The organism is Kitasatospora sp. CB01950 (genome assembly GCF_001905465.1).
Taxonomy (GTDB): domain Bacteria; phylum Actinomycetota; class Actinomycetes; order Streptomycetales; family Streptomycetaceae; genus Kitasatospora.
Genome location: NZ_LISX01000008.1, coordinates 102,280 through 159,950 on the forward strand (window position 1 = coordinate 102,280; position 57,671 = coordinate 159,950).

48 protein-coding genes and 1 riboswitch are annotated in these 57,671 nt (G+C 71.6%); of the genes, 9 read left to right on the top strand and 39 right to left on the bottom strand.

Going from position 1 to position 57,671, the window contains the following annotated elements; genetic code table 11:
• Positions 1 to 109 precede the first annotated feature (109 nt).
• From cimA to AMK19_RS21070, 21 genes are all read right to left on the bottom strand, one after another.
• Positions 110 to 1,714 (bottom strand): citramalate synthase, encoded by a 1,605-nt coding sequence (gene cimA, locus AMK19_RS20975; RefSeq protein ID WP_073814029.1) that lies wholly within the window; start codon positions 1,712 to 1,714, stop codon positions 110 to 112.
• Positions 1,715 to 2,050: 336 nt separating this feature from the next.
• A complete protein-coding gene (locus tag AMK19_RS20980) occupies positions 2,051 to 2,617 on the bottom strand; it encodes a Uma2 family endonuclease (protein WP_073814032.1) in 567 nt (188 codons plus the stop codon).
• 95 nt (positions 2,618 to 2,712) lie between these two features.
• A complete protein-coding gene (locus AMK19_RS20985) occupies positions 2,713 to 3,825 on the bottom strand; it encodes a branched-chain amino acid aminotransferase (RefSeq protein ID WP_073814034.1) in 1,113 nt (370 codons plus the stop codon).
• A gap of 165 nt (positions 3,826 to 3,990) precedes the next feature.
• Entirely contained in the window at positions 3,991 to 5,028 is a 1,038-nt protein-coding gene (locus AMK19_RS20990) for a 3-isopropylmalate dehydrogenase (RefSeq protein ID WP_073814037.1), read from the bottom strand.
• Between the two features lie 63 nt (positions 5,029 to 5,091).
• Complete coding sequence (locus tag AMK19_RS20995; protein ID WP_083647155.1) at positions 5,092 to 5,667, bottom strand: Uma2 family endonuclease; 576 nt, start codon at positions 5,665 to 5,667, stop codon at positions 5,092 to 5,094.
• A 28-nt stretch (positions 5,668 to 5,695) separates the two neighbouring features.
• A complete protein-coding gene (locus AMK19_RS21000; RefSeq protein WP_073814041.1) occupies positions 5,696 to 8,737 on the bottom strand; it encodes a S8 family peptidase in 3,042 nt (1,013 codons plus the stop codon).
• Positions 8,738 to 8,829: 92 nt separating this feature from the next.
• Entirely contained in the window at positions 8,830 to 8,991 is a 162-nt protein-coding gene (locus tag AMK19_RS36600) for a hypothetical protein (RefSeq protein ID WP_198953398.1), read from the bottom strand.
• Between the two features lie 285 nt (positions 8,992 to 9,276).
• Positions 9,277 to 10,863 carry a phosphoglycerate dehydrogenase gene (serA, locus tag AMK19_RS21005; protein ID WP_073814043.1) on the bottom strand — a complete coding sequence of 529 codons (1,587 nt, stop codon included), beginning with the start codon at positions 10,861 to 10,863 and terminating at the stop codon, positions 9,277 to 9,279.
• A gap of 232 nt (positions 10,864 to 11,095) precedes the next feature.
• Positions 11,096 to 12,094 (bottom strand): ketol-acid reductoisomerase, encoded by a 999-nt coding sequence (gene ilvC / locus AMK19_RS21010; RefSeq protein ID WP_073814045.1) that lies wholly within the window; start codon positions 12,092 to 12,094, stop codon positions 11,096 to 11,098.
• 148 nt (positions 12,095 to 12,242) lie between these two features.
• Positions 12,243 to 12,767, bottom strand: coding sequence for an acetolactate synthase small subunit (gene ilvN, locus AMK19_RS21015; RefSeq protein ID WP_073814480.1), 525 nt, complete (start codon positions 12,765 to 12,767; stop codon positions 12,243 to 12,245).
• 23 nt (positions 12,768 to 12,790) lie between these two features.
• A complete protein-coding gene (locus AMK19_RS21020) occupies positions 12,791 to 14,641 on the bottom strand; it encodes an acetolactate synthase large subunit (RefSeq protein WP_073814047.1) in 1,851 nt (616 codons plus the stop codon).
• Between the two features lie 277 nt (positions 14,642 to 14,918).
• Complete coding sequence (locus AMK19_RS21025; protein WP_443135029.1) at positions 14,919 to 17,915, bottom strand: putative bifunctional diguanylate cyclase/phosphodiesterase; 2,997 nt, start codon at positions 17,913 to 17,915, stop codon at positions 14,919 to 14,921.
• Between the two features lie 245 nt (positions 17,916 to 18,160).
• Complete coding sequence (gene rfbB, locus AMK19_RS21030; RefSeq protein ID WP_073814051.1) at positions 18,161 to 19,135, bottom strand: dTDP-glucose 4,6-dehydratase; 975 nt, start codon at positions 19,133 to 19,135, stop codon at positions 18,161 to 18,163.
• A 73-nt stretch (positions 19,136 to 19,208) separates the two neighbouring features.
• Positions 19,209 to 20,708 (bottom strand): Asp-tRNA(Asn)/Glu-tRNA(Gln) amidotransferase subunit GatB, encoded by a 1,500-nt coding sequence (gatB, locus tag AMK19_RS21035; RefSeq protein WP_073814053.1) that lies wholly within the window; start codon positions 20,706 to 20,708, stop codon positions 19,209 to 19,211.
• A gap of 27 nt (positions 20,709 to 20,735) precedes the next feature.
• The gene (locus tag AMK19_RS21040; protein WP_073814055.1) at positions 20,736 to 20,975 is read right to left on the bottom strand and encodes a hypothetical protein; all 240 of its coding nucleotides are present in this window, start codon (positions 20,973 to 20,975) and stop codon (positions 20,736 to 20,738) included.
• Complete coding sequence (gene gatA, locus AMK19_RS21045; RefSeq protein WP_073814057.1) at positions 20,972 to 22,465, bottom strand: Asp-tRNA(Asn)/Glu-tRNA(Gln) amidotransferase subunit GatA; 1,494 nt, start codon at positions 22,463 to 22,465, stop codon at positions 20,972 to 20,974. Before gatA ends, AMK19_RS21040 begins: the two co-directional genes overlap by 4 nt.
• Before the next feature lie 5 nt (positions 22,466 to 22,470).
• Positions 22,471 to 22,767, bottom strand: coding sequence for an Asp-tRNA(Asn)/Glu-tRNA(Gln) amidotransferase subunit GatC (gene gatC, locus AMK19_RS21050; protein WP_035866399.1), 297 nt, complete (start codon positions 22,765 to 22,767; stop codon positions 22,471 to 22,473).
• Between the two features lie 185 nt (positions 22,768 to 22,952).
• Entirely contained in the window at positions 22,953 to 24,542 is a 1,590-nt protein-coding gene (locus AMK19_RS21055; protein WP_083647157.1) for a putative bifunctional diguanylate cyclase/phosphodiesterase, read from the bottom strand.
• 296 nt (positions 24,543 to 24,838) lie between these two features.
• On the bottom strand, positions 24,839 to 27,208 hold the full coding sequence (ligA, locus tag AMK19_RS21060) for an NAD-dependent DNA ligase LigA (protein WP_241844504.1): 2,370 nt from the start codon (positions 27,206 to 27,208) through the stop codon (positions 24,839 to 24,841).
• Positions 27,205 to 28,176: a methionine synthase gene (locus AMK19_RS21065; protein WP_073814484.1), complete on the bottom strand. Its 972-nt coding sequence runs from the start codon at positions 28,174 to 28,176 to the stop codon at positions 27,205 to 27,207. Before AMK19_RS21065 ends, ligA begins: the two co-directional genes overlap by 4 nt.
• Positions 28,177 to 28,259: 83 nt before the next feature.
• Complete coding sequence (locus tag AMK19_RS21070) at positions 28,260 to 29,072, bottom strand: alpha/beta fold hydrolase (RefSeq protein WP_073814061.1); 813 nt, start codon at positions 29,070 to 29,072, stop codon at positions 28,260 to 28,262.
• Positions 29,073 to 29,274: 202 nt separating this feature from the next.
• Here AMK19_RS21070 and AMK19_RS21075 point away from each other — a divergent pair, with 202 nt between their 5' ends.
• The 4 genes from AMK19_RS21075 to AMK19_RS21095 all read left to right on the top strand — a co-directional run bounded on the left by AMK19_RS21075 (position 29,275) and on the right by AMK19_RS21095 (position 33,019).
• Complete coding sequence (locus AMK19_RS21075) at positions 29,275 to 30,489, top strand: helix-turn-helix domain-containing protein (protein WP_073814486.1); 1,215 nt, start codon at positions 29,275 to 29,277, stop codon at positions 30,487 to 30,489.
• A 247-nt stretch (positions 30,490 to 30,736) separates the two neighbouring features.
• Positions 30,737 to 31,222 (top strand): glycine-rich domain-containing protein, encoded by a 486-nt coding sequence (locus AMK19_RS21080; RefSeq protein WP_073814064.1) that lies wholly within the window; start codon positions 30,737 to 30,739, stop codon positions 31,220 to 31,222.
• A gap of 43 nt (positions 31,223 to 31,265) precedes the next feature.
• A protein-coding gene (locus AMK19_RS35340) for an IS5 family transposase (RefSeq protein ID WP_143200331.1) occupies positions 31,266 to 32,062 on the top strand; the annotation gives its coding sequence in 2 pieces (ribosomal slippage) (positions 31,266 to 31,602 and positions 31,602 to 32,062; 798 coding nt in all).
• A 75-nt stretch (positions 32,063 to 32,137) separates the two neighbouring features.
• Positions 32,138 to 33,019 carry a hypothetical protein gene (locus tag AMK19_RS21095; RefSeq protein ID WP_073814068.1) on the top strand — a complete coding sequence of 294 codons (882 nt, stop codon included), beginning with the start codon at positions 32,138 to 32,140 and terminating at the stop codon, positions 33,017 to 33,019.
• A gap of 5 nt (positions 33,020 to 33,024) precedes the next feature.
• Here the strand turns inward: AMK19_RS21095 and AMK19_RS21100 are convergent, their stop codons facing one another.
• The 6 genes from AMK19_RS21100 to AMK19_RS21125 form a co-directional block, all read right to left on the bottom strand.
• On the bottom strand, positions 33,025 to 33,714 hold the full coding sequence (locus AMK19_RS21100; RefSeq protein WP_073814070.1) for an SDR family oxidoreductase: 690 nt from the start codon (positions 33,712 to 33,714) through the stop codon (positions 33,025 to 33,027).
• Positions 33,715 to 33,722: 8 nt separating this feature from the next.
• The gene (locus AMK19_RS21105; protein WP_073814072.1) at positions 33,723 to 34,256 is read right to left on the bottom strand and encodes a TIGR00730 family Rossman fold protein; all 534 of its coding nucleotides are present in this window, start codon (positions 34,254 to 34,256) and stop codon (positions 33,723 to 33,725) included.
• A gap of 93 nt (positions 34,257 to 34,349) precedes the next feature.
• Positions 34,350 to 35,477 carry a tRNA 2-thiouridine(34) synthase MnmA gene (mnmA, locus tag AMK19_RS21110; protein WP_073814074.1) on the bottom strand — a complete coding sequence of 376 codons (1,128 nt, stop codon included), beginning with the start codon at positions 35,475 to 35,477 and terminating at the stop codon, positions 34,350 to 34,352.
• Positions 35,478 to 35,518: 41 nt separating this feature from the next.
• Entirely contained in the window at positions 35,519 to 36,910 is a 1,392-nt protein-coding gene (locus tag AMK19_RS21115) for an MFS transporter (RefSeq protein ID WP_073814076.1), read from the bottom strand.
• A 102-nt stretch (positions 36,911 to 37,012) separates the two neighbouring features.
• On the bottom strand, positions 37,013 to 37,507 hold the full coding sequence (locus AMK19_RS21120; RefSeq protein WP_073814078.1) for a MarR family winged helix-turn-helix transcriptional regulator: 495 nt from the start codon (positions 37,505 to 37,507) through the stop codon (positions 37,013 to 37,015).
• Between the two features lie 51 nt (positions 37,508 to 37,558).
• A complete protein-coding gene (locus AMK19_RS21125) occupies positions 37,559 to 38,740 on the bottom strand; it encodes a cysteine desulfurase family protein (RefSeq protein WP_073814080.1) in 1,182 nt (393 codons plus the stop codon).
• A gap of 103 nt (positions 38,741 to 38,843) precedes the next feature.
• On the opposite strand from AMK19_RS21125, the gene AMK19_RS21130 reads away from it, so the two are divergent.
• On the top strand, positions 38,844 to 39,665 hold the full coding sequence (locus AMK19_RS21130) for an IclR family transcriptional regulator (protein ID WP_073814083.1): 822 nt from the start codon (positions 38,844 to 38,846) through the stop codon (positions 39,663 to 39,665).
• A 16-nt stretch (positions 39,666 to 39,681) separates the two neighbouring features.
• Here the strand turns inward: AMK19_RS21130 and AMK19_RS21135 are convergent, their stop codons facing one another.
• The 10 genes from AMK19_RS21135 to AMK19_RS21180 all read right to left on the bottom strand — a co-directional run bounded on the left by AMK19_RS21135 (position 39,682) and on the right by AMK19_RS21180 (position 50,633).
• Entirely contained in the window at positions 39,682 to 40,341 is a 660-nt protein-coding gene (locus AMK19_RS21135; RefSeq protein ID WP_073814490.1) for a trimeric intracellular cation channel family protein, read from the bottom strand.
• A gap of 45 nt (positions 40,342 to 40,386) precedes the next feature.
• Positions 40,387 to 41,166: a ferritin-like domain-containing protein gene (locus tag AMK19_RS21140; RefSeq protein ID WP_073814085.1), complete on the bottom strand. Its 780-nt coding sequence runs from the start codon at positions 41,164 to 41,166 to the stop codon at positions 40,387 to 40,389.
• Between the two features lie 143 nt (positions 41,167 to 41,309).
• Entirely contained in the window at positions 41,310 to 42,224 is a 915-nt protein-coding gene (locus AMK19_RS21145) for a DUF6891 domain-containing protein (RefSeq protein WP_073814087.1), read from the bottom strand.
• 104 nt (positions 42,225 to 42,328) lie between these two features.
• Positions 42,329 to 43,378: an ABC transporter ATP-binding protein gene (locus AMK19_RS21150; RefSeq protein WP_073814089.1), complete on the bottom strand. Its 1,050-nt coding sequence runs from the start codon at positions 43,376 to 43,378 to the stop codon at positions 42,329 to 42,331.
• A gap of 28 nt (positions 43,379 to 43,406) precedes the next feature.
• Positions 43,407 to 44,471, bottom strand: a complete 1,065-nt coding sequence (locus AMK19_RS21155) for an ABC transporter ATP-binding protein (protein WP_073814091.1) — start codon at positions 44,469 to 44,471, stop codon at positions 43,407 to 43,409.
• Positions 44,468 to 45,466, bottom strand: coding sequence for an ABC transporter permease (locus tag AMK19_RS21160; protein WP_073814093.1), 999 nt, complete (start codon positions 45,464 to 45,466; stop codon positions 44,468 to 44,470). Before AMK19_RS21160 ends, AMK19_RS21155 begins: the two co-directional genes overlap by 4 nt.
• 121 nt (positions 45,467 to 45,587) lie before the next feature.
• Complete coding sequence (locus AMK19_RS21165; RefSeq protein WP_073814095.1) at positions 45,588 to 47,348, bottom strand: ABC transporter substrate-binding protein; 1,761 nt, start codon at positions 47,346 to 47,348, stop codon at positions 45,588 to 45,590.
• A gap of 28 nt (positions 47,349 to 47,376) precedes the next feature.
• Positions 47,377 to 48,375 (bottom strand): ABC transporter permease, encoded by a 999-nt coding sequence (locus tag AMK19_RS21170; protein ID WP_073814097.1) that lies wholly within the window; start codon positions 48,373 to 48,375, stop codon positions 47,377 to 47,379.
• Positions 48,376 to 48,921: 546 nt separating this feature from the next.
• Positions 48,922 to 49,746, bottom strand: coding sequence for an enhanced serine sensitivity protein SseB C-terminal domain-containing protein (locus AMK19_RS21175; protein WP_073814099.1), 825 nt, complete (start codon positions 49,744 to 49,746; stop codon positions 48,922 to 48,924).
• A 119-nt stretch (positions 49,747 to 49,865) separates the two neighbouring features.
• Entirely contained in the window at positions 49,866 to 50,633 is a 768-nt protein-coding gene (locus AMK19_RS21180) for an enhanced serine sensitivity protein SseB C-terminal domain-containing protein (RefSeq protein WP_073814101.1), read from the bottom strand.
• A gap of 139 nt (positions 50,634 to 50,772) precedes the next feature.
• Positions 50,773 to 50,877, top strand: a riboswitch (glycine riboswitch).
• Positions 50,878 to 51,027: 150 nt separating this feature from the next.
• Between AMK19_RS21180 and gcvT the strand changes: the two genes are divergently transcribed.
• The 4 genes from gcvT (at position 51,028) to AMK19_RS21200 (ending at position 55,422) form a co-directional block, all read left to right on the top strand.
• Positions 51,028 to 52,146, top strand: a complete 1,119-nt coding sequence (gcvT, locus tag AMK19_RS21185) for a glycine cleavage system aminomethyltransferase GcvT (protein WP_073814103.1) — start codon at positions 51,028 to 51,030, stop codon at positions 52,144 to 52,146.
• A 102-nt stretch (positions 52,147 to 52,248) separates the two neighbouring features.
• Positions 52,249 to 52,623 carry a glycine cleavage system protein GcvH gene (gene gcvH, locus AMK19_RS21190; protein WP_073814105.1) on the top strand — a complete coding sequence of 125 codons (375 nt, stop codon included), beginning with the start codon at positions 52,249 to 52,251 and terminating at the stop codon, positions 52,621 to 52,623.
• Between the two features lie 15 nt (positions 52,624 to 52,638).
• On the top strand, positions 52,639 to 53,907 hold the full coding sequence (glyA, locus tag AMK19_RS21195; RefSeq protein WP_073814107.1) for a serine hydroxymethyltransferase: 1,269 nt from the start codon (positions 52,639 to 52,641) through the stop codon (positions 53,905 to 53,907).
• A 147-nt stretch (positions 53,908 to 54,054) separates the two neighbouring features.
• Positions 54,055 to 55,422: an L-serine ammonia-lyase gene (locus tag AMK19_RS21200; RefSeq protein WP_073814109.1), complete on the top strand. Its 1,368-nt coding sequence runs from the start codon at positions 54,055 to 54,057 to the stop codon at positions 55,420 to 55,422.
• Positions 55,423 to 55,731: 309 nt separating this feature from the next.
• Here the strand turns inward: AMK19_RS21200 and AMK19_RS21205 are convergent, their stop codons facing one another.
• Complete coding sequence (locus AMK19_RS21205) at positions 55,732 to 56,304, bottom strand: ATP-binding protein (RefSeq protein ID WP_443135030.1); 573 nt, start codon at positions 56,302 to 56,304, stop codon at positions 55,732 to 55,734.
• Between the two features lie 103 nt (positions 56,305 to 56,407).
• Complete coding sequence (locus tag AMK19_RS21210; protein ID WP_083647159.1) at positions 56,408 to 57,601, bottom strand: L,D-transpeptidase; 1,194 nt, start codon at positions 57,599 to 57,601, stop codon at positions 56,408 to 56,410.
• Positions 57,602 to 57,671: the final 70 nt, after the last annotated feature.

Genomic DNA, 57,671 nt, shown 5'->3' on the forward strand with positions numbered 1-57,671 from the left:
ACGCCCTCCTCGCCCGCCTGCGCTGACGAGACCAAGGCATGGCCACGCCAGCAGGGGGCGTGCGGAGTCATCCGCACGCCCCCTGGGCACTTCCTCGCACCGACCGCCGTTACGGCTGCTGATCGGCCCTCAGCAGGCCGTAGGTGTACGCGTCCTCCAGCGCCACCCAGGACGCCGCGATCACGTTGTCCGCGACGCCGACCGTGGACCACGTCCCGGTGCCGTCGGTGGACTCGATCAGCACCCGGGTCTTCGAGCCGGTGCCGTGCTGGCCCTCCAGGATCCGGACCTTGTAGTCCACCAGCTCCAGCTTCGCCAGCGGCGGGAAGATCGGCTCCAGTGCCGCCCGCAGCGCCTTGTCGAGCGCGTCCACCGGGCCGTTGCCCTCGCCGGTGGCGACCTTCCGCTCGCCGCGCGCCCACAGCTTCACGGTCGCCTCGTTGCCCGCCCGGCCCTCCGGGCCCTGCTCGCTGATGCTCCGCCAGGACTCCAGCTCGAAGAACCGCAGCCGCTCGCCGCCGTTCACCTCGTCGCGCAGCAGCAGTTCGAACGAGGCGTCCGCCGCCTCGTAGGTGTAGCCCAGGTTCTCCTGCGCCTTCACCCGGGCCACCACCCGGCCCGCCAGGTCGCGGTCGCCGGTCAGGTCGTAGCCCAGCTCCTTGCCCTTCAGCTCGATCGACGCCCGGCCCGCCATGTCGGACACCAGCATCCGCATGGTGTTGCCGACCAGCTCCGGGTCGATGTGCTGGTAGAGATCCGGGTCCACCTTGATCGCTGAGGCGTGCAGGCCCGCCTTGTGCGCGAACGCCGAGAAACCGACGTACGGCTGGTGGGTGGACGGGATCAGGTTGACCACCTCGGCGATGGCGTGCGAGATCCGGGTCATCTCGGCGAGACTGCCGGCCGGCAGCACCCGGCGGTCGTACTTCAGCTCCAGCGCCGCCGTCACCGGGAACAGGTTGGCGTTGCCGACCCGCTCGCCGTAGCCGTTCGCCGTGCACTGCACGTGCGTGGCCCCCGCGTCCACCGCGGCCAGCGTATTGGCGACCGCACAGCCGGTGTCGTCCTGCGCGTGGATGCCGAGCCGGGCGCCGGTCTCGGCCAGCACCGTCTCGACGATCTCGCGCACACCGGACGGCAGCATCCCGCCGTTGGTGTCGCACAGCACCACGACGTCCGCGCCGGCCCCGTGCGCGGCCTTCACCACGGCCAGCGCGTACTCCGGGTTCGCCCGGTACCCGTCGAAGAAGTGCTCGCAGTCGATGAACACCCGGCGGCCCTGGGAGCGCAGGAACTCCACGCTGTCCCGGACCATCTCCAGGTTCTCCTCCAGCGTGGTGCGCAGCGCCAGCTCGACGTGCCGGTCGTGGGACTTCGCCACCAGCGTCACCACCGGCGCACCGGACGCCACCAGCGCTGCCAGCTGAGGGTCCTCGGAGGCCTTCCCGCCGGCCCGCCGGGTCGCCCCGAACGCCACCAACTGGGCGTTCTTCAGCTCAAGTTCGGCCTGGGCGCGGGCGAAGAACTCGGTGTCCCGGGGGTTGGCGCCGGGCCAGCCGCCCTCGATGAAGCCGACACCGAACTCGTCCAGGTGGCGCGCGATGGCCAGCTTGTCCGCCACGGTGAGGTTGATCCCCTCCCGCTGGGCGCCGTCGCGGAGCGTGGTGTCGAAGACGTGGAAGCCGTCGTGCGGGCGGCTGTTGGCCTCGGTCATGGCCCTGGGTTCTCCGTTCGGTGGAGTATTTTCGTGCATTTTGCCGGGATCGGAATCCGGCTCCACTGTCCAGCATCCCGCGCGCGTCCCCGGTGTCTCCGGTCCCCTCGTGAGGGCCCGGGCCGGTCCGGGACAAAACAAAAGACCCCTCGCGGGTGCGAGAGGTCTGCGCGCGGGTCTGGACGCTGGTGGTCGCTCCGCGATCAGGGTGTTGCCACGGAAGCGGTCACTGCGGACCGGCGCGCCTGCTGCTAATAATCAGCGAAAGCGAGGACACCCTTGGAGTCTTGCACACCGTCCGCGATACGACAGACCCGTCTCGCCATCCGAAACGGCTCAGGCCGGCCGGTCCGTCGCCAGGTCGAACCCGAACGGCTTGGGCAGCGGCAGCGGATCTCCGAACGGCACGGAGGTGGTCGCGGTGTACTCGCCGCCCTCCGGGTGGCTGTGCAGCACCGCCTTACCGGCCTTCCGATCCACCAGGAGGTACAGCGGAATCTCCGCCGCGGCGTAGCCCTTCCGCTTGCCCCAGCGATCCTTTGCGGGGTTGCTGGAGGTGACCTCCACGACCATCAGGAGCCGATCGGACTTCATCCACGGGGGCTGACCGTCGAACGCTCCCTCCTCGGCGAACGTCCCGTCCGGAATGAACCTGCCGCCGGGAACGATCAGTCCCTTGTTCCCGGCGAACGTGATGTCGCCGTCGCACAGCCGGAACACCTGGCGGACGATCCGGCCGATGGCACCCTCGTGGTCGCCGTCGGGCGGTGGCGTCACAATGATCTCCCCCTCGATGAGCTCGGCCTTGAACCCCTCCGGGATCTCCAGGGCGAGGAATGCCTTCAGGAGGACGTCCTCGGGGCTGCGGTAGACGTCGGCCGTGTCGTACGTCGCGGCGGTCATGGTCCCTCCCTCCTATCCGATCTGCTCAACGAGTGGAGTTTTCCGAGGGTATCGAGCCCGGGCATTCCGCCATGGAATGCCCGGGCCGGAAGGCGTCAGACGATCTTGTGCAGCCAGTGGTGGGTGTCCGGGCGGTGGCCGCCCTGGATGGCGAGGAGGGCCTCGCGGAGCTGCATGGTGAGGGGGCCGGGCTCGCCGGTGGCGACGGTCCAGTCGGCGTTGGCGGACTTGACGTGGCCGACGGGGGTGATGACGGCGGCGGTGCCGCAGGCGAAGACCTCGGTGATGGTGCCGTCGGCGTTGCCCTGCTTCCACTCGTCGGTGGAGATCTTGCGCTCCTCGGAGCGGTAGCCCAGGTCGTTGGCGAGGGCGAGCAGGGAGTCGCGGGTGATGCCGGGGAGCAGCGCGCCGGAGAGCTCGGGGGTGACGACGGTGGCGTTCTCGCCCTCGCCGACGACGAAGTAGAGGTTCATGCCTCCCATCTCCTCGACCCACTTGTGCTCGGCGGCGTCCAGCCAGACCACCTGGTCGCAGCCCTTGGCGGCGGCCTCGGCCTGGGCGACCAGCGAGGCCGCGTAGTTGCCGGCGCACTTCGCGGCGCCGGTGCCGCCCGGCGCCGCGCGGACGTAGTCCTCGGAGAGCCAGACCGAGACCGGCTTGACGCCGCCGGGGAAGTACGCGCCGGCCGGCGAGGCGATGATCATGAAGATGTAGGAGTTGGCCGGGCGCACGCCCAGGCCGACCTCGGTGGCGAACATGAACGGCCGCAGGTAGAGGCTCTGCTCGGGCTGGTTCGGCACCCACGCCTGGTCCTGCTTGACCAGCAGCTCGACAGCCTCGACGAAGGCCTCGACGGGCAGCTCGGGCATCGCCAGGCGGCGCGCGGAGGCCTGGAAGCGCTCGGCGTTGGCCTCGGGGCGGAAGGTCGCGATGGAGCCGTCGGCCTGGCGGTAGGCCTTCAGGCCCTCGAAGATCGCCTGCCCGTAGTGCAGGGTCATGTTGGCCGGGTCGATCTCCAGCGGCGCGTACGGCGTCAGCTGGGCGTCGTGCCAGCCGCGGCCCTCGGTCCAGCGGATGGTCACCATGTGGTCGGTGAAGATCCGGCCGAAGCCGGGGTTGGCCAGTCGGGCCTCGCGCTCCGCGTCGGACAGCGGCTGCGCCGAGGGCTTGAGGTCGAACGTGATGGGCGCCTGGGTGGGCGTGCTCATGGCTGTCTGTCCTTCACCGTGGGGTTTGGCTGGGCCACCGCCGGGCGGAAGAACGCATGACGGCACGGCCCACTGTCGATACTCGCATCCAGAGGGCCGTGCCGAACAGCCGGGAGGCTGTACGTATATGAACCGGCCCGTCGGCCGGAGTTGTCGTCCGGCCGGTCAGCCCGATACTCGGGCGGCGAGCGCGTCGCCGACCTCGGAGGTGGACCGGGCGCCGTCGCGCTCGGCGAGGTCCGCGGTGACCGCGGCCTCGACCTGGGCGGCCTCGGCGGCGAAGCCGAGGTGCTCCAGCAGCATGGCGACCGACAGCACGGTGGCGGTCGGGTCGGCCTTGCCCTGGCCGGCGATGTCCGGGGCGGAGCCGTGCACCGGCTCGAACATCGACGGGAAGTCGCCGCTCGGGTTGATGTTGCCGGACGCGGCCAGGCCGATGCCGCCGGTGACGGCTGCGGCGAGGTCGGTCAGGATGTCGCCGAACAGGTTGTCGGTGACGATCACGTCGAACCGCTCGGGCTGCGTGACGAAGAAGATCGTCGCCGCGTCCACGTGCAGGTAGTCGGTGGTGACCTCGGGGAACTCCCGGCCGACCTGCTCGAAGATCCGGGTCCACAGGTGGCCGGCGTGCACCAGCACGTTGTTCTTGTGGACCAGCGTCAGCTTCTTGCGCGGGCGGGCCTGGGCGCGACGGTAGGCGTCCCGGACGACCCGCTCGATGCCGAACGCGGTGTTCAGCGAGACCTCGGTGGCGACCTCCTGCGGCGTACCGGTGCGCAGCGTGCCGCCGTTGCCGACGTACGGGCCCTCGGTGCCCTCGCGGACGACCACGAAGTCGATCTCCGGCTGACCGGCCAGCGGCGACTTCACCCCCGGGAACAGCTTGCCCGGACGGAGGTTGATGTGGTGGTCGAACGCGAACCGCAGCTTCAGCAGCAGCCCCCGTTCCAGCACCCCGGACGGCACGCTCGGGTCGCCGATCGCCCCGAGCAGGATCGCGTCCTGCCCCTTCAGCTCCTCCAGCACCGCATCCGGCAGCGTCTCCCCGGTCCGGTGGTACAGCCGGGCCCCGAGGTCGTACTCGGTGGTCTCCAGCTTCGCGTCGGAGGGCAGAGCGGCCCGAAGCACCTTGAGGCCCTCGGCCACGACCTCCTGGCCGATACCGTCACCCGGAATCACTGCGAGACGAATGGTGCGAGACATGCCTGGGACAGTACAACCGTCCCAGGCCCTGAGCACGCGGCGTCCACCATCCGGACGGGAACGTCAGCTCAGCTCGATGTCGACCGGGAACGGGTGCTCGACCTTGAGCCGGTCGTGGAAGATCCCGGTGGGGGTGTAGCGGTTGCTCGCCGGGTCCAACTCGTAGGTGTAGACGACGGGCCGGCCGTCGACGTTCTCCACCCGCCAGAAGAAGCGGATGCCGGCGGCGGCGTACTTGCGAGGCTTGATCTCGCGGTCGCGCGTCCGCGACTCGGGCGAGACGACCTCGACGGCGAGCAGAACGTCCCCGGCCGCGAAGTACGTCTGCCCGAGCCCCGTGCTCGACGCGCTGTCGACCACCACGATGTCGGGCTCCGGCCGGTTTCTGTCGTCCAGCTTCACCGTCATCAGTGGCCAGGATTCCCATCCGTCGGGGACGGCTGCCGCCAACGCCATGTGCAGAGTGAGGATGACCCGGATGTGAAACTTCGCCTGCGGACTCACGAAAACCAGGCTCCCGTCGATCAACTCGGTGTGCGGCGGGAGGTCCGGCAGTCGGTCGAGGTCGTCGGCGGTGTAGCCGCCGACCGGCGGGCGGAGCCAGTCCGGGTACGGGTCGACGCTCATCAGTGCTCCCATGGCGGGGATTCTGGCCTGTGCTGTCAGGCTACCGGGTGGTTTCCCGCCCGGGATCACTCTCCGGAGTGAGGACCTGGACGCGCCGCCCGACCCGGTTCAGGTGGTGGATCAGCAGCGCGTCCGACAGGGAGGTGCGGAAGATCTCGCCGGCGCGGACGGTGTGCAGGACCGGGGTCGGGCGGGCGAGGTCCACGGGGTACGGGCCGAGGGTGGCGAGGGCGGTGGCCGGGTCCGGGGTGGAGCCGGTCCAGAGCGTGTACCGGAGCGCGGTGGCCGGGGGCAGCGCGGCGAGGCGGACGGGGAGGAGGAGGGTGTCGGAGTCGAGCAGCGCGGTGTCGGTGTCGCCCCAACGGCCGTTGAGGGGCTGGACGTCGAGTTCGGCACCGGTGCGCGCGTCGAGGGTGCGGGCGACCAGGACGTCGCTGCCGGGGAGGCGGTCGGCGACGACGGTCGCGTCGGGGGTGCCGTCGCCGTCGAGGTCGAGGGAGGCGCGGACGCCGGAGGCGCCGGCGGGGGTGGCGGCGGGGGCAGCCAGCGCGGCGGCGAGGTAGAGCATGCCCTGGTCGTCGACGGCGGCCGCGGCGTGCCGCAGGTCGCCGGTGCCTTCGCCGCCGGGCTGCAGGACGGTGAGCAGGTCCGGCCCGGCGACGCCGAACGCGGCGGGGGTGCCCAGCGCGGTGGCGTCGGTCGCGTGGCGCGGTGCCGCGAACAGCGGCACCCACAGGGACGGCAGCGCGGAGTCGGCGGGAGTGAGCACGAGCCGCCCGGAGAGCTCGCCCCGGTAGGTGCGCGGGTGCCCGGCCTGAACGAGGTCGAGCGTGGGGTCGGGGGCCCGGCCGAGCCCGCCCGTCAGCCGGAGCGTGACGGTGACCGTCGCCGTACCGTGCGGCGGCACCACGACCCGCGCGGGCGACAGTCCGAAGGACGCCCCGGGAGTCTCCGTCGAACCCGAATACCCGACGCCGTACACGAGTTGACGATCACTCAAGTTTCGAACCGCCACCTCCCGGGTGGCCGCGACCGCCCCCGTCGCCTCCACCACCCCGAACGACACGCCGACCGCCCCCTCCACCTGCGTGCCGTACGCCAGCGCGGGGGTCCGGACGGCCCGGTCCACCCGGACGCGGCCGCTGCCGGCGCGTTCGGGGCCGTAGACGGGGCCGGTGCGGTCGTCGTGCAGGTAGGTGTCGGTGGCAGTGTTCATCAGCGCGGCCTTGATCTCGGCAGCGTCCCAGTCGGGGTGCGCGGAGCGGACCAGCGCGGCCAGTCCGGCCAGGTGGGGGGTGGCCATGGAGGTGCCGTCCTCGCGCAGGCCGGCGCTGCCGGAGCCGGCTTTCGCGGACCAGATGGTCTCGCCGGGCGCGGCCAGGTCGGGCTTGACGATGCCGTCGACGCCGATGCCGCGGGAGGTGAAGCCGGCGAGGGTGTCGGTGCGCTGCGGCTGGTCCTGCGGGACGGTGCCGTGCAGCGGGTTGCCGGGCGCGGCGAGCCGCACCGTGACCGGCCCGTCCCGCAGGGCGGCCAGCAGGCGTTCGCCGTCGGCGCGGGCCAGGATCGCGGCGGGGATCCGTTCGTCGCCGGCGACTTCGCCGAGGTCGTCGCCGTCGGCGGCGTACAGCGCGCCGATCGCTCCGGCGTCGGCGGCGTGGTCGGCGCGCGGCGCGGAGCCGCAGGCCCGGTCGGCGTCCCGGGTGGTCCAGCGCAGGACGGCGATCCTTCCGCGCAGCCGTTCGGCGTCGGCCTCGTCGAACGCCGCGCACCCGTCCAAGTCCCGTTCGGGCGCCGCGAGTTCGCCACTCACTGCGGCGGTGTCCCACTGCGTGTACCGGTTGCTCCAGTGCGCGGGGACGGTCCCGGCGAGGGCGGCGGGGGCGAGGACGGTGATGCCGTCGGCGTCGCCGTGCGGGTCGACGGAGGCGGCGGCGGTGAGCACCCGGGCGGCGGTGCCGGGGCTGCTGCCGATGCCGTAGTGGTCGCCCTCGTTGCCGGAGGCGGCGACCACGAGGGTGCCGAGTGCGGCGAGCCGGTCGGCGGCGAGCGAGTCGGCGTCGCCGGGGGTGCCGAAGGGGCTGCCGAGGGAGAGGTTGACGATGTCGAGCCGGTCGGAGAGGTCGCCGTCGCCGTCGGGGTCGGCGGCCAGGTCGAGGGCGGCGGCGAGCTGGTCGGTGGAGCCGTGGCAGCCGAACACCTTGATGGCGTAGAGCTGGGCGCCGGGGGCCGCGCCGGGGGCGACCTTGAAGGCTGCGGGGTCGAGGCCGGGCCGGTAGGGGCCGGGGTAGGGCTTGCCGTCGGTGGTGACGCCGAGGCCGGCGGCGGTGCCGGCGACGTGGGTGCCGTGGCCGTTGGCGGCGCAGTCGAGCGGGTTGTCGTCGGGGTGCGGGGTGGGCTGGTAGTGCTCGGAGGTCGGGTCGGGGTCGTAGTCGTCGCCGACCAGGTCCTTGCCGCCGACCACCTTGGCGTTGGGGAACAGTCCGGCGGGCGGCGGTGCGGCGCCGTCGACGGCGCGGTAGGCCTCGGGGGTGCCGGGGCCGCCGAAGTCGGCGTGGGTGTAGTCGATGCCGGAGTCGACGATGCCGATCCTGACGCCTTCACCGGTGTGCCCGGCGGGCCCGTCCCACACCGTGGGGGCGCCGGTGAGCGGCACCGAGTAGCCGTTGGTGGGCTGCTTGGGCGTCACGGGGTGGACGGCGCGCACGCCGGGCAGGCCGGCCAGCCGCGGGAGCCGGTCGGCGGGCAGCCGCAGGGCGAGCCCGCCGACCAGGGTGCGGGTGCGGTAGAGCGGACGGGCCTCGGGGACGGCGCGCCGCAGTTCGGCGGTGAGGGTGTCCAGTGAGCGGTCGGCGGCTTCCCGGCCCGCCCGTCCGGCGGCGGCGGCCGCGCGCCGGGTCTGGTCGGGGGTGCGGCGTTCGCGCCGGGCGCCGTCCTGGGCGCGCCGCCAGGCGGTGGCGACCGGCTCGGCGGCCAGTTCGAGTAGGACAGTGGTCGTCCCGTGCGGCCGGACGGCGGCTGCCGCGGGTGCGGTCGGGACGAGCAGGGCGAGGGTGGCGAGGAGGCCGAGGGCGGTGCGCACCGCCCCAACCTAGGAGCCGCCGCCGGGCCGGACCCGGCCGTTCACCGCATGGGTGACGGTAAGTCACCCGTGCGGCGCAGCGGCGCGGGTGCTCAGTCCTCGGCGGGCGCGCCGTTGTCGCGGCGGTCGAGCGCGCGCTGCAGGGCGGCGGCGGTGCGCGGGTCGGCCTGGACGCGGCGGCGCCGGCGCCGGCCGACGGCGGCGGTGGCGGAGGGCGTGGTGGGGGCGGTGGTGCGGTCTGCGACGAAAGGCATACCGGGCTCCTTGGTGCGGGGGCGCAGCAGCGCGCGAAAGGGTGAGGAGGAGGAGAGGTACGCCTGGCAGGGGTCGCCTGCCGCACCGCGTACGTGTCCACGGGCCACGCGCCCCGGCGTTGCGGGGGTGGCGCATCGTATGACTACTCCACAGTACGGCGGGTGGGCCGCACTGTCGCGGAATTACTTGGATTTCCTACTATCTGAGACAACGACGACCCCGGGTATGCGAACGGCCCTTCCGCCTCAAGGTCGGAAGGGCCGTTCGGGGGTGCTGAGGGAGCGTCAGCCGAGGTTCACCGAACGGGCGAAGCGGGCACCGATGGCGCCGGCGATCTCGGTCAGGACCTCCTGCGAGACCTCGGTGTCCACGGTGATCGAGGCGAGCGCGTTGTCGCCGTCGCGGGCGACCTGCATGCCGGCGATGTTGATGCCGGCGTCGCCGAGGATGCGGCCGAGGGTGCCGACCACGCCGGGGCGGTCCTCGTAGTGGAAGAACGCCATGTGGTCGGTGAGCGCGACGTCCACGTCGAAGCCGTCCACGCCGACGATCTTCTGGGTCTGCTTCGGGCCGGAGAGGGTGCCGGAGATCGACACCTCCTCGCCGTTCGCCAGGGTGCCGCGGACGGTGATCACGTTGCGGTGCTCGGGCGACTCGCTGGAGGTGGTGAGGCGGACCTCGACGCCACGCTCCTGGGCGAACAGCGGGGCGTTGACGTAGGACACCGTCTCGGCCACGACGTCCTCGAACACGCCCTTCAGCGCGGAGAGTTCGAGCACCTTCACGTCGTGCTGGGTGATCTCGCCGCGGACCTCGACGTCGAGGCGGACGGCGACCTCGCCGGCCAGCGCGGTGAAGATCCGGCCGAGCTTCTCGGCCAGCGGCAGGCCCGGGCGGACGTCCTCGGCGATCACGCCGCCCTGGACGTTGACCGCGTCCGGCACCAGCTCGCCGGCCAGCGCGAGGCGCACCGACTTGGCGACGGCGATGCCGGCCTTCTCCTGGGCCTCGTCGGTGGAGGCGCCCAGGTGCGGGGTGGCGACCACGTTGTCGAGGGCGAACAGCGGGGAGTCGGTGCACGGCTCCTTGGCGTAGACGTCCAGGCCGGCGCCGGCGACCCGGCCCTCCTGGAGGGCGCGCAGCAGCGCGTCCTCGTCGACGATGCCGCCGCGGGCGGCGTTGACGATCCGCACGCTCGGCTTGACCTTGTGCAGCGCCTCGTCGCCGATCAGGCCGATGGTCTCGGGGGTCTTCGGCAGGTGCACGGTGATGAAGTCCGAGACCTCCAGCAGCTCTTCGAGCGAGAGCAGCTTGACGCCCATCTGGGCCGCGCGGGCGGCCTGGATGTAGGGGTCGTAGGCGACGATCTTCATGCCGAACGCGGACATCCGCTGCGCGACCAGGACGCCGATCCGGCCGAGGCCGACCACGCCGAGGGTCTTCTCGCTGAGCTCGACGCCGGTGTACTTGTTGCGCTTCCACTCGCCGTCCTTGAGCGCGGCGTTGGCGGGCGCGATGTTGCGGGCGACCGAGATCAGCAGGCCACAGGCGAGCTCGGCGGCGGTGACGATGTTGGAGGTCGGCGCGTTGACGACCATCACGCCGGCCTTGGTGGAGGCGGCGACGTCCACGTTGTCCAGGCCGACACCGGCGCGGGCGACGACCTTGAGCTTCTTCGCGGCGGCCAGCGCCTCGGCGTCCACCTTGGTGGCGGAGCGGATCAGGATGGCGTCCACGTCGGCGATCGCGGTCAGCAGCTCGGCGCGGTCCGCGCCGTTGCAGTGCCGGATCTCGAAGTCGGGGCCCAGCGCGTCGACCGTGGCGGGCGAGAGCTCTTCAGCGATCAGAACGACAGCGCTTTTAGGTGTCACAGTGCTCACGACAGTGTGTCCTTAAATGTCCGGTTCACCCCGCCGGGCGGAGGGCACGTGAGGTGGCGTGCGCAGGGCGGGGGAAGGTGGCATGTCGCGTAGCTAGACGCACGACGCTGTGGGCCTGACGCGTAATTCGGGAGTCTATCGGCGGGCCGCCGGGGGGACTGCTCCCGTCCGGCGAAATCACCCGGACGGGAACAGCCTTGTTGTACAACGGGGATGAGGCCGATCAGGCGCTCTCGTCCACCCAGGACATCAGCTTGCGCAGCTTCTTGCCGGTGGTCTCCAGCAGGTGGTCGGCGTCCGCGTTCTTGTACTCGTTGTACTTCGGCAGGCCCGCCTTGTACTCGGCGATCCAGTTGTTGGCGAAGGTGCCGTCCTGGATCTCGGCGAGGACCTTCTTCATCTCGGCCTTGGTGTCGGCGGTGATGATGCGGGGGCCGGTGACGTAGTCGCCCCACTCGGCGGTCTCGGAGACCGACCAGCGCATCTTCTCCAGGCCGCCCTCGTACATCAGGTCGACGATCAGCTTCAGCTCGTGGAGGCACTCGAAGTAGGCGATCTCGGGCTGGTAGCCCGCCTCGACCAGGGTCTCGAAGCCGGCCTTGACCAGGGCGGCGGTGCCACCGCAGAGGACGGCCTGCTCACCGAACAGGTCGGTCTCGGTCTCCTCGGTGAAGGTGGTCTTGATGACGCCGGCCTTGGTGCCGCCGATGCCCTTGGCGTAGGACAGCGCCAGCTCGAAGGCCTTGCCGGTGGCGTCCTGCTCGACGGCCACGATGCACGGGACGCCGCGACCCTCCTGGTACTGGCGGCGGACCAGGTGGCCCGGGCCCTTCGGGGCGACCATGCAGACGTCGACGTCGGCCGGCGGCTGGATGAAGCCGAAGCGGATGTTCAGGCCGTGGCCGAAGAACAGGGCGTCGCCCGCCTTCAGGTTCGGCTCGATGGCCTCCTTGTAGACGTCGGCCTGGATCGGGTCCGGCACCAGGATCATGATGACGTCGGCCTCGGCCGCGGCCTCGGACGGGGTGACCACGCGCAGGCCGGCCTCCTGGGCGGCGGCACGGGACTTGGAGCCCTCCAGCAGGCCGACCCGGACGTCGACGCCCGAGTCGCGCAGCGACAGCGCGTGGGCGTGGCCCTGGCTGCCGTAGCCGATGACCGCGACCTTGCGGCCCTGGATGATGGACAGGTCGGCGTCGTCTTCGTAGAACAGCTCGGCCACGGGGGCACATCTCCTTGCGTGGTGGTGTTGCCGGGGGTTCCTACCGTAGGCGCACCCGGCGGGGGTTCGGTGGTGGTGCTCAAGTGTTGATACGGCGCGCGAAGCGCGTCCTTCGAGGGTGGTGGGCGACGGGTGGGAAAGACGGGCGTCAGGCGGAGCGGTCGAGCGCGCGCAGCGAGCGGTCCGTGATGGAGCGGGCGCCGCGACCGATCGCGACCACGCCGGACTGCACCAACTCCTTGATGCCGTAAGGCTCCAGCATCCGCAGCATGGCCCCCAGCTTGTCCGAGGACCCGGTCGCCTCGATGGTCACCGCGTCGGGCGACACGTCGACGGTCTTGGCGCGGAACAGCTGGACGATCTCGGTGACCTGCGAGCGGGTCTCGGCGTCGGCGCGGACCTTCACCAGGACGAGTTCGCGCTGGACGGCCTGGGCCTGGTCCAGCTCGACGATCTTGATCACGTTGACCAGCTTGTTGAGCTGCTTGGTGACCTGCTCCAGCGGCAGCTCCTCGACGTTGACCACGATGGTCATCCGGGAGATGTCGGGGTGCTCGGTCGGGCCGACCGCCAGCGAGTCGATGTTGAACCCGCGGCGGGAGAACAGCGCGGCGATCCGGGCGAGCACGCCGGGCTTGTTCTCGACCAGGACGGACAGGGTGTGCTTGGACATGGTGGTCATCGCTTTCTGGTCCGTCAGTCCTGGTCGTCGCCGAAGTCGGGGCGGACGCCCCGGGCGAACTGGATCTCGTCGTTGCTGGTGCCGGCGGCGACCATCGGCCAGACCATCGCGTCCTGGTGGACGATGAAGTCGATGACGACCGGGCGGTCGTTGATCTCCATGGCCTGCTTGATGACGGCGTCCAGGTCCTCGGGTCGCTCGCAGCGCAGGCCGACGCAGCCCATCGCCTCGGACAGCATCACGAAGTCCGGGATCCGGGTGCCCTGGGCGGGCTGCTCGATGCCGTCGTGGCCGGGCCCGGAGTGCAGCACGGTGTTGGAGTAGCGCTGGTTGTAGAACAGCGTCTGCCACTGGCGGACCATGCCCAGCGAGCCGTTGTTGATGACCGCGACCTTGATCGGCAGGTTGTTCAGGCTGCACGTGGTCAGTTCCTGATTGGTCATCTGGAAGCAGCCGTCGCCGTCGATCGCCCACACCGGGGTGTCCGGCTTGCCGGCCTTGGCGCCCATCGCGGCGGGGACGGCGTAGCCCATGGTGCCGGCGCCGCCGGAGTTCAGCCAGGTCGCGGGCTTCTCGAACTGGATGAACTGGCTGGCCCACATCTGGTGCTGGCCGACGCCCGCGGCGTAGATGGCGTCCGGGCCGACCAACTGGCCGATCCGCTCGATGACCTGCTGCGGCGACAGCATGCCGTTCGGGGCGGGCTCGTGGCCGATCGGGTAGGTCGTCTTCCAGTGGTTGAGCTTGGTCCACCAGTCCGCGTAGTCGCCGCGGTGTCCGGCGTCGAACTCGGCCTGGACGGCGACGATCAGGTCGGCCAGCACCTCGCGGGCGTCGCCGACGATCGGGACGTCCGCCGGGCGGTTCTTGCCGATCTCGGCCGGGTCGATGTCGGCGTGCACGACCTTGGCGTTCGGGGCGAACGAGTCGAGCTTGCCGGTGACCCGGTCGTCGAAGCGGGCGCCCAGGGTGAACAGCAGGTCGGACTTCTGCAGCGCGGTGACGGCGGGGACCGAGCCGTGCATGCCGGGCATGCCCAGGTGCTGCGGGTGGCTGTCCGGGAAGACGCCGATCGCCATCAGCGTGGTGACCACGGGAGCGCCGGTCAGCTCGGCCAGGATGCGCAGCTCGGTGCCGGCGTTGGCCTTCAGCACGCCGCCGCCGACGTACAGCACCGGGCGCTTGGAGTTGACCAGCAGCTTGGCGGCCTCGCGGATCTGCTTGGCGTGCGGCTTGGTGACCGGACGGTAGCCCGGCAGCGAGGCCTCGACCGGCCAGCGGAAGGTGGTGGTGGCCTGCAGGGCGTCCTTGGCGATGTCGACCAGGACCGGGCCGGGACGGCCGGTGGCGGCGATGTGGAAGGCCTCGGCGATGACGCGGGGGATCTCGGCAGGGTCGGTCACCAGGTAGTTGTGCTTGGTGATCGGCATGGTGATGCCGCAGATGTCCGCCTCCTGGAAGGCGTCCGTGCCGATCGCCTTGGAGGCGACCTGGCCGGTGATGGCGACCATCGGGACGGAGTCCATGTAGGCGTCGGCGATCGGGGTGACCAGGTTGGTGGCGCCGGGACCCGAGGTGGCCATGCAGACGCCGACCCGGCCGGTGGCCTGCGCGTAGCCGGTCGCGGCGTGGCCGGCGCCCTGCTCGTGGCGGACCAGGATGTGGCGGACCTTGCTGGAGTCCATCAGCGGGTCGTACGCCGGGAGGATCGCGCCGCCCGGAATGCCGAAGACCGTGTCGGCCCCGACGGCTTCGAGCGAGCGGATGAGCGACTGCGCGCCGGTCATGGTCTCGATGGTCTGCTGACCCGGAGCGTGGGCGGCCGGGTGGTCCCCGCGGCGGGGGGTTGCGGCGTGCTCAGTCATCTGCCTGTCTCTTCTCGGGTTCTGCTCGGGGTGGCGCCGGCCCGGGCGGCGGTGGCTGCCCGGGCGGTCTCCGGCGGTGCCTCGATCGTCCGGATTTCGGGGGTTTGAGGCCAGGGTTCCTGCGATGGCCGGCCCGGATTCGTGCAACAAAAAACCCCTCGTGCCAAGGGCATGCGAGGGGGAGGCGCGTCAGGCTGGGCTTTCAGCCGACGCGCCCGCCAAGTACGAGAATTCGGGTGGTCATGGCACCGACCTTCCTCCCACGCGGCGGTGGGTGTCAAGCTGGTGGGACCGACGTCTCACCATTCGGTCCGCCGATCGGACCCCCGACGGCATGCCGTTGTGGCAGCTCAAGGCCCCCGTGGAGGTGTCCGGCGCGGCCCGCCGAGGCCTCCGCCAGGCCGCCCGAACGCGGTTCCGGGGTGAGCAGCGGGCGTCGGCCGGGGTGGCCCTGGCCGGGGCGCGGGACGGGGTAGCCGCGGCGCAGCAGGGCGCGGCGCAGCCGCAGTTCGTCGAGCGGGCGGTCGAAGGCCAGGCCCTGGCCGCGGCGGCAGCCGAGTTCCTGGAGCACGGCGACCTGCCGGGGGTGGTCGACGCCGTCGGCGCCGGTGACCAGGCCGAGGTCGCGGCCGAGCCGCAGGGCGTGGCCGGCCAGCGCCCGGGTGAGGGTGGAGTCGGCGATGTCCTGGACCAGGCTGCGGTCGAGTTTGAGCGCGTCGAACGGCATCCGGGCGAGCACGCCGAGCGAGCCGCCGCCGGTGCCGAATCCGGCGAGCGCGGTGGACACCCCCAGTCGTCTGAACGCGGCCAGCCGGCGGCCGAGTTCGTCGGCCAGCGCGTCCGGGCCCATCCGGGAGACCTCCAGGACGAGCAGGTCGGGCGGCAGTTCGGTGTCGCGCAGCGCGCCGGCCAGGGTCTCGTACATGCCGGGCGCGCAGAGCCGTTCGGCGGCGAGTCGGACGGTGACCGGGACGGGTGGGGCGGCGGGGCCGTCGGCGCGGCGGCGGGCGGCGGCGGCGACCGCCTCGGTGACCAGCCAGCGGGCGAACCGGGTGGCGCCGTCGCCGGTGTCGGCGGTGCGCAGGAACTCGGCGGGGGTGAGCAGCATGCCTTCGGCGGAGCGCCAGCGGGCCTGTGCCTCGACGCCGGTGAGCCGGCCGCCGACCAGTTCGACCACGGGCTGGTGGAGCAGCGCGAAGGAGCCTTCGCGGACGGCGGCGCGCAGCCGTTCCTCCAACTCGCCGCGCCGGTCGAGTTCGGCGCGCATCGCCGGGGTGTAGAGCACCACCCGGCCCTTGCCGCGCGACTTGGCCTGGTACATCGCCAGGTCGGCGTTGCGCAGCAGTTCGTCGGCGGCGCCCGCGGCCCGGCTCTCGACGGTGCGGGCGTGGGCGTCCTCGTCCTCGCCGGGGAGGAGTTCGGGGACGGGCAGCGGGGCGTCGGGGCCGAACGCGATGCCGATCGAGGCGGCGACGCCGAGTTCGCCGCCGGCGATCCAGTACGGCTCGGAGAGCGCGCCGCGGATGCGTTCGGCGAGGTCGCGGACCTGCGGGTGGCCGAGCCGGCCGCGGACCAGGACGGCGAACTCGTCGCCGCCGAACCGGGCGACGGTGTCCTCGGCGCGGACGGCGGTCTGCAGCCGGCGGGCGGCCTGGACCAGGAGTTCGTCGCCGACCTGGTGGCCCGCGGTGTCGTTGACGGCCTTGAAGCCGTCCAGGTCGAGGAAGAGCACGGCGACGGCGGTGCCGGCCGGGGCCTGCGCGGAGAGCGCGGCCCGGACGCGGTGCGCGAACAGTGCGCGGTTGGGCAGGTCGGTGAGCGGGTCGTGGAACGCGTTGTGCTGCAACTGGGCCTGCAGGCGCACCCGTTCGGTGATGTCGCGGCTGTTCAGGATCAGGCCGTCGCGGTACGGGTTGACGGTGGATTCGACGTGCAGCCAGTCCCCCTCGCCGGAGCGGATCCGGCACTCCACCCGGGCGGAGGGTTCGCCGTTGTGGAACCGGGCGCCGCGGGCGCGGGCCAGGATGCGGCGCACCTCGGCGAGCACCCGGTCGACGTCCTCGGGGTGGACCAGGTTGAGCAGGTTGCCGCCGACCAGGTCCTCCGGGTCGCGGTTGTAGACCCGCAGCGCGGCGGGGCTGACGTAGGACAGCGCGCCGGACGGCCCGGCGATCATGATGACGTCGCTGGAGCCCTGCACCAGGGAGCGGAAGTGGGCTTCCTTGGTGGAGAGTTCCTGGGCCAGCGAGAGGTTGTCGAGCAGCATGACGCCCTGACGGATGATCAGAGCCAGTCCGACGGTGCTGGCGGCGGCGAGCATCACCCGGTCCAGCGGGCGGCCGCCGAGCGCGTTGTAGAGGATTCCGGCGGTGCAGACCGCGGCGGCGGCGTAGGGCGTCAGCGCGCTGAAGGTGGAGGCGACCCGGCGGCGCGGCACGCCCTGGGTGGAGGGGTGTTCGCGGCTGGGGCGGCGGGTGTGCGACCAGGGGGCCCAGGCGAGCAGCAGGGAGCCGGCGAACCAGCCGGCGTCCAGCAACTCGCCGGAGTGGTAGTCGCTGTGGAACTGCGGGGTGGTGAACAGCGCGTCGCACACCACGGTGACGGCGAGGCCGATCATCGCGGTGTGCACGGCGGCCCGATTGCGGTCCCGGCCACGGACGTTGAGGCCGACCACCAGGCTGACCAGCAGGATGTCCAGCACCGGGTAGCCGAGGCCGAGGGCGAGCTTCAGCGGGTCGTCACCGTCGCCGGCGGCGACCCGGCCGAGCGCCAGGCTCCAGCTGAGGGTGAACAGCGAGCCGGCCACCAGCCAGGCGTCCAGCACCAGGCAGAGCCAGCCGGCCGGGTTGCGCGGGCGCTGGGCGAGCACCAGCAGGCCGGTGATGGCGAGCGGGGCGAACAGCAGGAACGGGTAGTCGGCGGCGGAGTCCGGCGGCAGCGGTCGGCCGAGCACCACCTCGTACCAGCCCCAGACGCCGTTGCCGAACGCCACCACCGCCGAGGAGAGGCCGAACAGCAGCCAGGCCGGACGGGTGTGGCCGCCGACCGCGATGCCGTGCGCGAGGCAGGACAGGGCGGCCGCGAGGGCCGCTGCGGCGAGGCCGAAGTCGCCCATCACCAGGGCGAGTTCGCACGATCCCCAGCCGAACCCGGCACCCACCGCGTAGCCGGCGCAGAGCACCGCGAGCAGCACGGCCGTCAGCCGGCGCAGGGCGGGGCGGGCAGGCGGCACCGATTCGGTGGAGTTCAATCGACATCTCCCCCTCCGGCCCATGGCCGTACCGGTGTTCCCGCTCCGGACCCTACACCAATCCGGTCACGCACCGGCACGCTGTCTCCACTCAGCGTAATGATTGGCAGGTCGGGCGGGGGCCCTTCGCGACGGTGTCGCCCGTTCGGCCCAGACCGACCCCCCTGCGCGACCCCCTGCGGACCACTCCCCGACTACGCCAATCACCGTACGGGGCTTGGCCGGTGGCGATGCCGGAGCCCACCCGGCCCGCCTCTCCCGACGGCCCCTCAGTGCGCCCGCCGCTTGACGGCCTTCCACCAGCCCGGGTTGTCGCGGTACCAGTCGACGGTCTCGGCCAGTCCCTGTTCGAACGGGATCCGCGGCCGGTAGCCGAGCTCCTCGCGGATCTTCGTCTCGTCCAGCGCGTACCGCAGGTCGTGGCCCTTGCGGTCGGCGACCTTGCGCACCGCGCTCCAGTCCGCGCCGAGGTGGTCCAGCAGGAGTGCGGTGATCTGCCGGTTGGTCCGCTCGTTGCCGCCGCCCACGTTGTAGACCTCGCCGGCCCGGCCGCCGTCGAGCACCAGTTGGATCGCCCGGCAGTGGTCGTCCACGTGCAGCCACTCGCGGATGTTGGCGCCCTCGCCGTACAGCGGGAGCGGCAGGCCCTCCAGCAGGTTGGTGATGAACAGCGGGACGAGCTTCTCTGGGTGCTGGTACGGGCCGTAGTTGTTGGAGCAGCGGGTGATCGACACGTTCAGGCCGTGGCTGCGCCAGTAGGCGCGGGCGAGCAGGTCGGCGCCGGCCTTGGAGGCGGCGTACGGGGAGTTGGGCAGCAGCGGGCGCTCCTCGGTCCAGGAGCCCTGGTCGATGGTGCCGTACACCTCGTCGGTGGAGACGTGCACCACCCGCTCGACGCCGGAGCGCAGCGCGGCCTCCAGGACGTTCTGGGTGCCGCCGACGTTGGTGCGGACGAACTCGGCGGCCGACTCCAGCGAGCGGTCCACGTGCGACTCGGCGGCGAAGTGCACCACGGCGTCGTGACCGGGCGTCAGTCGGCGCAGCAGGTCGGCGTCGCCGATGTCGCCGTGCACGAACTCCAGCCGGGGGTGGGAGGCCGGCAGGTTCTCCCGGTTGCCCGCGTACGTCAGCTTGTCCAGCACGGTGACGCGGGCGCCGCGCAGGCCGGGGTAGCCGTCCGCGAGCAGCGTCCGGACGTAGTGCGAGCCGATGAAGCCCGCGCCGCCGGTGACCAGGATCCTCATGGGGTTTCTCTTCTCAAAACGACGGTGCCCGCCCCCACCGCGGGGACGGGCACCGTGCGGAGCACCGGCACACTCAGGCCAGCTTCTCCAGGATCAGGTCCTTCACCTTCGCCGCGTCGGCCTGGCCACGGGTGGCCTTCATGACCGCGCCGACCAGCGCGCCGACCGCCTGCACCTTGCCGTCGCGGATCTTCGCGGCGACGTCGGGGTTGTCGGCGATCGCCTGGTCGACGGCCGCGCCGAGCGCCGAGTCGTCGGAGACCACGGCGAGGCCGCGCTTCTCGACGACCTGGTCCGGCTCGCCCTCGCCGGCGAGGACGCCCTCGATGACCTGGCGGGCCAGCTTGTCGTTCAGCTTGCCCTCGGCGACCAACGCGCAGACCCGGGCCACCTGGGCCGGGGTGATCGGCTGCTCGGACAGCTCGGTGCCGGTCTCGTTGGCGCGCCGCGCCAGCTCGCCCATCCACCACTTGCGGGCCTGGTCGGCGGGGGCGCCGGCCGCGATGGTCTCCGAAATCGACTCCACCGCACCGGCGTTGAGCACCGACTGCATGTCCTGGTCGTTCAGGCCCCACTCGGCCTGCAGCCGGGCCCGGCGGACCCGCGGCAGCTCCGGCAGACCGGCGCGCAGCTCCTCGACCCACTCGCGGGCGGGGGCGACGGGGACGAGGTCGGGCTCCGGGAAGTACCGGTAGTCCTCGGCGTTGTCCTTGATCCGGCCGGAGGTGGTGGAGCCGTCCTCCTCGTGGAAGTGGCGGGTCTCCTGGATGATCGTCCCGCCGTCGGTGAGGACGGTGGCGTGCCGCATGATCTCGAACCGGGCGGCCCGCTCGACGCTGCGCAGCGAGTTGACGTTCTTGGTCTCGCTGCGGGTGCCGAACTTCTCGGTGCCGTTGGGGCGCAGCGACAGGTTGACGTCGCAGCGCATCTGGCCCTTGTCCATCCGGGCCTCGGAGACGCCCAGCGCCTTGATCAGCTCGCGCAGCTCGGCGACGTACGCCTTGGCGACCTCGGGGGCCCGGTGGCCCGCGCCCTCGATCGGCTTGGTGACGATCTCGATCAGCGGGATGCCGGCCCGGTTGTAGTCGAGCAGCGAGTACTCGGCGCCGTGGATGCGGCCGGTGGCGCCGCCGATGTGGGTGGACTTGCCGGTGTCCTCCTCCATGTGGGCGCGCTCGATCTCCACCCGGAAGACCTCGCCGTCCTCCAGCTGCACGTCGAGGTAGCCGTTGAAGGCGATCGGCTCGTCGTACTGGCTGGTCTGGAAGTTCTTCGGCATGTCCGGGTAGAAGTAGTTCTTCCGGGCGAACCGGCACCACTCCGCGATCTCGCAGTTCAGCGCGAGACCGATCCGGATCGCGGACTCCACGCCGACCGCGTTGACCACCGGCAGCGAGCCGGGCAGGCCGAGGCAGGTCGGGCAGGTCTGCGAGTTCGGTTCCGCGCCCAGCTCGGTGGAGCAGCCGCAGAACATCTTGGTCTTGGTACCCAGCTCGACGTGGACCTCAAGGCCCATCACCGGGTCGTACGAGGCGAGTGCCTCCTCGTAGGAGACCAGGCTCATGACGCTCACAGCGTCCCTTCTTCAGTCATGGGAGGTTCAGCCGAGCAGGACGTCGTCGTCGCCGAGCCGCTTGAGCTCGCGGACGAGGAGCGCGGTGCCGGTGACCAGGGCGGCGGCGCCGACCAGGGCGTTGATCAGCTTGAGGGTGTCGTTGTCCTCACGGGCGCCGCGGATGTCCTTGGCGATGGAGATCGCCCCGAACGCGCCGGTGCCGATGGACAGCCACAGGCCGGGCTTCGAGTGCTTCCAGCCCTTGGCCTTCTCGATCTTGCTCACAGTGCCGGTGCCTCCTCCAGCAGGGTGTGACCCCACTTGTCGTTGAGCGCGGCCTCGACGGCGCCGCCCACGCGGTAGAGGCGGTCGTCCGCCATCGCGGGGGCGATGATCTGCAGGCCGACCGGGAGATTGTCCTCCGGGGCGAGACCGCAGGGCAGCGACATGGCCGCGTTGCCCGCCAGGTTCGAGGGAATGGTGCACAGGTCGGCGAGGTACATCGCCATCGGGTCGTCCGCCCGCTCGCCGATCGGGAACGCGGTGGTCGGCGTGGTCGGGGAGATCAGCACGTCCACGCCGGCGAACGCGGCGTCGAAGTCCCGGGAGATCAGCGTCCGGACCTTCTGCGCCGAGCCGTAGTAGGCGTCGTAGTAGCCCGAGGACAGCGCGTAGGTGCCTAGGATGATGCGGCGCTTGACCTCGTCGCCGAAGCCGGCCTCGCGGGTCAGCGCGGTGACCTGCTCGGCGGAGCGGGTGCCGTCGTCGCCGACCCGCAGGCCGTAGCGCATGGCGTCGAACCGGGCGAGGTTCGAGGAGCACTCGGACGGCGCGATCAGGTAGTACGCGGGCAGCGCCAGCGTGAACGACGGGCAGGAGACCTCGACGACCTCGGCGCCCAGCTCGCGCAGCAGCTCCACCGACTCGTTGAAGCGCTGCATGACGCCGGCCTGGTAGCCCTCGCCCGCGAACTCCTTGACGATGCCGATCCGCATGCCGCGGATGTCGCGCATCTTCGCGGCCTCGACCACGGCCGGGACCGGCGCGTCGATCGAGGTGGAGTCCAGCGGGTCGTGGCCGGCGATGGCCTCGTGCAGCAGCGCCGCGTCCAGCACGGTGCGGGCGCACGGGCCGCCCTGGTCGAGCGAGGACGAGAAGGCGACCAGGCCGTAGCGGGACACCGAACCGTAGGTCGGCTTGACGCCGACGGTGCCGGTGACGGCGCCGGGCTGGCGGATCGAGCCGCCGGTGTCGGTGCCGATGGCCAGCGGGGCCTCGAACGCGGCGAGCGCCGCCGCGGAGCCGCCGCCGGAGCCGCCGGGGATCCGGGTGAGGTCCCACGGGTTGCCGGTCGGGCCGTACGCCGAGTTCTCGGTGGAGGAGCCCATCGCGAACTCGTCCATGTTGGTCTTGCCGAGGATGACGACGTCCGCGTCCTTCAGACGCCGCGTCAGGGTGGCGTCGTAGGGCGGGATCCAGCCTTCGAGCATCTTCGAACCACAGGTGGTCGGGATGCCCTTGGTGGTGAAGACGTCCTTCAGCGCCAGCGGCACGCCGGCCAGCGGGCTGAGCTGCTCGCCCTTGGCGCGCTTGTCGTCGACCTTGCGGGCGGCGGCCAGCGCGCCCTCGCTGTCGACGTGCAGGAAGGCGTTGACCTTCTTGTCGACGGCGTTGATGCGGTCCAGGTGGGCCTGCGCGACCTCGACGGCCGAGACCTCGCCCTTGGCGATCGCGGAGGCCGTCTCGGCGGCCGTGTACTTGATCAGGTCGGTCATCTCGGTCAGTCCTCCCCGAGGATCTGCGGCACGCGGAAACGCTGGTCCTCACTCGCCGGGGCGCCGGACAGCGCCTGCTCCGGGGTCAGCGACTGTCGCACCTCGTCCGCCCGCATGACGTTGCTCAGCGGGAGCGGGTGGGAGGTCGGCGGGACGTCCTGCCCCGCGACCTCGGAAACGCGGGCGACCGCGCCGATGATCACGTCGAGCTGCTCGGCGAAGTGGTCCAACTCCTCCGCCTGCAACTCCAGACGCGACAGCCGGGCGAGGTGGGCGACCTCCTCGCGCGTGATGCCAGGCATGCAGCGATCCTCAAAGGTGAGTTCTGGTGGACCGGGCGGCCTTGGGCACACCCGTCCCTTTTTGGTCTTGGGGGCCATCCTATGTGCCCCTTCAGGGGCGCGGGGACCCGCGCGCGCAACCGCGCGGGCGTGGAAAGGTCCGCCCGAGGACGGAATCTCCTCCCCGGGCGGACCCCGTGAAAGCGTTATCGCGGCAGCGACTCCACCGGCGCGGCACCGGTCTGCCGCACCTGCAGCCACGCCGTGGCCTGATCGGGGGGCAGCGCGGCCGACACCAGCCACCCCTGCACCGCGTCGACCCCGAGGTCGTGCAAGCGCTCCCACGTCTCGTCGTCCTCGACGCCCTCGGCCACCACCGTCAGCCCCAGCGAGTGCGCCAGCTCCACCGAGCAGCGCACCACCGCCGCGTCGTGGTCGTCGGCGACCATCCGCGAGACGAACGAGCGGTCGATCTTCAGCTCGCCGACCGGAAGGCTGCGCAGCCGCACCAGCGAGGAGTGCCCGGTGCCGAAGTCGTCCAGTGACATCCGCACGCCGTAGCGGCGCAGTTCGGCCAGCGTGTCGGCGGCGCGCCGGCTGTCGTCGAGCAGCAGCCGCTCGGTGATCTCCAGTTGGAGCGCCTCGGCGGGGACCTGGTGGCGGGTGAGGTGGCCGGCGACCCGGGCGGCGAAGCCGGGGTTGAGGACGTCGCGCGGCGAGACGTTGACGGCGACCGGCACCATCAGGCCCTGGTTGCGCCAGCGGGCGATCTGGCCGACGGCGCTCTCCAGGACGTAGTCGGTGAGCCGCGGCATCAGCCCGGAGGATTCGGCGAGGCTGATGAACTCGTCGGGGGCGACCCGGCCCTGTCCGGGCCGCTCCCAGCGCACCAGCGCCTCCAGGCCCACGACCCGGCCGTCGAAGGCGACCTTCGGCTGGTAGTGCAGCGCGACCTCGTTCATCTCCAGCGCCCGCCGCAGGTCGCCGAGCAGGCCGATCCGGTACGGCGTGTCCAAGTCCCGTGCCTCGTCGTACAGTTCGACGCCGCTGCGGCTGTGCTGGGCGTGGCCCATCGCCACGTCCGCCCGGCGCAGAAGCGATTCTGCGTCCTGCGCGTGCGTCGGGTGCACACAGACCCCGGCGCTGGCCTCCAGCACCAGCAGCAGCCCGTCCAGCCGGATCGGGGCGGCGAGTTCGGCGATCAGCCCCTGCGCGATCCGCTCCAGCAGCTCGGGACTGCCGACGCCGGGGAGCAGCACCGCGAACTCGTCGCCGCCCATCCGGGCGACCACCGGGCGTTCGCTGCGGCGGCGCACCTGCGGGGGCAGCACGGTGGTCTCCTGGTTCGGCACCAGGCCGGTGCCGGAGCGCAGCGCGCGGTGCAGGCGGCGGGCGATGTGCACCAGCAGCCGGTCGCCTGCGGTGTGCCCGAGGGCGTCGTTCAGCGACCGGAAGCGGTCCAGGTCGAGCAGGATCAGACCGACGCTGTAGTCGGGTTCGCCCTCGTGCGCGGCCAGCGCCTCCTGGGTGGCGATCAGCAGGGCCTGCCGGTTGGGCAGGTCGGTGAGCGGGTCGGTGAGCTGGTCCCTGGCGCGGTCCCGGGCGATCCGCCAGGCGGCGACCAGTACGGCCAGCGGAACCGCGAACAGCGGGAGCAGCTCGGGTTCGTAGCGGTACACCAGGACGGCCAACGGGATCAGCGGCGCGGCGCCGGCCAGCAGGACGCCGAACAGCAGCACCGCCCCCGCCATCCCCTGCGGCGGGCGTGTGGGCGCGCCGCCGGTCGTACGATCCATAAGCCCAGTCCTCCGTCGGGCCCGCCCCCGCTGGGCCGCCTCACGGTGAGGCACCCCTCTCCTCGGGGTGCCGGTGGACGTCAGACGAGGGCGTGTCCCCGGGGCTCCGGCAGAACCGGTGCCACACACTCCTGCTGACAGTTCGTAGCGCCCAGGGTAAGCCGGGGTCCGCCGCAGGGGCGCACTTTCCGGTCACCTCCGAGCGCGACGTCATATCCGCGCGCTGCTCAGTGACACAATGCCCGATTTCACTCTCGAACACCCGACCGGTCCGGCATCAGGACGGTAACGACCTGTCAGGAAACCTGCTCCTCCGGTACTTCTCCGGCATTTTCCCCACCGGCCGAGCCGCCCGCGTCGCCGCCGCCCTCGCTGCCGTCCTCGCCGCTGCCCTCGCCCTCGACGGCCAGTCCCAGATGCCGCCGGGCGGCGTCCGCGCCCTCCGTCAGCAGCACCTCGAAGCCGGCGTCGTCGAGCACCGGGACACCGAGCTGCACCGCTTTGTCGTACTTACCGCCGGGGTTGTCGCCGACCACCACGAAGTGGGTCTTCTTCGACACCGATCCGGTCACCTTCGCGCCGCGCGAGGTCAGCGCCTCCTTCGCGCCGTCCCGGGTGTGCCCGGCGAGGGTGCCGGTGACCACCACCGTCAGCCCCTCCAGCGGGCGTTCGCCCGGCTCCTCGCCGGCCTCCTCGGTGAACTGCACGCCCGCGTCGCGCCACTTGCGGAGGATCTCGCGGTGCCACTCCTCGGCGTGCCACTCCTTGATGGCCCGGGCGATGGTCGGCCCGACGCCCTCGACGGCGGCGAGTTCGGTCTCGTCGGCGGCGAAGATCCGGTCCAGGTCGCGGAATTCGCGGGCCAGCTCCTGCGCGGCGACCGGGCCGACGTGACGGATCGACAGGCCGTTCAGGAACCGCCACAGCGGGCGGTCCCTGGCGGCGCGCAGGTTGTCCAGCAGCACGCCGGTGTTCTTCTTCGGGGCGCCGGCGGTGGTGGCGAAGAAGGACACCTTCTTCTCCTTGCCGGTCTTGTCGTCCAGCTTGGGCATGCCGGTCTTCGGGTCGCGCACCAGCACCTTGATCGGCAGCAGCTGGTCCTCGGTCAGGTCGAAGATGTCGCCCTCGTCCTTGACCGGCGGGTCGGCGGGTTCCAGCGGCTGGGTGAGCGCGGTGGCCGCGACGTAGCCCAGGCCCTCGATGTCCAGGCACTGGCGGCCGCCGAGGAACGCGATCCGCTCGCGGATCTGCGCCGGGCAGTGCTGGGCGTTCGGGCAGCGCAGGTCGATGTCGCCCTCGGACATCGGGCGCAGCTCTCCGCCGCACTCCGGGCAGTGGGTGGGCATCTCGAACGCCCGCTCGGTGCCGTCGCGCAGGTCGTAGACCGGGCCGAGGATCTCCGGGATCACGTCGCCGGCCTTGCGCAGCACGATGGTGTCGCCGAGCAGCACGTCCTTGGCCTTGACGATCTGCTGGTTGTGCAGCGTCGCGTACTGCACCATCGAGCCGGCCACCTTCACCGGCTCGGCCAGCACCGCGTACGGGGTGGCGCGGCCGGTGCGGCCGATGCCGATCTTGATCTCGGCGAGCTTGCCGGTGACCTCCTCCGGCGGGTACTTCCAGGCGATCGCCCAACGCGGCGACTTGGAGGTCGAACCGAGCCGGCCCTGCAGGGCGATCTCGTCGACCTTGACGACCACGCCGTCGATCTCGTGCTCGACGGAGTGCCGCTGCTCGCCGAAGTACGCGATGAACGCCCGCACTTCGTCGAGCGAGCCGACCACCTTGTTGTGCTTGGCCGTCGGCAGGCCCCAGTCGTGCAGCAGCCGGTAGGCGTGCGACTGGCAGTCGATGTCGAAGCCGACCCGGGCGCCGATGCCGTGCACCACCATCCGCAGCGGGCGGGAGGCGGTGACCAGCGGGTCCTTCTGGCGGAGCGAACCGGCGGCGGCGTTGCGGGGGTTCATGAACAGCCGGATCATCGCCCGCGGCCGCTTGCCCTCCTCGGCGCGCTCCTGGTTCTCCTGCCGGCGGCGCTCGTTCTCCTCGGCGAAGGAGGCGTTCAGCGCGTCGAACTCCTCGGTGGGGAAGTACACCTCGCCGCGGATCTCCACCAGCGCCGGGATGTCGTCGCCCTTGAGCCGGTGCGGGATCTCCTTGATGGTGCGGACGTTGGCGGTGATGTCCTCGCCGACCCGGCCGTCGCCGCGGGTGGCGGCCTGCACCAGCACGCCGTTCTCGTACGTCAGGTTGACGGCCAGGCCGTCGACCTTCAGCTCGCACAGGTAGTGGTAGTCGATGCCGGAGAGCTCGGTGGCGACGCGCTCGGCCCAGGCGGCGAGTTCGTCGGCGTCCATCGCGTTGTCCAGGCTGAGCAGCCGCTCCCGGTGCTCAACCGGCGCGAACAGCACGGTCGGCGCGCCGCCGACCTTCTGGGTCGGCGAGTCGGGCGTCACCAGGGCCGGGTGCTCGGCCTCCATCGCCTCCAACTCGCGCATCAGACGGTCGAATTCGGCGTCGCTGACGGTCGGCGCGTCCAGCTCGTAGTACCGGGAACGGTGCTCCTCGATCTCGGTCGCCAGTTCGGCGTGCCGGGTCCGCACCTCCGCCGGGATGTCCTCCCAGCCCTCCACCGCAGCCGCCACCGGGCCCTCCTCGCTCGTCACTCCGGGTTGTCCACCAGGCTCCGCGCCGCCTTCACGGCCTGTGCCAACGCCCGCCGGGCATACGCCGGGGACGCCCCCGCCAGCCCGCACGTCGGCGTCACCACGACCCGGCGGCCCAGGAGCTCCGGGGCCAGCCCCAGCCTGCGCCACAACGTCCTGACGCCCTGGACACTACCGGCCGGGTCCGACACTGCATTTGATTGAACCGCAGTGACGTCGCCGGACGGCACCACACCGGCGAGGATCAGCGTCCCGCCCTCGACCGCCTCGCCCAGGTCGTCGTCGTCACGCTCCGTCAGGAGAGCGAAGTCCAGGCTGATGCCGGCCACTCCGGCCCGGCGCAGCAGCGGGATCGGCACCTTCGGCGCACAACTGTGCACCACCACGGGCGTGTCCACGCCGCGGATCACCTCGCGCAGCGTCTGCTCGGCGCGCTGGCGGTCGACGGCGCGCAGCCGCTGGAACCCGCTGGCGGTCTTCACCGAGCCGGCGAGGACGGCGGGCAGCAGCGGCTCGTCCAGCTGCAGCACGATCGTCGCTCCCGGCACCCGGCGGCGGACGTCCTCCAGGTGGCGGCGCAGGCCCTCGGTCAGCGAATCCGCGATGTCCCGGCAGGCGCCCGCGTCGCTGAGCGCCTTCTCGCCGTGCCTGAGCTCGATCGTCCCGGCGAGCGTCCACGGTCCGACGGCCTGGATCTTCAGCAGTCCCCGGTAGCCCTGGGTGTACTCCTCCAGCGCGTCCAGGTCCTCCCCCAGCCAGGACCGGGCCCGCTTGGTGTCCCGCCCCGGGTGGTCGGTGAAGCGCCACCCGCTCGGCTCGGTCTGCACGAACAGCTCGGTCAGCAGCCCCGCACCCCGCCCGATCATGTCGGCCCCGGGCCCGCGCCCGGGCAGCTCCGGCAGGTGCGGCAGCTGTTCCAGCTCGGCCATCACCCCCCGGACCATGTCCCGCACATCCCCGCCGGGCATCGACCCCACCCCGGTTGCGGCCCCGGCCAGCTCTCCGAAAACGTCCACGTCAGTCACGGGACAGAGCCTACGCAGCGTTGCCCTCAGGCGGCATCGAGGAAGCCGGTCAGACTGCGCACGTACTCCTCGGGGTGCGACACGTGCGGGACGTGGCCGGCGCCCCGGAAGGTCGCGACCTCGGCCCGGGGCAGGGTCTCGGCGAGGCGGGAGATGATCGCCGCGAACCACGGCGGGCTCTCGGTGCCGTTGGTCAGCAGGGCGGGGCCGGGGTAGCCGGACAGTCCGGCGAGATCGACGAACGACCAACCAGGGTCTGCCTGTTCGTCGAGGAAGGTGGGGGCGTTGGCGAGAACGGTCTCCCGGAGCTCTTCCGGGAGCTGGTCCCAGACGCCCGGCCCGAAGGCGACCTCCTCGACGAACTGCCGCGCGCCCGCGAGGTCCTCGCCCGCGCGCAGGTGCGCGAACACGGACTCCAGCTTCTCCGCCATCGCCCGCACCAGGGGTTCCAGATCGGGGTCCTCCCCCACGATCCCCATCAGCGGAGGCTCGTGCACCGCGATGCTCCGGAACAGCTCGGGGCGCCGCGCCGCCAACCCCAGCGCCGTCGAGCCTCCGAAGGAGCTGCCCACCACGTGCGTCGGCGCCAGGTCGAGCGCCTCCGTCAGCGCGGCGAGATCCTGCTCGTCCTCGGTCCGCGTCCCCTGCCCCGCGGGGCGTTCGCTCCGGCTGTGCCCTCGCCGGTCGTAGACCAGCACCCGGTACCGCTCGGCGAGCGCGGGCAGCACGGCGGCCCACGTCCCGTGGTCGCTCCAGGACCCGTGGACCAGCACCAGCGGATCCCCGGCCCCCGCCAGCTCGTAGTAGAGCCCGACCCCGTTCACCCTGATCACCGGCATGCGACCGCGCTCCTCACCCGGTGGGGCCGCGACGCCGGCCCCCGCCCCTCCAGTGGACCGCAGGCCCGGGCCCCCGGCTACTGGCCGGGGCGGACCGTGATTTCGGTGATCTCCGCGTCGCGCGGCAGGTCGAGTGCGGCGGGTCATGACCGCCTGCCGGCCGTTCTGGTTGGGCACCGTGCAGCGGCGTACTGTCGCACGCATGGCGAGCGATCACCTTGGGGACCGGCTGGCACACCTGCGCCGCCTGGCGGAGCTGACGCAAGAGGGCTTGGCCGAGGCATCCGGCGTATCCGTCGATGTGGTGCGGAAGTTGGAGCAACAACGCAAACACTCGGCGCGCCTGCCCACACTCCACGCCCTGGCCCGGGGTCTGAACGTGGAGCTGACCGCACTTCTCGGCGATCCTCCGGCGGTGCCGTCGACAGGTGACGCCGAACCGCCCGAACTGGTCGCCGTGCGACGGGCGATCATGCCGCCGCTGTTCGCACCTCCGGTTCCGGCGGACGGTGCCGATCGCCTCTCGCTGCCGATGCTGCGGGCCGAGATCGCGGAGGCGTGGAGCCTCTACCACCGTGCGGACTTCGGTCGGGTGATGGCAGTTCTTCCTGAGATCGTCGCCGATGCCAGGCTGGCTGCCGCTGTCGGGCCGGGCGACAGTCGGCGGCAAGGGCAGCACGCCCTCGGCAAGGCGCTGCAACTGGGCGGGCACCTCTCCATCCGTTTGGGGAAGACGGATCTCGGCCTCTCCAGCCTGGAGCGGGCGATCGCTGCCGCCGACGCCTCGGAGGACCCACTGTTGTCAGGCATGGTCTGCAACTCGGTGGCGTGGGCCTATCAGCGGCAGAACCGGCTCGACGATGCTCAGGGCTTGGCCGTCCGCGCTGCCGAGACCGTGGAACGGGAGCATGTGGCGAGCGCGGAAAGCCTGCGGGTATGGGGCGGCCTGGTGATGTCGGCAGCGACCAGCACCGCCCGCGGCGGTGACTACGACGGTGCGGCCGACATGATGCTCACGGCCGAGAAGGCAACGGCCCGCCTCGCACGCATGGCGGCCCCCGCCGACGGCCGCATGGTGAGTGTGTTCAGCCGTTCGTCCGTCCGGATCGAACGAGTGCGGCTGGCGGTCCAACACGCCCGCCCCGAGGAGGCACTGGCCCTGGCCCGCACAACCCGGCTCAGCGCCGACACGCCTTTGTCGTGGCGAACGTGGCTGCTCCTGGACGTGGCACGGGCCTACACCGACCTGGGCGATGCTGCGGGAGCGGTGGCGTCGCTGGAGAAACTGCAACGGGCCGCACCGGGTTGGTTGCGACACCACACGCTGGCGGTCTCCGTCGTCGCCGACCTGTGGGCCGGCCCGGCCAGGCCGCCGGGTCTGCGGAAGTTGGCGACGATCCTCGGCGTCGCAGGTTAACGCCGCAGAACTGGGACGGAACGTCCCTGTCGGCCGCCTCCCGATCACGGGAGCCTCTTCGTGCGGTCACGGAGAGGAGTGGGCTCATGGCAGCGAACAGCCGAGGAATCGGGACCGGGCCCCGCACGCCACACCTCCTGCCGTCGACGCGCCACCCGAGCCGCGCCTGCGACCGATTTGCGGCAGTCAGCCAAATCCCTTCCCAACAAAACGAGTTGGGTCGGGACTCAGAGCCAGGAGGATCTGCATGACCTCGATCAGCACGGAACGGATTTCCGGCCGGTCCCTGGTGGAACCGGCACTGTTCGGGCGACTGGCCGCTCGAATCGTCAAGGACGAGGACATGGACCGGGCGCTCGCCGAGCGCGTCATGGACCAGGCCCTTGCCTTCCTCGGAGCGTGCGCCGTCAACCCCGACGCCGGCCTGTCCCCCTCGGGGCTGGTGGATGTGGGCTGGCACACGTTCGTCCTGCACACGGTGGACTACGCGGAGTTCTGCGAGTCCTTGGCCGGACGTTTCCTCCACCACGTCCCTTCCGACGGCCCGAACGACTCGGCCAAGGCTGTGCCCATCGCCGCCACGGTGGCCGTCATCGAGGCCAGCGGCTTCGCCGTGGACGGCGAACTGTGGGCCATGTCCGCCGACTGCTCCGAGGGCAGTGGGGGCGACGGCAGCGACACCAGCGGGAGCGGCAGTTGCAGCCAGTGCCACCGCGGTTGCCACAGCAGTTAGAAGTCATCTCATTTGGAAGGTTGAGTAGACTTCGGGCGTGCTGATCGTGGAGCGTCTGGTGCCGGACGAGTTGTGGGAGCTGTTCCAGTTGGTGGTGCCGGATGCTCCGGTACGGCCACAGGGCGGAGGTCGGCGGCGGCACGGGGATCGTGAGGTGTTGGCGGCGATCGTGTTCGTCGCCACCTCGGGGTGCACGTGGGCCCAGTTGCCGCCCTGCTTCGGCCCGTCCGGGCCCACCGCCCACCGTCGCTTCAGCGAGTGGAGCAAGGCCCGGGTGTGGGCCAAGCTCCACCGCGTCGTCCTGGACGAACTCGGTTCGCGGGGCGCGCTGGACTGGTCCCGGTGCGCGGTCGACTCGGTGAACATGAGGGCCCTGAAAAGGGGGAGCTGACAGGTCCGAATCCTGTCGATCGGGGCAAGTACGGGTCGAAGATCCACCTGCTCACCGAACGCACCGGTTTGCCCCTGTCGCTCGCGATCTCCGGGGCCAACGTCCACGACAGTCAGGCCCTGATCCCACTCGTCGACGCCGTCCCGCCGATCCGCTCGCGGCGCGGCCCCAGGCGCCGCAGGCCCGGCAAGCTGCACGCAGACAAGGCCTACGACCACCGCTTCATCCGCTCGTACCTGCGCCGACGCCAGATCCCGGCCCGCATCGCCCGCCGAGGCATCGAATCCTCCCAACGTCTCGGCCGGCACCGATGGGTGATCGAGCGCACCGTCGCCTGGTTCGGCGGCTTCCGCCGACTCCACCGCCGCTACGAACGCAAGGCCGACCATTTCGCCGCCTTCGCCAGCATCGCCGCATCCCTCATCTGTTCCCGAAGACTCTCCAAATGAGATTTCTTCTTAGAAACGACCGGCCCGCCCCGCTCGCGACTTGAGCCGGGGCGGGCCCGACCCCTGAGGACTCCCATGGGCCACGCCTGGCACAACCTGCCGCCCGAACTGCGGACCGGAATCGAGGAACGGACCGGGCCTGTTGCCCACGCAACGCCGCCGGCCGCCGGGACTGTCTCCGACTTCTCCGCGCTCCTGGACACGGCCGGCGGGCCGGTGTTCTGCAAAGCAGTCCGGGCGGACAACGCCAAGGCGTGGATGCACCGCCTGGAATCGGCCGTCAACGCCGTCCTCCCGCCCAGCATTGGCCCCCGCCTGCTGTGGACGGTCGAGGCCGCCGGGTGGCTGGCCCTCGGGTTCGAACGCGCGCCCGGGCGGCACGCAGACCTGTCCCCCGGATCGGCCGATCTGCCGCTGGTCGCCCGAACACTGGAGACCCTCGCCGAGACGCTGACCCCGGCTCCGCCGCTACGTACTCTGCGGCTCGCCGACCGGTGGTCCGGCCAGGACTTCTGGCACACGCTCGGCGACCGGCACCGGAACCGGCTGGACCCATGGACCGTCGAGCACCTGGACGCGCTGACCCTCGCGGAGCGTGACGCACCCGGACTGATCGACGGCAAGACCCTCGTCCACACCGACCTGACCGGCCCCAACCTCCTCGTCGAGGGCACCGCCGTGCAGGTCGTCGACTGGGCGTTCCCCGCTCCCGGCGCGGCCTGGGTCGACACGGCCTACCTGGTTGTCCGGCTGATCGCGGCCGGACACCCCCCGACGGGCGCCGAGCGGTGGGCCGACACCGTCTCCATGTGGCGGGAGGCGCCCCCGCGCTCCGTGACGGCCTTCGGCGCTGCCCTCACCGGGCTGTGGACCCTGCGCGCCGTCGAAGCCCCGGGCCGGCAGTGGGACGCGCTCAGCACCCACGGCCTGACCTGGCTCCGCCACCGCCTGGGCTGACCGCTCTACTGGCCGGGGCGGACCGTGATCTCGGTGATCTCCGCGTCGCGCGGCAGGTCGAGTGCGGCGAGGATCGCGGTGGCGACCGATTCCGGGGCGATCCACTTCGACGGGTCGTACTCCTTGCCCTCCTGCTGGTGCACCTTCACTTGCATCGCGGTGGCGGTCCGGCCGGGGTAGACCGAGGTGACCCGGACGCCGTGGGCGTGCTCCTCCTGTCGCAGCGCGTCGGCGAGCGCCCGGGTCGCGAACTTGCTCGCGGCGTACGAGCCCCAGGTCGGGTCGGCGCGCAGCCCGGCGCCGGAGTTGACGAAGACCACGTGGCCGCGGGCGAGCCGCAGCGAGGGGAGCAGCAGGCGGGTGATCTCGGCGGGGGCGACGGTGTTGACGTTCAGCTGCTGCTGCCACGCCTTGACGGGGGTCTCGCCGATGGTGCCGAGTTCGACGACGCCGGCGATGTGCAGCAGCGAGTCGAGTTCGACGGGCAGCGCCTGGTGGCCGAACGCCCAGGACAGCTTGGCCGGGTCGTCGAGGTTGCCGGCCAGGGTCCGCGCGTCCGGGTAGCGCTCGCGCAGCTGCGCGGCGCGGCGGGCGTCGCGGGCGAGCAGCCAGACCTCCTCGCCGCGGGCGGTGAGGAGGTCGGCGACGGCGGAGCCGATGCCGGAGCCGGCGCCGGTGATCAGGTGGGCACCCATGGGATTCCTCAGTTCTGCTGGACGGTCGCGAGGGCGAGGGCTTCGGCGGGAGTCTGCGCGAAGGACACCAGCTCGGCGAGCGGGCGCGGCAGGAAGCCGTCGCGGTCCATCCGTTCGAGCTGGGTCCGCATCCCGTCGTAGAAGCCCTCGGTGTCGAGCAGCACCACCGGCTTGTCGTGGTGGCCGTGCTTCTTCAGCTCCAGCACCTCGGTGACTTCGTCCAGCGTCCCGAGCCCGCCGACCAGCACCACCAACGCGTCTCCGCGCGCCAGCAGTTCGGCCTTCCGGGTCGCCAGGTCCGGCGTCACCACCAGCTCGTCGGCGCCTTCGTACGCCTTGTGCCGCAGGAACTCCACCGAGATCCCGACCAGCCGCCCCCCGGCCTGCTGCACCTCGTCGGCCAGCAGCCCCATCAGCCCGGTGTGCGACCCGCCCCACACCAGCGTGTGCCCACCGGCCCCGAGCAGCCGGGCGAACTCCGCCGCCGGAGCGGTGTACTTGGCATCGAGCAGGTTCGCCGAACAGAAGACCGTGATGTTCATAGTGCAACCAGTCCTATCACCGCCCGCCGCACCCGGGTCAACCCGATAACGACCGGCTGCGGGATGACCGGACAGGCTTCGGCCGGACAGGCCCTACTCGGCCCGCTCGGTGCTCGCGATGGTCGCCGAGCCGACCACCCGGGTGCCGTCGTACAGGACCACGGCCTGGCCGGGGGCGATGCCGCGGGCGGGGGTGTCGAGGCGGACGTGGAGCCGGTCGTCCGTCAGGGTCGCCGTCACCGGGACCTCTTCGCCGTGGGCGCGGAGCTGCGCGGTGTAGCGGCCCTCGCCGGCGGCGGGGGTGCCGCACCAGCGGGGGCGGATGGCGGTGAGGCCGTGCACGTCGAGGCCGCTGGCGGGGCCGACGGTCACGGTGTTGTCGACCGGCGAGATGTCGAGGACGTAGCGCGGCTTGCCGTCGGCGGCGGGCCGGCCGAGGCGGAGGCCCTTGCGCTGGCCGATGGTGAAGCCGTACGCGCCGTCGTGCTCGCCGAGCTTGGTGCCGTCGGTGTCGAGGATGTCGCCGGTGGCGGTGCCGAGGCGTTCGGCCAGGAAGCCCTGGGTGTCGCCGTCGGTGATGAAGCAGATGTCGTGGCTGTCGGGCTTCTTGGCGACGGCGAGGCCGCGCCGCTCGGCCTCCCCGCGGATGACGTCCTTGGTGGTGTCGCCGAGCGGGAACAGCGAGTGGGCGAGCTGGTCGGCGTCGAGGACGCCGAGCACGTACGACTGGTCCTTGGCGCCGTCGACCGCCCGGTGCAGTTCGCGGGTGCCGTCGGGCAGGTCGACGATCCGGGCGTAGTGGCCGGTGCAGACGGCGTCGAAGCCGAGCGCGATCGCCTTGTCGAGCAGCGCGGCGAACTTGATCTTCTCGTTGCACCGCAGGCACGGGTTGGGGGTGCGCCCGGCGGCGTACTCGGCGACGAAGTCCTCGATGACGTCCTCGCGGAAGCGCTCCGCCAAGTCCCAGACGTAGAACGGGATGCCGATCACGTCGGCGGCGCGGCGGGCGTCCCGGGAGTCCTCCAGGGTGCAGCAGCCGCGCGCGCCGGTGCGGAAGGACTGCGGGTTGCTGGCGAGCGCCAGGTGGACGCCGGTCACCTCGTGGCCGGCTTCGACGGCCCGGGCGGCGGCGACGGCGGAGTCGACGCCGCCGGACATCGCGGCGAGCACGCGCAGACGGCCGGTGGACGGGGTGGTCGGGGCGCCGGGGAAGTCAGTCATAAGGAGTCCAGCGTAACGGGGGCCGGGCGCACGCCGGACGGTCAGTTGGCCACCAGGACGGGCGGCTCGGCAGCGGTCGCGACCGCGGCGGTGCGCGCGGGCAGCGCGGTGGCCAGCAGGAACGCGCCGAACAGCAGCGCGGCAGCCACCCCGAAGGCCAGGCGGAAGCCCCCGACGGGGGATTCGGCGCCGCCCGCCAGCGCGGTGAGGGCGGCGACGCCGAGCGCCGCGCCGACCTGCTGGGTGGTGTTGAGCACGCCGGAGAGCAGCCCGGCGTCCTCGGGCCGGGCGTCGGCCATGCCGAGGGCGGTGAGCGCGGTGGCGGCGAGTCCGAATCCGGCGCCGAGCAGCATGGTGGGCAGCAGGTCGGTGACGTAGTCCAGGTGTCCGGCGGGCAGCCGCACCAGCAGGCCGACGCCGACGGTGAGCAGGGCGAGGCCGGCCAGCAGGGTGCGCCGCTCGCCGAACCGGCCGATCGCGCGGGCGGCGACCAGCAGCGAGACCACGCCGATGGCGAGCGCGGCGGGCAGCATCGCCAGGCCGGTGCCGAGCGCGCCGTAGTGCTGGACGTTCTGCAGGTAGAGCGCCAGCAGCACCTGGAAGCCGAACATCGCGGCCAGCATCAGGACCTGCGCCAGGTTGGCGAGGGCGGTGCTGCGCCGGGCGAGGATCCGCAGCGGCAGCAGCGGGGTGGCGGCGCGGGCCTGCCGCAGCACGAACGCGGCGAGCAGGACGATCGCGCCGGCCGCCAGGGCCCACCCGTGCGGGCCGCCCTCGACGATGGTGTACACGCCGAGCATCAGCCCGCCGGTGACCAGCACCGCGCCGGGGACGTCCACGCCGCCCTTCGCGCGGCCCGCCGCGTCGCGGGGCAGCAGGCGCAGGCCGGCGAGCAGCGCGGCGGCGCCGATCGGCAGGTTGATGAAGAAGATCCAGTGCCAGCCGAGGCCTTCGGTGAGCACTCCGCCGAGCACCTGGCCGAGCGAGGCGCCGGCCGAGCCGGTGAAGCCGACGGCGCCGAACGCCTTGGCCCGGTCGACGGGTTCGGGGAACAGCCCGACCACCATGCCGAGCCCGACCGCGGAGGCCATCGCCCCGCCGACGCCTTGCAGGAAGCGGGCGCCGATCAGCATTCCGGAGGTGGCGGCGAGGCCGCACAGCACGGAGGCGACGGTGAACGCGGCGATGCCGGCGAGGTAGATCCGGCGGCGGCCGAGCAGGTCGCCGAGGCGGCCGGCGAGCAGCAGCAGGCCGCCGAAGGCGATCACGTAGGCGTCCACCACCCAGGCCACTCCGGCCGGGCCGATGTGCAGGTCGTCCTGGATGGCGGGCAGCGCGACGGTGGTGATCGAGCCGTCCAGGACCACCATCAGCATGCCGGCGCAGACCACCGCGAGGGCCAACCAGCGGGCGCGTGACGGGTTTTCGGACATGGGTGTCTCCCTCCCCGGGGTGCGCGGACGTGCGCCCCCCAACAAGAGAGACCGTAGCAGATGGTTTTGTAATAGACGTTTTAAAACGGGACGGCCCGCCGCCTACTGCCGGGGCCGGCGCGGCCGCCGCACCGCCTTCTCCGCCGCTCCGCACGGCTCCGCGCCGTCCGGCAGCCGCTGCAGCTTGACCAGGGCGTCCACCAGCACCTGCCGCTCCCCCGGCGAGAGTTCGTCCAGCGCGGCGGCGTGCACCCGGTCCACGATCGCCATGCCGCGCCGCACCAGCTCCTCGCCGGCGGGGGTGGCCCGGATGATCCGGGCGCGCCGGTCGGTGGCCGACGGGCAGCGCTCGGCGAGGCCGTCACGCTCCAGCTCGTCGGCGGTGACCACCATGGTGGTCTTGTCCAGCCCGGCGATCGCGGCCAGCTGCGACTGGGTGCGCTCGGCCTCCATGGCGTGCAGCAGCACGCAGTGCTTGCGCGGGGAGCTGTCGATCTCCGCCAGCGCCAGCGACAGGCGGGTGTTCATGGCGTGGCCGGTCTGCACCAGCAGGCCGGTGAGGTCGCGGACGGTCCGCTCCGGGACGGGAGAGTTCATCCCCCCAGAGTAAGTCCGGCGGCAGATTGTTCCGCTACGGATCGAATCCGGTCAGCGGGAGGCGCGCACCAGGCCGGCCCGGCGGGCCCGCTCCACCGCGCCGGGCAGCGCGGCGGCCAGCGCCTCCACGTCCGCCCGGGTGGAGGTGTGGCCGAGCGAGAACCGCAGTGAGGCGCGGGCGAGTTCAGGGGTCACGCCCATCGCCAGCAGCACGTGGCTGGGCTGCGGGACGCCCGCCGAGCAGGCCGAGCCGGTGGAGCACTCCACGCCGGCCGCGTCCAGCAGCATCAGCAGCGCGTCGCCCTCGCAGCCGGGGAAGGAGAAGTGCGCGTTGGCGGGCAGCCGGCCCGCCGGGTCCGGGTCCCCGTTCAGCAGCGCCTCGGGCGCGGCCGCCCGGACCACCGCGACCAGGTCGTCCCGCAGCATGCCGACACCCGCCGCGTACTCGGGCTGCCGCTCGACGGCCAGCGCCGCCGCCACCGCGAACCCGGCCGCACCGGGCACGTCCAGCGTCCCGGAGCGGACGTCGCGCTCCTGCCCGCCGCCGTGCAGCAGCGGGACGGGCGTGGCCGCGCGCGACAGCAGCAGCGCGCCGACCCCGCACGGGCCGCCGACCTTGTGGCCGGTGACGGTCAGCGCCGTCAGCCCGGAGTCGGCGAAGGACACCGGGACCTGGCCCAGCGCCTGCACCGCGTCCGCATGCATCGGAATGCCGAACTCGGCCGCCACAGCGGCGAGTTCACGGATCGGCTGGACGGTTCCGACCTCGTTGTTGGCCCACATCACGGTGACCAGCGCGACCGTCTCCGGCGCCCGCCCGATCGCCTCGCGCAGCGCCTCCGGGTGCACCCGGCCGACCGCGTCCACCGGCAGGTACTCGACCTCGGCGCCCTCGTGCTCGGCCAGCCAGTGCACCGCGTCCAGCACCGCGTGGTGCTCGACCGGGCTGCTCAGCACCCGGCGGCGGGCCGGATCGGCGGCCCGGCGGGCCCAGAACAGGCCCTTGACCGCCAGGTTGTCGGACTCGGTCCCGCCCGCGGTGAGCACGATCTCGCTGGGCCGCGCGCCCAGCGACTCGCCCAGCGACTCCCGGGACTCCTCGACCACCCGACGGGCCCGCCGCCCGGCGGCGTGCAGCGAGGAGGCGTTGCCGACGACCCCGAACTGCGCCGTCATCGCGGCGATCGCCTCGGGAAGCATCGGGGTGGTGGCGGCGTGGTCGAGGTAAGCCATAGCGGGTCCAGTGTAGGCGGCCCACGGGTCACGATTTGGCCATTGCACCCTCTGCAACGCGCCGTTAGCCTTCCGGCCACGCCGCTGTGAGAAGGGGAGGGCCGTGTCCCAGACGGTCGACCGCGCACTGACCATCCTGGCTTCGCTCGGCGAGGGCCCGGCCTCGCTGGAGCAGGCCGCGGCCCGGATCGGCGTGCACAAGTCCACCGCCCTGCGGCTGCTGCGCACCCTCCAGGAGCACGGCTTCGTCACCCGGCAGTCCGACCACCGCTACCGCCTCGGCGGCCGGCTGTTCGCCCTCGCCCACCAGGCGCTGGAGGGCATCGACATCCGCCAGGTCGCCGCCCCCTACCTGGCCGTCCTCAACGAGCGGTACGGGCACACCGTCCACCTGTCGGTGCTGGAGGGCGACGAGGTGCTCTACCTGGACAAGGTGGACGCCCGCTACCCCGACACCGGCCGCGGCCGGCTCGCCGAGGACGCCCGGATCGGCCGCCGCGCCCCGGCGATGGCCACCGCCGCCGGCAAGGTGCTGCTGGCCGACCTGCCCGCGGACCGGCTCGCCGCGTTCCTCGCCGAGGCCGAACTCCCGGCCCGCACCGCGCAGCCCGCCCGCGACCCCGAGGAGGTGCGGGCCGAACTGGCCGAGGTGCAGCGGCTCGGCTGGGCCGCCGACCAGGCCGACCACCACGAGGCGCTGAACTGCATCGCCGCCCCGATCGCCGGCACCGAGGGCACCGCGATCGCCGCCTGCTCGATCTCCGCCCCCGACCGGGTCGCCTCCGTCGTCGAGCTCAGCAAGCTGCTCCCGGAGCTGCTCTGCACCGTCGAGGCGATCTCGCTGGCCTACGGCGGCTCCCCCACCCCGCGCTGGTGCGAGAACCGCTGCGGCGCCAAGCACGCGGTGCGCGCCGCCCGCGACTGAAGCGCCAGGGCCTGTCCTACTCCTCGCCGACCCGCGAGCCGTTCCGGTGCCAGGCCCGCGGCGCACGCCAGCCGTACTTGAGCGCCAGCATCCGCACCGTGAACGCGGCCACCGCCGCCAGCGCGGCGTTCACCGGGGTCAGCTGCCCGACGGCGATCAGCAGTGCCGTGATCGACGCGCCGATCAGCGCCGGCACCGCGTAGATCTCCCGGTCCCAGCGCAGCAGCGACGGCGGCTCCATCGCCAGCACGTCGCGCACCACGCCGCCGCCGGCCGCGGTCAGCATCCCGCAGGCCACCGAGGCGACCGCGCCCAGTCCGTAGTCGTGCGCCTTGATCGTGCCGGTGACGGCGAACAGTCCGAGGCCCGCCGCGTCCAGCACCATCACCGCCCGGTTGATCCGCTCCACCTGCGGGTGCAGGAAGAACACCACCACCCCGGCCACCAGCGGGGTCGGGAAGTACCCGGAGTTGGTGAACGCGGCCACCGGCAACGCGCCGATCACCAGGTCCCGCAGCACGCCGCCGCCGAGCGCGGTGGCCTCGGCCAGCACGCAGATGCCGAAGATGTCCATGTTCTTGCGGACGGCCATCAGACCGCCGGACAGGGCGAAGACGAAGATGCCCACCAGGTCGAGCACCTGTTGGACGTCGTGCGGGAAGATCTCGGATGTCACCTGGTCAGTGTCCACGCCGGCCCACCGGCACCCGTCGCCGGGCGGTCAGGCGAACGACTCGTGCGGCGCCGGCCCGCCCAGCGCGTTCCGCTTCGCCGGCATCCGCAGCGTCGTCATCCGCCGCCAGCCGCCCGCCCGTTCGCACCCGTACACCGTGTGGATGCCCGCCGTCAGCGCCGCCGACTTCGCCCGCGGCCAGCGCAGCAGCTCCCCCAAGTGCGCCATCACGGCCAGGCTGACGTCCCGGTAGGTGCGGATCTCCGCGCGCGCGGTGTCCTGGAGGGTGTCCAGGATCGACCGGCCGTGCCCGTGGTACGCGAGCCGCAGCAGCTCCTCGTGGCAGAACGCCAGGTGGTTGTCCTCGTCGTTGGAGATCATCCGCACCGCCCGGCCCAGCTCCGGGTGGTCGCCGAAGATCCGCTTCAGCATCCGCATCTGCTCGGACGCCCGCTGCTCGGTCACCCGGGAGTGCGCCAGGTACGTGATCACGTCCTGCTCGGTCAGCGGCTCGTCCCGGCGCAGCCGGGCGTGCGCCAGGCCGATGCCCTGCCGTTCCAGGATCATCGTGTAGTCGGTCTCGTCGGGGACGTCGGTCGGCTCCAGGCCGCGCTTGTGCATCAGCGCCTTGAAGATCCGCCCGTGCTTGTCCTCGTCCGCGCCGTGCCGGGCCACCTTCGGCGCCAGTTCCCGGTCCGGGACGAGCCGGGCGATCCGGCCGTTCTCCCAGCCGCCCTGGTCCTCCCCCTTGGCCGCGATCGAGCAGAACAGCCGGAACGCCCGGTCGTCGTCGTGGATCTCCTGGAACAGACTGCGGGCCGACAGCATGGTGACCTACCCCTCGCACGGGAGCCGGGACATTCCGGTCCAGCTCAAGGCACCCCCACCCCCCGGGCAACAGCTCACGTCCCCCGCTGCGCCGGACGGAGGACAGCCGTGCCGCGCTCGGAGTAGGGCCTGTCCGGCCGGCCCTAGCCCACCAGCCGGCGCCGCCAGTCCAGGCCGGTGACCCGGATCGCCCGGTCCGGGCTGCCGTCCCAACGGGCCGTCAGTCCGACCTCCGCCAGCGCCGCGACGACCTCCCGGCCGACCGACTCCGTGGTCCGCTCCGAGCCGTCCCAGCCGCCGTACAGCAGCCACAGGTCCTGGCCGGCGGCGGCGCCCTCGGCGCTCTGGGAGTGGAAGTAGACGAACCCGCGCGAGCCCTCCGCCGCCTCGGCGCCGATCTCCTCATGGCCGCAGTTGCGGCAGCAGGTGAAGTTCTCCCGGGCCGTGATGCCGGCCGCTTCCAGCGCGGCGAACGCCCTGGTGACCCGTTCCGGGTCGGTCTCGCCCGTCCACGTCCGCTGCTCGGCGACCCGCTCCAGCCACAGCCGCTCCGCGAGCTGCTTGGCCTGGGCCGCCGTCACCGGCCGGTCGTCACCGTCGACCAGGTACTCCTCCGCGAGTTCGGCGCACTCCGCGAGGGTCGTGTACCCCGCCGCGAGCAGGTTGCGCACCTCCGCGACCAGGCTCGCCCCGTCCTCCTCGGGCAGCTCCAGCGGCGCGGGCTCCGGGTCCGGCCCGAAGTCGATCCGCTCCCACTCCGCCCCGGCGTCCCAGTCGGCGTCCTCGCGCGACCACCCGAGCAGCAGCTCCGCGACCCGTTCCAGTTCGGGCACCCGCGTCCCGTAGTGCCGCGACGGGCTGCCCGCCCGGTGCTCCACCGTCCACCCGTCGCCCTCGGGGCAGGCCTGCGCGTACGTCTCCGGCAGGTCCGGCACCCGCTGCACCACCAGGAACGCGCCCTGCCACGCCCCCATGTCCCGCACCATGTCGACCAGTTCGTCCTCCGAGACGCGCACCCTGGCGATCTCGTCCTGGTCCGTCACCGCTATCTCCAGCATGCGGCGACCCTCCCACCCGCCACTGTCAGTGAGCGGGCGCACGAACGGCGAGGTCCGCCCGCGGAGGGGACTCCCCTCCACGGGCGGACCTCGAAAGTCGGCACCTACTCCGGCGCGTTCTCCGGGAAGTGGCAGGCCACCTGGTGCCCCGGCCGCGCGACGGCGAGCGGCGGCTCCTGGCCGGCGCAGATGTCCTGCGCCTTCCAGCAGCGCGTCCGGAACCGGCACCCGCTCGGCGGGTTGAGCGGCGACGGGACGTCACCGGTGAGCAGGATGCGCTCGCGGCGCTCCTTGCGCTGCGGGTCCGGCACCGGCACCGCGGACATCAGGGCGTTGGTGTACGGGTGCATCGGCTTGGCGTACAGGGAGTCGCGGTCGGCGATCTCCACCACCTTGCCGAGGTACATCACGGCGACCCGGTCGGAGACGTGCCGGACGACCGAGAGGTCGTGCGCGATGATCAGGTAGGTCAGGCCGAGCTCCTGCTGGAGGTCGTCCAGCAGGTTGACCACCTGGGCCTGGATGGAGACGTCCAGGGCCGAGACCGGCTCGTCCGCGACGATCATCTTCGGGCGGAGGGCCAGCGCGCGGGCGATGCCGATGCGCTGGCGCTGGCCGCCGGAGAACTCGTGCGGGTAGCGGTTGTAGTGCTCGGGGCTGAGTCCGCAGAGTTCCAGCAGGTCCTGGACGGCCTTCTTGAGGCCGCCCGCGGGGACGGCGTTCTGCAGCTTGAACGGCGCACCGACGATGGTGCCGATGGTGTGCCGCGGGTTCAGCGAGGAGTACGGGTCCTGGAAGATCATCTGGATGTCGCGGCGGTACGGCCGCATCGCCGCGACTCCCAGGTGGGTGATGTCGGCGCCCTCGAACTCGATCTTCCCGCTGGTCGGTTCGTCGAGTCGGGTGACCAGACGTCCCATGGTGGACTTGCCGCAGCCGGACTCGCCGACCACGCCGAGCGTCTCGCCGGCCATGACCTCGAAGTCGATGCCGTCGACGGCGCGCACCGCGCCGACCTGACGCTTCAGCAGGCCCTTGGTGACCGGGAAGTGTCGGGTCAGCCCGGTGACCCGCAGCAGGGGTTCACGGTCCGGGCCGGGTGCCTGGGCGGGCACCTTCGCGGCCTGCGGGGCCGCCGTCTGGCTGTCCGTCATCGGTTGTCTCCAAGTGGGTGGTACGTGCTCACAGCCGGGGCGCGATCTCTTCGGTGAAGATCCGGTGGCGTTCGGCGATCGGCAGGTGGCAGGCGGCGTAGTGCCGGGGCGCGGCCTCGGCGAGCACGGGCACCTCGCCGGTGGAGCGGCCGCCGGTGAGCTCGGCGTACGGGCAGCGCGGGTGGAACGCGCAGCCGGACGGCACGTTGATCAGGCTCGGCGGGCTGCCCTTGACCGGGATCAGCCGGTCCTGGAGCTCCCGGTCGAGTCGGGGCATCGAGCCGAGCAGACCCCAGGTGTAGGGGTGCTCGGGGGATTCGAAGATGGTCGCGGCGGGGCCGCGCTCGATGGGCTTGCCGCCGTACATGACCAGGATGTCGTCGGCGATCTCGGCGACGACGCCCAGGTCGTGCGTGATGATGATGACCGCAGAGCCGAACTCCTTCTGCAGGTCCCGGATCAGGTCCAGGATCTGCGCCTGGACGGTGACGTCCAGGGCGGTGGTCGGCTCGTCGGCGATCAGCAGCGACGGGTCGTTGACCAGGGCCATCGCGATCATGGCGCGCTGGCGCATGCCGCCGGAGAACTCGTGCGGGTAGTTGTCGACCCGCTTGTCGGGCTGCGGGATGCCGACCCGGTCGAGCATCTCGACGGCCCGGGTCCGGGCCACCTTCTTGGAGGTGCCGGGGTGGTGCGCCCGGTAGGCCTCGACGATCTGGGCGCCGACCGTGAAGTACGGGTGCATCGCGGTCAGCGGATCCTGGAAGATCATCGCCATCTTGTGGCCGCGGAGTTGGCGCACCCGGTCGGGGTCGGCGGACACCAGGTCCTCGCCGTCCAACCAGATCTCGCCGGAGATCTGCGGGGCGCCGCGCTTGGTGCCGGTGCGGTGCAGGCCCATGATCGACAGCGAGGTGACGGACTTTCCGGAGCCGGACTCGCCCACGATGCCCAGGGTCTTCCCGCGCTCCAGGTCGAAGCTCAGGCCGTTGACGGACTTGACCAGTCCGTCGTCGGTCGGGAAGTGCACCTTCAGGTCGCGGACCGACAGGAAGCTCTTCTCGGCCAGGTTGGGCTTGTCGGTGTTGCTCATGCCAGCCTCACCCGGGGATCGACGACGGCGTACAGCAGGTCAACCAGCAGGTTGGCCATGACGATGAAGAACGCGGCGAAGAGCGTCACGCCCATGATCACCGGCAGGTCGCTGGAGGCGATCGACTGGACCGCCTCGTAGCCGAGTCCGCGCAGGTTGAATGTGGACTCGGTGAGCACCGCGCCGCCGAGCAGGCCGCCGAGGTCCATGCCGAAGACGGTCAGGATCGGGGTCAGCGTGGAACGCATGGCGTGCTTGCCGATGACCACGGGTTCCTTGAGGCCCTTGGCACGCGCGGTGCGGATGTAGTCCTCGCCGAGCACGTCGAGCAGGGTGGCGCGACTGAGTCGGGCGTAGGTCGCGGCGAACAGGAAGGCCAGGGTGATCCAGGGCAGTACCAGCCCCTGGAACCAGGCCACCGGATCGTTCGCGAAGTCCGTGTACTTGCTTGGGAACCAGCCGAGTTGGTGCACGAAGACGGCGAGCGAGACCAGGCCGGTGAAGTACATCGGCAGCGAGACGCCGGCCAGCGCGACGGACATGGTGATGCGGTCCAGCGCGGTGCCGCGGCGCAGCGCGGAGACGATGCCGGTGGCGGTGCCGAACACCAGCCAGAGCACCGAGGCGCCGACGGCGAGCGAGAAGTCCACGCCGACCCGGTCCAGCAGCAGCGGCCAGACCTCCCGCTCGGTCTTGAACGAGTAACCCAGGCAGGGGGCGTAGCAGTGGGTCATGTCGGTGCCGGCGTTGTAGTCGCGGCCGACGACGATGCCCTTCAGGAAGAGCCAGAACTGTTCGACGATCGACTTGTCGAGGCCCATCTTGTGGCGGATACCCTCGACGGCCACCTTGTCCGCGATCTTGCCCACATAGAGCAGCGCGGGGTCGGTTCCGGTGAGCTTGGGCACCATGAAGAAGATGCCGAAGGTCACCGCAGCGACCACCAGCAGCATGAGGACGACGTTGATCAGTCGCCTGAAGAGATACACGAGCACTGCGGTCGGCCCTGCCACGGGCCGGCCGGACTTCCCCGGTGGGGGACTGATCCGGCCGGCCCGGGCAGGGCCTTCACCTGCCCTTCGGACTAGCGGTGCGAACTAAAGGGGGAAGGTCAGGTCACTTGCCGTCGTTGACGCCGAGGGCCTGGAAGTCCACCTCGCCGAACGCGTCGGAGATGTAGACGTTGGTCAGGCGCGGGTTGCGCCAGTTCAGGGCCTTGTCGGCGACGATCGGCAGGTAGTAGGCGCCGTCGATCACCTTGTGGTTGATCTTCTTGTAGAGGTCGGCGGCCTTGGCCGGGTCGGTCTGCTGCGCGGCCTGGTCGAACCAGCCGTTGACCTCGGGGTCGTTGATCTCGGCGTAGTTGCTGTTGCCGTTGCTCGGGATGAAGCGGCCGTCCATCAGGGGCTGCATGTAGCCGGAGCCGGTCGGGTAGTCGGCGCCCCAGCCCATCACGATCAGGCCGTAGCCCTTGGACTTGACCACGTCGGGCGCGCCGATCTCGGAGGCGATCAGCTTGCCGTCGTACTGCTGGACCGTGACGTCGATGTTGACGGCCTTGAGGGCGGTCTGCAGCGCCACCGCGGAGTTGACCTCCTTCGGCTTGTTGCCGCGGACCGCGATGTTGGTCTTGAAGCCCTCCGGCTTGCCGCAGGCCTTCAGCTCTTCCTTGGCCTTCTCGACGTTCGGCTTGCCCTGGGTCAGGTTGAACGGGTCGTAGTTGTCCGAGCCGAGGATGTTCGGGGGCAGCATCGAGCCGTAGATCGAGCCGGCCACCGAGCCGCCGCGGGCGGTCTGCAGGGCGGTGGTGTCGGCCGCGTACAGGACCGCGTTGCGGCAGTGCTGGTTGTCGAACGGGGCGACCGACGGGGCCAGCGTGATGTAGCGGATGAAGCCGTTGTACGGGTCGTCGGTGTTGGCCTTCAGCGCGTCGTCCTGCAGCACCTTGACCTGCGCGGCCTGCGACAGGCCGGTCTGGGCCCAGTCGAGGTCGGCGCTGTTCGCCAGCAGCTGCTGGTCCATGTCGTCGGCGTTGGTGGTGACGGTCAGCTTGACGACGTCCGGCAGCGCCTTGCGGAACGGGTCGGAGGCCGCGTCCCAGTTCTCGTTGCGGACCAGCTCGTAGCCCTTGCCCGGCTCGGCCGACTTGAACTTGTACGGGCCGGAGGAGACCGGCTTGTCGCCGTACTTGGAGCCGGTGTCGAGCTTCTGCGGGACCGGCGCGGCCGAGCCCATGGCCAGCAGGTACGGGAAGTCCGAGTTGGGCTTCGCCAGCTTGAAGACGATGGTGGTGTCGTCCGGGGTCTCGACCGTCTTCAGGCCGAGCTTGTTCGGGTCCGTGTCGGTGTACGGGCCCTTGTAACCCTGGCCCTGGTCGAGCTCGTTGATCAGGTAGGTCGGGCCACCGGAGATGACGTCCTGCGCGAAGATGCGCTCGACGCCGTACTTGATGTCCTTCGAGGTGATGACCGAGCCGTCCTCGAACTTCAGACCCGGCTTCAGCTTGAAGGTGTAGGTCTTGCCGTCGGCGGCGATCTCCGGCTGGGCGGCGGCGAGGTCGGGGACCAGCTTCAGGCCGTCCTTGCCCGGCTTGCCGTCGAAGGCCAGCAGGGTGCGGGAGTAGAAGCGCTCGAAGTTCCACACCGAGGCGTAGTACGCGCGACCGGGGTCGAGCGAGTCCACGTCGGTGGTGGTCCACATGTTGAGGGTGCCGCCCTTCTGGGTGGACGGGTTCACCACCTTGTCGACGGCCGCGTTGAAGCCCGCGCCGCCCTTGTTGTTGCCGCCCGTCTCGTTCTTGCTACCGCCGCACGCGGTGGCGGTGAGCGCGAGGGTGGCCGCGAGGGCGGCGACCGCGAGCGTCCTGTTTCGCTTCATTGGTTGGAGAACCTCCAGAGTCGCGGGCTCAGTTGCCCTTGGGGTCGAGCGCATCGCGCAGGCCGTCACCGAAGAGGTTGAAGGCGAGCACAGTGATGAAGATGGCGAGGCCGGGAACCACCATGTACATGGGGTCCGCCTGGTAGATCCGGACCGCTTCGGAGAGCATCTGCCCCCACGACGCGGTCGGCGGCCGGACACCGGCCCCGAGGAAGCTGAGCGCCGCCTCGTTGAGGATGTTGCTGGGGATGATCAGGGTCGCGTAGACCAGGATCGGTGCCACCAGGTTGGGCAGGAGCTCGCGGAACAGGATGTGGGTGCGGCCGGCGCCGAGGCTGCGGGCCGCGTCCACGAACTCCCGTTCGCGCAGCGACATCGCCTGGCCTCTGACGATGCGTCCGATGTAGGGCCAGCCGAAGAAGCCGATGACGAAGACCAGGATGAGGGGTCGCAGCCACTCGTCCGGGATGCCGAACGCCGAGGTGGGCATCACCGACACGAGGGCGATGCTGAACAGCAGCTGCGGGAAGGCCAGCAGGATGTCCATGACCCGGCTGATGAACGCGTCCACCCAGCCGCCGAAGTAGCCGGCCGTGACGCCCATGACCACGCCGATGCAGACCGACAGCACGGCCGCGCCGAGCGCCACCAGCATCGAGATCCGCGCACCGTAGAGGATCCGGGAGAACACGTCGCGGCCGAACGTCGGGTCGACGCCCAGCGGGAAGTCGCCGCTGATGCCGCCGAACGAGCCCTTGGGCAGGCCGAGGTCCGGGTTGATCTGGTCCGGGTGCGGTTCGTTCGGCGGGTGTCCGAACATGGAGGCCAGCACCGGCGCGAAGATCGCGGCCAGCACCAGCAGGATCACCACGACACCGCCGGCCAGCGCGACCTTGTCGCGCTTGAGGCGGTCCCAGGCGATGCGGCCCGGCGAGCGACCCTCGATCTTCTTGGCCGGCGCGGTGGTTGACGCACCGTCAGGCTGAGCGCCCGACGGCGGACCCGAGGTCTCGGTGGGTGTGGTCATGAGTCAGTTCGTTCCCCTCGCCGACGGTGGCCGGCCCACGGAGTCGCGTTTGGTGCGGAAGGCAGAGCGGTTGCGGTGGTGCCGGGTGCCGATGCGGCGGTGCAGAAGTGCGTTTGGCAAGCAGAGCGTTACGGGGTGGTGCCGTGGACGCCGGGTGGATTGCCCCGGCGCGCATGGTGCGGCCGCACGGAGATGCGCATCGTGCGGTTCATGCTGTGGCGGCGGCACGTTCACCTTCGTGAGGATCGTCTCGCGCTCCGCATTGGGCAGCACTCTCTGTCATGGGATGTACCCGACGGAAGACCCTCATGACGAAGGATGCCTAACTGTGATCTGCTCGCATGCACAACCGTTGCGCTGGCATATCGCTCTTCACACAGGGGTCACACGCCCGTCAAGAGTCGCTTTGACGACACCCCGCCATTGGCGGGGAAACGCCAGGTGGCGCCGGTGGCGGCGCGCGTAGACCCCGGGAACGCGAAAAACCCCCGCCCGCCTCGGAAGGAGGCGGGGGCGGGGGCTTTCTGACGTTTTGTCAGAACTCGGTCATCGACCCGGGTATCCCGGCCACTGGGGCCCCGGCCAGCCCGGCGCAGGCCCGGACGGTGGTTGCGCTGCGTAACCGAAACCGGTGGGGTAGGGCCCGGCCGCGGCCTGCCGGTCGAAGAACGGGCGGGTACCGGCCCGCAGCCACATCGCCACCGGGTCGAACTCGTCGGCCATCAGCACGGTCGAGACGGCCGGCCCCTCGGGGGCCTGCGCGGCGGCCCGCTGCACCAGCGCCCGGGCGGCCTCCACGGCCGGCGGCGAGGTGTCGTACAGGTCCAGACCGATCGCCAAGTGCGGTTCGCCCAGCACCGGTTCGACCCAGGCCCGCCAGAGCGAACGCAACGGGCGTACCTCGGCGGCCTGTTGGTTCAGCACGGCGAAGAACTGCGGTGCCTGGCCGGTCGGTTCGGAGATCCGCAGCGGCCCGGCCGGCAGCCGGTCCAGGCCGACCGCGATCCGCCGGAGGTCGGCCCACGGCACGCCGATGCCGCCGCCCGGACGGTGCGGGTCCAGCCACAGGCCCCAGCGGGAGCGGTACAGCGAGCCGGCGATCTCCGGCCCGGACACCACCTCGTGGCCGCGCGACCAGCCGCTGGCCGTCAGCTGCCCCGGCGAGGTCACGCAGGGCGCGTAGCCGTGCCCGCCGACGTCCATGTTCCCGTACTGGGCGTCCGGGCTGCCCGGGCTTCCGTGCCAGAGCAGCATCCAGACCTGCCCGTGCGCGAGGGCGCGCAGCAGCCCCTCGTACGCCTCCCAGCGCTCCGGTGCGACCGCTCCGAGGGCGCGCTCGATCGCGCCCGGGTCGCCCGCTGCTCCCGTCACGTCGCCGCCCTCTTTCTCGACTTCCCTCGTCCGCCCGTCCACCGCCCCGCGGTGTGCCGGGGCAACCCTATGGGTCGCGCCCGTCAACCGTCATGCCGCCGTACCGCATCCCTCGGGGCTCACGGCCGCACGTAGAAGGGCTGTACCCGCCCGAGCAGCCAGTCCACCACCGGGTCCGCGACCAGGTCGAGCAGCACCAGGTGGACGCCCCAACTCGGCGGGGCGGTTCCGAGCGCCCGGCCGAGCGCGAGGTTGACGTCGCCGGGGTCGGCCGGGGACGCCGGGTCCAGCTGGACGCCGATGTACAGCAGGGTCGCCTCGCCCTCCACCCGGGCCAGCGCCCGACGGGCCGTCAGCACGCCCGGCACGGCGGCGAGTTCACCGGCGGCGGCGGCCAGGAAGGCATACGGCTCCTGGTGCGGCTCGGGCTCCTTGAGCGCCACCCGGGCCCCCTCGGTGACGCCCTGCGCCTCCCAGTCCTCGCCGCGCGGCCCGCGCCGCAGCTCCCCGACGCCCTCCGGCGGCACCGGGATGCCCACCGGCGCCTCGGGGTTGACCGCGACGCCGATGCCCAGCGGCAGGCCCCGGGCGAACTCCCACATCGGGGCGATCGCGAACGGGATGCCCGGCGCGTGCTGCAGGTACAGCTCCTGCGAGCTGTACACCGGCACATAGGGCGCGCCGGCGAGCTCCAGGGTCGGCAGGTCGAGCGAGCCCGACTGCGGATCGGCGCCGGACGGCAGCGGGATCCACACCTGGCTGCGGGCCAGCACCTCGATCACCCGGGGCGTCGCCCCCGGGTCGCCCAGGGCCGCCATCAGCACCTGCTCCAGCTCGTTGGCCGGCCAGCTCCCGCCTTCCGGAACCTGACCCAGCGGGAACCCCATCTCGCCCCTCCACACTCACGGTTGCGTTCAGGTTAGCGGCGTCGGCGGGCGGGCCGGCGCGAGTGTGATCCATCCCCACTGCCGCAAGCACCTCACGGCATGCCATGATGGGCCCGCCCAAAACTTCATACCGGCCGCTCGAACCCGCGCGGGAGAGCCGGAACGACCGTCACCCGGTCGCGACCGGCGCCGAAGGAGCAAGTCCTCCCCGGAATCTCTCAGGCCCCCCTACCGCACGGGCGAGGCAGATCTGGAAAGTGGACACGGCCGTGCCGTGCGCCCACCCACGGTGCAAACCGCCATCCTGTCCGGGATGCGGTGAAGCTCTCAGGTTCGACGACAGACGGGGAGATTCGCCCCAGCCTGCCCGTTTCCAGATCCCGGGAGTCCTGTCGTGTCCCTCCGCCTCACCGCGCTCGACGCGCTGCACCGCTCGCTCGGCGCCACCATGACCGACTTCGCGGGCTGGGACATGCCGCTACGCTACGGCAGCGAGCGCGAGGAGCACCTCGCGGTCCGCACCAGGGCCGGCCTGTTCGACCTGTCGCACATGGGCGAGATCACCGTCTCCGGCCCGCAGGCCGGCGAACTGCTCGACCACGCCCTGGTCGGCTTCATCTCCGCGCTCGGCGTGCTGCGCGCCCGCTACACCATGATCTGCCGCGAGGACGGCGGCATCCTGGACGACCTGATCGTCTACCGCACCGCGGAGAACGAGTACCTGGTGGTCGCCAACGCCTCCAACGCCCAGGTCGTGCTGGACGCCCTGACCGAGCGCGCGGCCGGCTTCGACGCCACCGTCCGCGACGACTGCGACGCCTACGCGCTGCTCGCCGTCCAGGGCCCCGAGGCCAACGGCATCCTGGCCAAGCTCACCGACGCCGACCTGCCCGGCCTCAAGTACTACGCGCTGCTGCCCGCCACCGTGGCGGACCGTCAGGTCTGGCTGGCCCGCACCGGCTACACCGGCGAGGACGGCTTCGAGGTCTTCTGCGCCCCCGCCGACGCCGAGCACCTGTGGACCGCGCTGACCGGGGCCGGCACCGCCGAGGGCCTCGTCCCGTGCGGCCTGTCCTGCCGCGACACGCTGCGCCTGGAGGCCGGCATGCCGCTGTACGGGCACGAGCTGTCCACCGAGCTGACCCCGTTCGACGCCGGCCTGGGCCGCGTGGTGCGTTTCGACAAGACCACCAACAACGGCGAGTTCGTCGGCCGCAAGGCCCTGGAGGAGGCCGCCGCGGCGGCCGAGGCCAACCCCCCGCGCAAGCTGGTCGGCCTGGTCTCCGAGGGCCGCCGCGTCCCGCGCGCCGAGTACGCCGTGGTGGACGCCGAGGGCGCCGCGATCGGCCGGATCACCTCCGGCTCGCCCTCCCCGACCCTGGGCAAGCCGATCGCCATCGCGTACGTGGACGCCGCGCACGCCGAACCGGGCGCCACCGTCGCCGTGGACGTCCGCGGCAAGGCCGAGCCGGTCCAGGTCGTCGCGCTGCCGTTCTACAAGCGCGCCCGCTGACCCTCCCTCGGTCCTTCACCTGCTGTTCGAGCAGTTCTTTCCGGTTCGTCCGCCCAGCGGACGGCCGTGCCCTCCCCTCCCGCGATCCTGGAGAATGACGTCATGAGCAACCCCACGCACCTGCAGTACACCAAGGAGCACGAGTGGCTTACGGCCGCCGTGGACGGGGTGTCGACGATCGGCATCACCGCGCACGCCGCGGACGCCCTCGGCGACATCGTCTACGTCCAGCTCCCGAATGTCGGCGACACCGTCACCGCGGGTGAGACCTGTGGCGAGCTCGAGTCCACCAAGTCGGTCAGCGACCTCTTCTCCCCCGCCACCGGCGAGGTCACCGAGGTCAACCAGGAGGTCATCGACGACCCGGCCCTGGTCAACTCGGAGCCCTTCGAGGGCGGTTGGCTGTTCAAGGTCCGGGCCACGGCGACCGACGAGCTGCTCGACGCCGACGGCTACACCGCCTTCACCGGCGCCTGACCGGGAGACCCCCTCATGACGGTTCTCAACCAGTCCCTCCACGCGCTCGACCCGGAGATCGCCGCCGCGGTCGACGCCGAGCTGCACCGCCAGCAGACCACCCTGGAAATGATCGCCTCCGAGAACTTCGCCCCGGTGGCGGTCATGGAGGCCCAGGGCTCGGTGCTCACCAACAAGTACGCCGAGGGCTACCCCGGCCGCCGTTACTACGGCGGCTGCGAGCACGTCGACGTGGTCGAGCAGATCGCGATCGACCGGGTCAAGGAGCTGTTCGGCGCCGAGCACGCCAACGTGCAGCCGCACTCCGGCGCGCAGGCGAACGCCGCGGCGATGTTCGCGCTGATCCAGCCGGGCGACACCATCCTGGGCCTGAGCCTGGCCCACGGCGGTCACCTGACCCACGGCATGAAGATCAACTTCTCCGGCAAGCTCTACAACGTGGCCGCGTACCACGTGGACGAGAAGAGCGGCCAGGTCGACATGGCCGAGGTCGAGCGCCTCGCCAAGGAGCACCAGCCCAAGCTGATCATCGCCGGCTGGTCCGCCTACCCGCGCCAGCTGGACTTCGCCGAGTTCCGCCGCATCGCGGACGAGGTCGGCGCCCTGCTGATGGTCGACATGGCGCACTTCGCCGGCCTGGTCGCCGCCGGTCTGCACCCCTCCCCGGTGCCGTACGCGGACGTGGTCACCACCACCACCCACAAGACCCTGGGCGGCCCGCGCGGCGGCGTCATCCTGTCCAAGGCCGAGTTCGCCAAGAAGATCAACTCTGCGGTCTTCCCCGGCCAGCAGGGCGGCCCGCTGGAGCACGTCATCGCCGGCAAGGCGGTGGCCTTCAAGGTCGCGGCCACCGACGAGTTCAAGGACCGCCAGCGCCGTACCCTGGAGGGCGCGAAGCTGCTCGCCGAGCGCCTGCTGCAGGACGACGTGACCGCCTCCGGCGTCTCCGTCCTCTCCGGCGGCACCGACGTGCACCTGGTCCTGGTGGACCTGCGCAACAGCGAGCTCAACGGCCAGGACGCCGAGGACCGCCTGCACGAGGTCGGCATCACCGTCAACCGCAACGCCGTCCCGAACGACCCTCGCCCGCCGATGGTCACCTCGGGTCTGCGCATCGGCACCCCGGCGCTCGCCACCCGCGGCTTCGACACCGAGGACTTCCGTGAGGTCGCCGACATCATCGCGGAGACCCTGAAGCCGGGCTTCGACGAGGCCAAGGCCGAGTCGCTCAAGGGCCGGGTGACCGTGCTCGCCGCCAAGCACCCGCTGTACCCCGAGCTGTAACCCTTCCCCGCGTCCGCCGGCACCCGGCGGCCGCCCGGAAACCCCGGGGCACCGCGCACACTGGAACGTGCGCGGTGCCCCGTTCCATGCGCCGCCCCCGTCCCACCGGACGGACCACTCCACGAGACCAGACAAGGACGTCACCCCGTGGCCATCAGCGTCTTCGACCTCTTCTCCGTCGGTATCGGACCGTCCTCCTCGCACACCGTCGGCCCGATGCGCGCCGCCCGGATGTTCGCCCGCCGGCTCGCCTCCGAGGGACTCCTCGACCAGGTCGCCTCGCTCCGCGCCGAGCTGTACGGCTCCCTCGGCGCCACCGGCCACGGCCACGGCACCCCCAAGGCCGTCCTGCTCGGCCTGGAGAACAACTCCCCGCGCACCGTCGACGTCGACCAGGCCGACCTGGACGTCGAACGGATCCGCGCCACCAAGCGGCTCAACCTGGTGGGCCGCCGCGAGATCGCCTTCGACCCCGACACCGAACTCGTCCTGCACCGCCGCAAGGCCCTGCCCTACCACGCCAACGGCATGGCCCTGTGGGCGTACGACGCCACCGGCGCCGTCCTGCTGGAGAAGACCTACTACTCCGTCGGCGGCGGCTTCGTGGTCGACGAGGACGCGATCGGCGAGGCCCGGATCAAGCCCGACGACACCGCGCTGCGCCACCCCTTCCGCACCGGCGAGGAACTGCTGCGCCTCACCCGGGAGACCGGCCTGTCCATCTCCGGCCTGATGCTGGAGAACGAGAAGGCCTGGCGTACCGAGGCGGAGATCCGGGCCGGCCTGCTGGAGATCTGGGCCGTCATGAAGGAGTGCGTGGCGGCCGGCATGTCCCGCGAGGGCATCCTGCCGGGCGGGCTCAAGGTCCGCCGCCGCGCCGCGTCCGCCGCCCGCGCGATGCGCGCCGAGGGCATCGGCCCCGGCAACGCGATGGAGTGGGTCACCCTCTACGCGATGGCCGTCAACGAGGAGAACGCCTCCGGCCGCCGCGTCGTCACCGCCCCCACCAACGGCGCCGCCGGCATCATCCCCGCCGTCCTGCACTACTACCTGAACTTCATCCCGGGCGCGGACGAGGACGGCATCGTCCGCTTCCTCCTCGCGGCCGGCGCGATCGGCATGCTCTTCAAGGAGAACGCCTCCATCTCCGGCGCCGAGGTCGGCTGCCAGGGCGAGGTCGGCTCCGCCTGCTCGATGGCCGCCGGCGGCCTCGCCGAGGTCCTCGGCGGCACCCCCGAGCAGGTCGAGAACGCCGCCGAGATCGGCATCGAGCACAACCTCGGCCTCACCTGCGACCCGGTCGGCGGCCTCGTCCAGATCCCCTGCATCGAGCGCAACGGCATGGCCTCCGTCAAGGCCATCACCGCCGCCCGGATGGCCCTCCGCGGCGACGGCCGCCACCACGTCTCCCTCGACAAGGCCATCAAGACCATGAAGGAGACCGGTGCCGACATGAAGATCAAGTACAAGGAGACCTCGCGCGGCGGCCTCGCGGTCAACGTCATCGAGTGCTGAGTCCGACACCGTTCGGACATAGCTCGAAGGTCCCGGGTCCCGGGACCTTCGAGGGCTGGCAGGTGGCGTCCGGATCATGAGATGATCCGGAGGCCACCTGGAATCCTAAGGTTGAGCATGGCGCACGCCTTGGTTTCGACTTGTTTTTGGGGTTGCGGCGTGCGATAGTTATGCGTGTCGGGCGTGACCGCCCGACCACTTCCCATCCGGCGGCACGCACCCCCTTGGCTGCCGGGTGACGCGCAGGGGCCCCGGACCGCGAACAAAAGCGGACAGGGGCCCCGCATCGTTTGTGGGCAGAAAAAAGTGTCAGAGCGCGGTGGTTCGGTCCCGGGTGCGCATCTCGAACCAGACGCCCTTGCCACGCGGCAGCAGATCGGCCCCCCAGCGGTCGGAGAGTTCGTCGACCACACGCAGGCCGTGGCCGCTCTGGTAGCGGCCGGTCTCGGGCGCGACGATCAGGCAGGGCAACGCCCGCGAGGAGTCCCGGACTTCGATCCGCAGCCAGCCGGGCCGCCGTACCAGCCTCAGCCCGATCATCCGCCCGCCGGCGTGCCGCACCGCGTTGGCGACCAGTTCGCCGGTGAGCAACTCCCCGACCTCCAGCAGGTGGTGGAGGTTCCAGGCCGCCAGGACCGAGAGCACCAGCCGCCGCGCGACCCCGGCCGACTCGGGGCGGGAAGGCAGTCGCACCTCCTCCGCGGCGTCGGGATCGCCGAGCACGCCGAGGAAGACGTGCTCCATCTCGTCCGCGGTCATCCGTTCCAGGTCGGCGAGCACCACTGCGGTGCCGAGACTCGCGGCTCCGACCCCCGAGGGGCCGTCACCGCGGGTGCCGACCAAGGAAAGTGATGCCCGTTCCGCTTCGCCCCATCCCGCCATGGGGCCCATCATTGCGGAACGTGGGCGGCCGCGTACGGACAATGAGCAAACGATCACGGCCCTTCTGGCATATGCCGTCAGCAACCGAACTGGTGCCCGACGATCACCACTTGGCCCAGGAGAGGTTCCAGCCGCCCAGTCCGTTGGCCGGGTCGACCGTCGCGCCCTTGGAGTTGACCACCGTGATCACGTCGCCGACCAGCGTGGAGGCGTAGAACTTGCCCGCCGAGCTGCTCGCGCTGCCGCCCTGGACGTCGGTCAGGCCGATGCAGCCGTGGCTGCCGTTGGAGACGCCGATGACGCCCGCGCCCCAGTAGTTTCCGTGCACGTAGGTGCCGGTGTCGGTCAACCGGATGGCATGCGGAACCACCAGATCGTATTCGTCGCCGGACCCCGCCTTGGTGACGCCGGCGGAGGTCATCCGGGTGGTGCCCTCCATCCCCTCGACGACCATCGAGCCGCCCCAGGTGTCGTAGCCGGGCTTGCCCGCGGTGAACGCGATCGAATCGGTCTGCTGGCCGTCGCGCTCGACCTTCATCCGGTGGGTGTTGACGTCGGCGGTGGAGATCTGGGAGCGGCCGATGGTGAACGGCTCGTCCTTGTCGACGCCGCCGTACACGCCGGGGGCGGTCTCCACGTCCTTGAGCTTGTAGTGGATGGTGACCTTGGTGTTGGGGCTCCAGTACTTCTCCGGGCGGAAGTCGAGCCGCTTCTCGTTGAACCAGTGGCCCCTGACCACGGTGCCGTCCGAGGCCTCGAAGGTGATGCCGGCCGCCACCGCGTCCTTGTTCTTGACCGCCCGGTTGAACCGGACCGAGACGATCATGCCGACGCCGTACTGCTCGTTGTCGGCGATGTTGTCGCTGACGCCGGCGTCCTTCTCGGGGGTGAGGGTGGTGAAGGTGGAGCGCGCGTTGGCGACCACGCTCTGGGGGTCCTCGGCGAGCGCGTCCACCGTGTAGGCGGTGGAGATCTTGAGGTTGCTGCTGGGCGTCCACGAGGTGCCGTCGGAGGCCAGCGCACCCTGCACCTCGACGCCGTCGGGGCCGGTGACCTTGACCGAGGTCAGCTTGCCGCCGTTGGCGGAGACCTTGACCGCGCCGGAGGTCTTGACGTCGGTGGCGCCGTTGGCGGGTTCGATGGCGATGGTCGCGGCCGACACGGTCGGCTTGGCCGAACTGGCGGCCGCCTTCGGGCTGTCCGCCTTGGCCGGGTCCGTACTGCAGCCGGTCGTGGCCATCAGCACCAGGGCGCCTGCGAGCGCACCCAGCGCGTAACCCCCGCGTATAGCCTTCACGTTCCGCTCTCCCCACACACCTGCCTGTCGGCTGACAGGTCTTTCGCTTCATATGACGGGTCGACCGGGC

Bases quoted from the DNA above. Each gene is read 5' to 3' on its own strand.
- glyA (WP_073814107.1), top strand. From the start codon at position 52,639: ATGACGGTTCTCAACCAGTCCCTCCACGCGCTCGACCCGGAGATCGCC.
- AMK19_RS36600 (WP_198953398.1), bottom strand. From the start codon at position 8,991: ATGCCTTTCGTCGCAGACCGCACCACCGCCCCCACCACGCCCTCCGCC.
- gatC (WP_035866399.1), bottom strand. From the start codon at position 22,767: ATGCCTGGCATCACGCGCGAGGAGGTCGCCCACCTCGCCCGGCTGTCG.
- AMK19_RS21120 (WP_073814078.1), bottom strand. From the start codon at position 37,507: ATGAACTCTCCCGTCCCGGAGCGGACCGTCCGCGACCTCACCGGCCTG.
- AMK19_RS21095 (WP_073814068.1), top strand. From the start codon at position 32,138: ATGGGCCACGCCTGGCACAACCTGCCGCCCGAACTGCGGACCGGAATC.
- AMK19_RS20980 (WP_073814032.1), bottom strand. From the start codon at position 2,617: ATGACCGCCGCGACGTACGACACGGCCGACGTCTACCGCAGCCCCGAG.
- AMK19_RS21180 (WP_073814101.1), bottom strand. From the start codon at position 50,633: ATGGGGTTCCCGCTGGGTCAGGTTCCGGAAGGCGGGAGCTGGCCGGCC.
- AMK19_RS21080 (WP_073814064.1), top strand. From the start codon at position 30,737: ATGACCTCGATCAGCACGGAACGGATTTCCGGCCGGTCCCTGGTGGAA.
- AMK19_RS21065 (WP_073814484.1), bottom strand. From the start codon at position 28,176: ATGCCCGGCGGGGATGTGCGGGACATGGTCCGGGGGGTGATGGCCGAG.
- AMK19_RS21165 (WP_073814095.1), bottom strand. From the start codon at position 47,348: ATGAAGCGAAACAGGACGCTCGCGGTCGCCGCCCTCGCGGCCACCCTC.
- mnmA (WP_073814074.1), bottom strand. From the start codon at position 35,477: ATGACTGACTTCCCCGGCGCCCCGACCACCCCGTCCACCGGCCGTCTG.
- AMK19_RS21100 (WP_073814070.1), bottom strand. From the start codon at position 33,714: ATGGGTGCCCACCTGATCACCGGCGCCGGCTCCGGCATCGGCTCCGCC.
- cimA (WP_073814029.1), bottom strand. From the start codon at position 1,714: ATGACCGAGGCCAACAGCCGCCCGCACGACGGCTTCCACGTCTTCGAC.
- AMK19_RS20985 (WP_073814034.1), bottom strand. From the start codon at position 3,825: ATGAGCACGCCCACCCAGGCGCCCATCACGTTCGACCTCAAGCCCTCG.
- AMK19_RS21125 (WP_073814080.1), bottom strand. From the start codon at position 38,740: ATGGCTTACCTCGACCACGCCGCCACCACCCCGATGCTTCCCGAGGCG.
- rfbB (WP_073814051.1), bottom strand. From the start codon at position 19,135: ATGAGGATCCTGGTCACCGGCGGCGCGGGCTTCATCGGCTCGCACTAC.
- AMK19_RS21155 (WP_073814091.1), bottom strand. From the start codon at position 44,471: ATGAGCAACACCGACAAGCCCAACCTGGCCGAGAAGAGCTTCCTGTCG.
- AMK19_RS21145 (WP_073814087.1), bottom strand. From the start codon at position 42,224: ATGCTGGAGATAGCGGTGACGGACCAGGACGAGATCGCCAGGGTGCGC.
- AMK19_RS21105 (WP_073814072.1), bottom strand. From the start codon at position 34,256: ATGAACATCACGGTCTTCTGTTCGGCGAACCTGCTCGATGCCAAGTAC.
- AMK19_RS20995 (WP_083647155.1), bottom strand. From the start codon at position 5,667: ATGGGAGCACTGATGAGCGTCGACCCGTACCCGGACTGGCTCCGCCCG.
- AMK19_RS21070 (WP_073814061.1), bottom strand. From the start codon at position 29,072: ATGCCGGTGATCAGGGTGAACGGGGTCGGGCTCTACTACGAGCTGGCG.
- AMK19_RS21115 (WP_073814076.1), bottom strand. From the start codon at position 36,910: ATGTCCGAAAACCCGTCACGCGCCCGCTGGTTGGCCCTCGCGGTGGTC.
- gcvH (WP_073814105.1), top strand. From the start codon at position 52,249: ATGAGCAACCCCACGCACCTGCAGTACACCAAGGAGCACGAGTGGCTT.
- AMK19_RS21025 (WP_443135029.1), bottom strand. From the start codon at position 17,915: ATGGGCCGGAGGGGGAGATGTCGATTGAACTCCACCGAATCGGTGCCG.
- gatA (WP_073814057.1), bottom strand. From the start codon at position 22,465: ATGACCGACCTGATCAAGTACACGGCCGCCGAGACGGCCTCCGCGATC.
- AMK19_RS21020 (WP_073814047.1), bottom strand. From the start codon at position 14,641: ATGACTGAGCACGCCGCAACCCCCCGCCGCGGGGACCACCCGGCCGCC.
- ilvN (WP_073814480.1), bottom strand. From the start codon at position 12,767: ATGTCCAAGCACACCCTGTCCGTCCTGGTCGAGAACAAGCCCGGCGTG.
- AMK19_RS21150 (WP_073814089.1), bottom strand. From the start codon at position 43,378: ATGACGGACAGCCAGACGGCGGCCCCGCAGGCCGCGAAGGTGCCCGCC.
- AMK19_RS20990 (WP_073814037.1), bottom strand. From the start codon at position 5,028: ATGTCTCGCACCATTCGTCTCGCAGTGATTCCGGGTGACGGTATCGGC.
- AMK19_RS21055 (WP_083647157.1), bottom strand. From the start codon at position 24,542: ATGGATCGTACGACCGGCGGCGCGCCCACACGCCCGCCGCAGGGGATG.
- AMK19_RS21170 (WP_073814097.1), bottom strand. From the start codon at position 48,375: ATGACCACACCCACCGAGACCTCGGGTCCGCCGTCGGGCGCTCAGCCT.
- AMK19_RS21205 (WP_443135030.1), bottom strand. From the start codon at position 56,304: ATGGCGGGATGGGGCGAAGCGGAACGGGCATCACTTTCCTTGGTCGGC.
- AMK19_RS21140 (WP_073814085.1), bottom strand. From the start codon at position 41,166: ATGCTGTCGGCCCGCAGTCTGTTCCAGGAGATCCACGACGACGACCGG.
- AMK19_RS21075 (WP_073814486.1), top strand. From the start codon at position 29,275: ATGGCGAGCGATCACCTTGGGGACCGGCTGGCACACCTGCGCCGCCTG.